Here is a 57370-nt window from a genome sequence, read left to right as displayed (position 1 = left end):
GACGCCTCAACTCAGCCCAAGGAGCCCTCGTGACCCGTCAAATCATCTTCACGACCAAAGCGGCCAAGCCACCGCCTGCGTACAGCCAAGCGGTCAAGGCCGCCGGCCTCGTGTTCGTCTCCGGCACGGCCCCCCTTGATCCGGCCACGGGCGCGATCAAGGGCAACACCATCCAAGAGCAGACCCGGCAGTGCCTGACCAACATCCAGGCGATTCTTGAGGAGGCAGGCAGCTCATTCGACAAGCTGGTCAGCGTTACCTTCGTGCTGGCGGACGAAGACGACTATGCCGGCATGAACGAAGAGTGGCTCAAGTGGTTCACTGCCCATCCACCCGCTCGCCAGGGCGCCAAGCTGCCCGTGCGCGTGCCCGGTCTGAAAATTTCCATCGCGGCCATCGCCGAGGCCTGAGCCAACGCTCTTTGCGTGGATTCAACGCCAGTCTGGCCGACAGCACCGCCGGATTCCGATATCAGAAGCACAGACAACTCACGCCTCAAGGCAGCCCGTCTCTGAGGTGTGCCGCTTGGTGGCTGACTGCGTGCGCCTGACATGAAGAATGATGCCGATGAACGACCTGTGCGAGGCCGACTCACCACCGTCCTGATAGCAGATGACCATGAGCTGGTGCGCGATGGCATCAAGATGCTTGTCGCCAGCATGTGGGGCGATGTGCGTTTCGTGGAGGCCGATGACGGTGCTTCGCTGCTGCGTGCCGCTGTCTTGCACCCAATCGTCCACCTGGCCTTTGTGGACCTGAACATGCCGGGCATGCGCGATGGGTTGCTGTTGGTCGAACTCGCACGCCGCCATCCGAACATTCCGCTTGTGGTCATCTCGGCGTTCACGTCACCCGACCTGGTGCGCCGGACCATGGAGGTTGCCGCGGTGCATGCCTTCGTTCCCAAGAGCGCCAGCGTCGATGGCCTGCGCATGGCGATCGATGCCGCCATGCAAGGCCGAAAGCTGGGGTTTTTGCAAGCCGACCGCGGCGCCCCGAATAACACCAGCCGTGGCCTCACGCCGCGACAGGAGCAAATACGCGGCCTGCTGCGCCAGGGCATGAGCAACAAGCTGATCGCCAGCACCTTGGGCATCAGCGAAGGCACGGTCAAGAACCACTTGAGCGAAATCTTCCGGACGCTGAACGCCACCAATCGCACGCAGGCGGCTCAAATCAACTTCGGGGTGGAGTGAGCACAAGCCAGATCCTTTGCTCACTTTGAAAGCGGCGGCGCAGAACGCCGCTGCTTCCTGGGGCTGCGGTGCTCGCGGGTTGTATGGCGTACTTGTGATGCGCTGTACTTCTCGCGGCACCGCCCCTTACCTAGCAAGAACCTGGCACGAACCCGGCACGAACGAAAGGCACATGAACATGCTCGACCCTGACGAATACCTGCACCTGGCCATCCACGCCAGCTCGGTGGGTAACCACCACGCTTGCATGACCTACCTGAAAGAGGTGCTGCAGCGTCAACCGGCCCATGCCAGTGCGCTATACCTGCTGGCTGCCCAGCACGCCGAGCTGGGGCTGATGGAGCGGGCCATCTCGGGCATGAAGGCCGCTTTGGCGATCACACCCGATCTGGAGATCGCTCGTTTTCAGCTGGGGCTGCTGCTGCTCGACCGAGACCGCGCGGGCGAGGCGAAACAGCAGCTCTCGGCACTCGATGCCAGTTTGAACCCGGCACTGAAAGCGTTCTCGCAAGCCTTGCTGGCCCTGGCCGACGCCGACCCCGCTGGCGCGCAAAAGAAGCTGGCGCTCGGCCTGGCCCTGCCCTCAAGCAACCCGGCCCTGTCGACCATGATGCAGCGCTTCTTCGAGCATCTGGCGAAGAAGAACGAGGCAGCGGTTGAGCCGCCGGCTTCTGCGCCCGAGGCCAACCCCCTGTTTCTGGGCGCCTACCGCCAGGCTTCTTCCTGAAGCCTGGGCAACAGGCGGCACGCTCACTGCATCGCCTTCCACGCCTTCAGCAGGTCGCGCAAGGCTTCGGGCTCATTCGTCGGAGCGGGTCGACCTGCCTGGTCCTTGTCGTTCGCGCCGTGGCATGAAGCGCACACACGCACCTCACCCGGCTGGAAGGTGACCCACACCCGCTCGCGCACGATGGGTGTGCCCGCGGCGTCGGTGGTTTGCCACGCGAGCGCTCGGCGCGCCGGAACGAACGCAGCGGTCGAGCCGTCTGCCCCGATCTTCACGCTGCCAGCGGGCCCACCTGGGTTGGCAGGGTTCTTGGCGATCGCCCCCGGGTCGTGCAGCACCTGAGGAATGTTGCGGCGCCCGCCAGGCCCGTTGCTATAGGCGCGAACCTGGTCGGACTGGAACAACTGCAAGTGCGAGATGTTGTAGAGCGGCCCGTGGCGGGTGGGCGACACGGTTTTCACACCGCCCGGCACTTGCAGGTTGAAGGGCTGCTGGATGTCGGCGTCGTCACGGCTGGTGACGTTGCGCGACACGATCAGCGCCAGGTTGTTCGTCGCGAGCCAGGTCTTGAAGGCATTGAGGTCGACCCCCTGCTGGGTGAACACCTGGGCCTCGGGCGCCTCAAGCGCAGGTGCCGGCTTGACCGGGCGCGGCCGGGCCACCACCTCCACGGCTTCCATCTCCCACAGCGGGCCGCTGAATGAGGGGTGGTCGTTGAAATTATCTGGGTTGAACCAGCTCACCGATTTCACGATGCCGGGGGTGAGCAGCGTGGCCAGTGCCCCGCCGTCGTACAAGCCGGTGCTGCTGTTCTTGTTCAAGAGCTTGAGCCGGAAGTCTTTCATCAGGGCCGGGTCCGCATCGCTGGCCGCGGTGTAAGTCGCGACCAAGGCACCCGTGGTCAAGGGCAAGGGGTTGCGAAAGCGCCCGCCCGGCGAGCCGCCACTGCCGTTGAGCCCGCCGACGGTCACATCGGTCACGACCATCTGGTCGCCATTGAGGCTGGGGGTGCCGGTGAGCTGCACGATCTGGTTGGTGGTCAGCGAGCCGAACTCACGCGCCATGATCGCCAGGTAGTTGCCCGAGTGGGCCGGGTCTTCACGCAGGTGGAACAAGCCGCCATCGGTGTTCACTTGCTTCTTGTTGGCATGCAGGCTGTCGTCGGTGAGGTCGTTGAGCGACGGGTCGTTCAGAAAGGTCTTCTGCTCGTAGCCGAAGTTGAGCTCGTGCCGCCCGACGTGGTTGAGCGTCTCTTCGCCCGTGCCGTCTTCGTTCATCTGCCAGGGGCTGAAGACGTTGAAGCGGTGGCCGTTGAGCGGGCCGTATGGTGTCTGCGTCACGATCAGCCGCGGTTCGGGGAACACCTCGGTGGCCACACCTGTGGACGCGGCGCCCGCGCTTTCGTCGGCGAAGTTGAAGGCGCCTTTGTCGCCAGAGTCGTTCTGCTGGTCGCGCTGCAGGTGGTCCCAGCGTATGAAGACTACGCGGCCGAAGCTGTCGATGCTGGGTGAGAACGCACCGCTGGGCGCGTGGTTCAAGATGTGCAGATCACCTGTGACAGGGTCTAGGCTCCAGATGCCGCTGACCACCAAGGTGCTCTCGTACTCGTCGAGGTTAGGGTACAGATGCGCGAGGCCGCTGCGCGGCCTGTCGGTCGTGAACAGGATGCGATCGTCACTGGCGTACAGAGGTGAGACATTGTTGTAGGTGGTGGGCTGGCGGGCGACCTTGGTGATCGTGACCGTCTGCCCGACGCCGAAGTTGCTCACCTCGTAGAGCTGCCAGAAGAACTTCTTCTGGGCCGTGGCTTCGGTGGGCGAGCCCACCACCATGCTGAACAAGGCCTTGGTGCCGCTCCAGTGGATGCTGGGCTCGCGCACGGCGATGGAGGTGTCTCCTTGCACACCGTTGACGCCAAAGCCGGCCTCTTTGGTGAGGTTGCGCATCGTGCCGTTGGGGTAGCGAATCATCAGGTCGCCACCGCGCGCGACCTGCCCGACACCCGTTCCCTGGTTGCCGAAGGTCGAAGCGCGCCCGCCGAAATCACCCAGGCTGGGCACCTGGGTCACGAACATGATCGGGTTGGCGATCGAGCCCGTGGGGGCGGGTGTCGGTGTCGGTGTCGGTGTCGGTGTCGGTGTCGGCGCAGGCGCAGGCGCGGGTGCGGGTGCGGGTGCGGGTGCGGGTGCGGGTGCGGGTGCGGGCGCAGGCGCAGGCGCAGGTGCGGGTGCGGGTGCGGGTGCAGGTGCAGGTGCAGGTGCAGGTGCAGGGCCGGGCGCGGGAGCCGACACCGGCCCCGACGACTGGGTACCTCCCGAGGACGCACCACCGCAGGCACTGAAAGCCAGCACGGTGACGCACAGGCCGGTCAAGCTCCATATTCTGGTCAGTTTCATCATCGATTCCCTCAGACGTGTTCGAGTGGTTCGGCCGGTTTGCAAATCGCATCGCGGGCCATCGGAAGATCGCTGCCACCTGCGCGAACGCGACACGGAATCACACACTGTTTCAGCTGCGTGCCAGCGGTTTCATTTGCACTGGCGACGATGCGTGCGCGGGCAAGACCTGCTCATGCGTGGGCTTCGTGACGCTGTTCACACGCGAGTGCAAAAACACCAGATTTCAAGCACCACCCCCGGAAGACGGGGGCCTGAGTTGTCGTCTTTCCGATGGGCTTACCGACTTTCCGAGGGACCACCGTCATTCAGGAAAGCCATGCACAGCGAAGCGATATCGTCAGCCGTCTCAGACACGGCACATCAGATCCCCTTGCGTTCCCGAGACGGGAACGAGACTCTTCCGCGCGGGCTGTCACGCACGCCAAACCTGGACTTCCTGCCCGCCGAAGAACGGCGCTTGCTCGGCCGCATCCAGAGCCTGACCAGTGTGTACATGCTCGACTTCATCGAGCAGTCGATCGACGCGAACCCACCCTCGCCCGAGCGCCTGCCCCCCGGGCACGAGTGGTGGCTTGCGCAGGGCGACCCAGACCCGGTGTTCGCGACGGACTTGCCCGAGGGCTACGAATTTGCACCGCGCCCTGGCATGCTTGCCGATGCGCTCTCGGCGGCGTCGAGGTGGGCCGTACTGGCATTCCAGCACCAGATCCAAAGCGCGGCACGCATGCACTGCGTGTCGTGCTGGGATCACGAAGACGAGCGCTCCCCGCACCAGGCCGCTCTGCTCCAGTCGCGCTGGGAAGCTGCCACCCGCTGCGCGGCCGAGAGCGGCCGGCTATGGCGGGCTGAAGGCGAGGGGCAGTGCGACAGCGAGCGCACGACCGGCGTGCAGGGTCTGGCCAAGCTGATGTCGGTCCTGAGCGTCGCCGTGAGCCAGCAGGCGGCCGCGGATACCTGCTACTTCCTGCGGATCTTCGGCCGCGTGCTCGACACCGACCAAACCCGGCGGCTTGCCAGTGCGCTGCACGCGGCCTACCGCTGGCAGTATGTGGAGGCCGGAATACAAGACCCGCACTTCAATCAGATGCTGCTTTCGATGACCACGAGCGAGCACAGGCGCAGCCTTCGATCGGCGTTCAGCCTATGACGCCCGCTGACGACGTCGCCATCAGCCTGCGCACCTCGTCAGTCGAAGGCGCCCGCTCGCCAACCGTGTCCAGCAACTCGATCAGGGCCTCTCGCCACGACGCCTGGGCTTCGGCGGGCTGACCGCGCGCGTGCTGCACGATGCCCTGCGCCACCAGCGCGCTGCCCAGCCATTCGCTGTGCGCAAAGCCGATCTTGGTATCGCGCGCCTGTCGCACCGCACGTTGCGCGTGCGACTGGGCCGCGTCAAGCTCGCCGAGCTGTTGCTCAGTGCGGGCCAGCAAGGTCAAGGCGCGGATGGCGATGCTGTTGCTGTCAGTGGCAGCGTCGAATACGGCCACGGACTGAATCAGGTCGGAGCGGGCCTGCATCAGCTCACCTCGTGCCAGGGAAAGCTGCGCCTGGGTCATCTCCAGCGTCCCCAGCATCGAATGGCCGGCCGGGAGTGAGGCCATCAGGTCAGCCCGCGCAGCCGACAGCAACGCGGAGCAGCGCGCGAGCTCATCCGCCGTGCACCATGCGTGCGCGCCCAGCAGCAGAATGCCCGGGGTCTCGGGCTTGCGCGCCAGGTCGGTTGCGCCGGGCGGCCGGTCCGGGGTCGAGGCGCGGGCGATGTCCAGGACTTGCTGTGACGCGTCGAGTGAGCCCAGCGGGCGGCCCGGCGCGTACAGCAGCACGCCTACGTTGCGGTACAGCGGCGGTGCGGCCTCGGCGAGCGCGCCAGGGTCGGCCGCCCGCGTTTCTTCACTCAGCCCCCGTGGCGACAAGCACTCGCTCAGCAACCGAGCATCGCTGCCCGCGTCAGGCTGCTGCCACGCGGCAGCACCGTGCGGGTGTGCGGACTCCATGGCAAATGATCCGTTGGTCACATGCAGATAGGCAATGAGGCATTCAATGCCGGCCTGCGTCGCATGATCGAGCCCGTCACGTGCATCGGCACGCGCCTGCAGCAGCAAGTGCTGAGCCTTCACGAAATAAGTGGCGCGTACGTACAGCGAAGCAATCTGGGTGCGCAGCACGGCCCGTTCTGCCGGGTGATGGGAGAACTTCTCTTCCAGGATGAGCTCGGCTCGGGCCAGCAGGTCGGCGGTCGTGAACGGATTCTTCGGAACCGTCTGCAGCAGGTAGGCGATGAACTCATTGTTTGACTTGGCGTAGGCCAATCGGCGCAGTACGCGGTCACGTTCGCTCTGGGCGCGCTGGGTCTCGCCTTCGGCTCGCCTGGCTTGCGTGATGGTGCCGGCAAGCCCGGCCGTCACAGCCGCCAGCACAAGCACGCCGGCGATCACCATGCTGCTGTGGCGGCGAACGAACTTGGAGCACCGGTAGGCCAGCGAATCTCGCCGGGCGCTGACCGGCTCATTCGCTGCGTAACGGCGCAGATCATCGGCCAGCGCCGCCACCGTTTGGTAGCGTTCCGTGGGCCGCTTGCGCAAGGTCATGCCGGTGATGTTTTCCAGGTCGCCCTGGAGCTGGCGGCGCAGCCGCGGCAAGGGGGTGCTGCGGTCGGCGGCGATCTGGGCTAGCGGCCCGGCAACGGGTGCGCGCCTGGGCCCTGCCAGTGCAGCGCCGAGTCGCATCGGGTCTGTTTCCAGCGTGGCCCGGATGATCTCGGCTGACGTGGCCGCGTCGGTGGTGGTGGGGTGCCGCCCCACCAGCAGCTGAAACAACAGAACCCCCAGTGCGTAGATGTCGGTTGCGGTGGTGATCACGCCACCTTGAAGCTGCTCGGGTGCTGCGTATTGCGGCGTGAGCACGCGTTGCCCATCGATGGTGATCGGCTCGGTGCCGACGCCCTCTTGCAGCAGCTTGGCGATGCCGAAGTCGAGCAGCTTCACGCGGCCATCCGGCGTGACGAGGATGTTGTTGGGCTTGATGTCGCGGTGGATCACGAGGTGGCTGTGCGCATGCGCCACCGCGGCCAGCACGCTGGCGAACAGCGCGAGCCGCTGCTCGACGTCGAGGCCTCGCTCATCGCAATGGTGATCGATGCGTGTTCCTTCGACCAGCTCCAGCACCAGATAGGGCTGGCCGTCGACCGTCACCCCGGCGTCGAGCAGTTGGGCGATGTGGGGATGGGAGAGCTGCGCGAGGATGGCGCCTTCGCGTTCGAACCGCTGCGAACCCGAGCGACCCACCAGCGAGAGGTGCAGCAGTTTGACTGCCACCCAGCCCTCGAACCGACCATCGGCGCGACGAGCGCGCCACACGCTTCCGGTAGCGCCTTCGCCCAGACACGATTCGACGACGTAGGCGCCGATCTGCTTGCCGGCGAGACTTGCCACCGGCTCGTCAGGCGGGTTCGCATTGACCGACATGAAATGCGAGGCCTCGGCGTAACTGGCGGCGTTCAACAGTGCCTTGATTTCGTCTGCAAGCAGCTCGTTTCTCGCGCAGAGTTGGCCCAACCTGCGGTGTCGATCGCGCAGGTTGAGATCAAGAAGCTCATCCAGCATGGGGCTGAGGAGTTTCCAGCGTGCGCGTTCTGGCATGGACATGTCATGGTTCCCGCCGCATGTGTTGCGGTTCTGAGGGAATCGAAATCGACCCACTGAGTCCGCCATCTGTCTGGACGCTGTGTGCTTAGGCGAGACTGCGAACGACCCACCTGGCTTCACTCGCCACCGCGTCGGAGCGCAGCAGCTACCAGATCCGCACCCGCGCCGCTGGCTCCAGATAGAGACGCTGGCCCGGTTTCACGTCGAACGCGTCGTACCACGCGTCGATGTTGCGGACGGTCCAGATGCGGTAGTTCTCCGGGGAGTGGTCGCGGGCGGCCTGCGCTTTCAGTGCGTCGTCACGGTACTTGACGCGCCAACTTCGTGCAAAGCCGATGAAGAACTGCCGGTCTTGCTGGCGCAGGTAATCCTTGTCGTTCGCCTTGCTGCCGAGTGTGCGGCGGTAGGCATCAAAGGCCGCCGCCAAGCCGCCGAGGTCGGCCAGGTTTTCTGTCAAGGCCAGCTTGCCGTCGACGGCCACGCCCGGAAACGGCAGGTAGCCGGAGAACTGGCGCACCAGCGCGTCGGTGGCTGCCTCATAGCGCGTCATGTCGTCGCGGGTCCACCAGCGACGCAGGCGGCCATCGGCTTCGTATTCGGCACCCAGCGTGTCGACCAAGTGGCTAACTTCGTGGCCGACGATCGCGCCGATCGCGCCGTAGTTCGCAGCATCCGAAGCCGACGGGTCGAACTTGGGCGACTGCAAGAGCGCGGCAGAGAAGTTGTACGCATTCCGGTGAAACGCGATCACGGCGCCGGGCCACTGCGGCGCAATCGACCACTCGGTCGCGTCCGCACTTTGCCCGAGCCGGGCGACGGCCAGGCGGTAATTGCGCTGCGCGATCCGCTGGAGATTGCCCACGGCATCGGCAGGGTCCACCGCAAGGTCCGAGAAGTCCTGCCATCGGTCGGGGTAGCCGATGCCGAAGTACACGTTTCTCAACTTGGCTAACGCCATCGTCCGGGCGGCCGGTGACATCCACGCCGCCACCTCGACGCGCTGGGTGAAGGCGGCCACCACATTGGCGACGATGACTTGCAGCCGGGCTTTGTTGGCCGGCGGGAAGTAGCGTTCGACGTACATCTTTCCGATCGCCTCGCTCAGAGCCGATTGCGTCGCCTCCAGCGCAAGCTGCGCACGCGCGCCGGGCTGCTCCGACCCTGCTGCGACGCCATGCAAGACCATGGCGTCGACGGACAGCGCGCGGGGCAGCACCTCGGCATAACGACCTATCACGCGAATGCGCAGATAGTCCTTCCACGCCTGCAAGGGCTGCGACGCCACCAATGCGGCCGCGCCCTTCAAGGCAGTCGGCTGCCAGGCCACGAAAGCTTGCTGCTTGGCCAAGCCGGCGGCGGCGAAGAATGCACTCCAATCCATGCCCGGCGCTTCGCGCGCGAAGTCAGCGCGCGTCCAGAGCGTGTCAGCGTTGTGCTCATTGCCCGACGCCTCGTCGGTGGCATGACTGCGCGCAATGGCGGTTTCCAGCGCCATCACGGCAGCGGCCCGGCTGGCCGTCCCCAATGATGCGCGGCCCCGGTCGGCGTCAAGCCGCACCAGCATGCGGTCGATCGCCGCCAGATACTGGGCTCGCAACGCCTGCATGGGCGGCTCGATGCCGAGGTAGCTCTCGCGGTCTGGCAGTCCCAAACCCCCTTGCAGCAAGTAGGCGACGTACTCCTTCTCGCCATGGTTGCCGGCCTGCACCGCCAGCCCCACGACGTGCGAGGAGTTGTAGACGCCCTGGTTCAGAGGGTCGACGTCGGCACGAAGCTCGCGGCCGAGCGAGCGCGTCAAGCCCGCCTTGTCGCGAATGCGATCGATCTGCCCCAGCAGAGGCTTCAGCGGCGCGAGGCCACTGGCCTCGATCGCAGCCTCATTCAGATACGCCGCGCGAAAGTCAGCCACCTTGCGCGCATCCGACCCAGCAGGCGCTGCGTTCGCGTCATCCAGCAGCTTGGCCACTTGAAGGCGTGTGTGTTCGGTGATCTGGTCACGGGCACCCCATCGCCCCTTGCCCGCGGGGATTTCGGTGGTCTTGAGCCAGCCGCCATTGGCGTAAACAAAAAAGTCATCGCCCGGTTGAGTGCTCGCGTCCACGGCCGCTTCGTCTGCCAATGCGGCTCGATCGTCACTGGCCTGCGCAGGCGACACGAACGCCACGGTCAAAAGGGCTGCGCATGCGAAACGCAGGCAACGGGCGGCGCGGAACATGAGCCTCTGGACATGGTCATGGCATTCGGCTGCTGGGGATAGCCCGCGAGACAGGCTGGCCTGCCCACGCGGTCTGGCGAGCTCTGTCACGCCGCGGCCGGCGACGCGGCAAAGGTCTGAGACAGGATCTTGCCGTTGCGGAACACGAAGGTGTCCGTCGCAAACGGGAACCACGGCTTCGACTCCCAGGCGATGAAGCCCACTTCACCGACGACGTCGAGGCGGTGCAACTTGAGGGCAGCGATGAACCCGCGTGAAGGCCCTTCGAGTATCGCGGTGAAGAACCCCCGGATTTCCGCGAGCCCGCGGAACGTGGCGTCATGCGTGATCAGGACCGACGCATCGGTGTAGTCCGTCATGACGGCATCGACGCCGACGCTGGCGTTTTGAAGATGGCTTTGCAGCAGAGCTTCGTTTTGGTTGGGCATGTGGGCCTCCAGTTGAGATTGAATGTATGCGGTGGTGCGAGCCGTATGGCCGCGCGCGGCGTCTGGCTACTTCTTGCTCGGGTCGTCGGCCGGATTGACGTAGGTCATCCCAAACGGCCCCTGACCATGAACCTGAACAACGGTGGGGCTCGTCGTCCAAGCAAAGTGGTTCATCTTGGGGGGAGCTTCGCCATAGCCCCCGGCGGTCAATTCCATTCCCTTTTTCTCGTCCAGCTTGTCGCCCATCCCCAAATGGAAGTGCCCAGAGATGACGGTGACGTTTTCCGACGCGGGGTGGTTGTGCGCGGGGATCTTGTACCCCGCCGGCATCTTCAAACGCAGCACGTAAGGGCCATCCTTGAACGGGTCTCCGGACAAGACGGCGACTTGCGCGCCCTTCGGAAACACCGGCGGTGCGGCGCCCCACTTCAGCTCGCTGCCATTCACTGGCGCTTTCATGTCTTCTGCCAGCGCCGCGCTCGCACTGAGGGCAAGGCTTGTTGCCAGCGCCAGCTGGCAACACGTCGACACCGCGAAACCGGAACGATGTGGCGTTGTCGCCAAGGCCAGTGCAGCCCTGATAGGGTTACCGAGGGTCATGGAATACTCTCCTGAAGATTGGAATGAATGAGAGGCGTCCGTTGATTAACGGGACGCATCGCCTGTCGATGACGATGGAGCGTATTGTGCGAATTCAGCTTGTAGGGCGCTGCACTTTGAGTCGCGCACGCTTGCTCGACCGTCCAGGAAAATGAAGCGATGAGCCAGGACACCCTCTCCGATGTGCTGCAGGCTGTCCGCCTGCGCGGCGCGGTGTTCTATTACGTGAGCTTTTGTGGCAAGTGGTCCGCCGGGGCGGTAGCCGCCGATGAGCTCGCTGCGTCGGTGATGCCGGGCGCCGATCACGTCATCGAGTACCACATGGTTGCCAAAGGCGAATGCTGGGCTGCCGTGGAAGGGCTCCCCCCGGTCTGGCTCTCGACAGGAGATGTCGTGATGTTGCCTCACGGAGACGCGCACGTGCTGTCGAACGCGCCTGAGCTTCACCCCAACCGGATGACGGCCGACTGGGTGCACGCGACCCGGCATCAGCCCAAGCCGATTCCGCTGTCCTACCACCACGGGGTCGAACAGCCGGGTGCCGCGATGCCGGTGGAAAGCGCCGAGGCGGTCCTCATGTGCGGCTTCATCGGCTGCGATCTGCGGCCCTTCAATCCATTGATCGCGTCATTGCCCCGGATATTGCACGTGCCGGCTGCCAAGACGGGCCGCTGGCTCGCGCACGTCATCGATCAGGCGGCTGCCGAGTCACGCGAGCCGCGTTCCGGCAGCAGCGCGATGCTTGCACGCCTGAGCGAAATGATCTTCGTCGACGCGGTTCGAAGCTACGTCGAATCCCTTCCGGACCCCGCCGGTGGCTGGCTGGGCGGGCTGCGTGATCGCTATGTCGGCAAGGCGCTGGCACTGCTGCACAACCAACCCGCTCAGGCTTGGACGATCGAAGAACTTGGCAAGCAGGTGGGGCTGTCACGCTCAGCACTGCATGAGCGTTTCGTGGCGCAGATCGGTCAGCGCCCTATGGAGTACCTGACCAACTGGCGCATGCAACTCGCTTCGAATCTTCTGCGCACCACAGGCGCAAACGTGGCATCTATCTCGGCCGATGTGGGCTACGACTCGGAAGGCGCCTTCGCACGCGCATTCAAGCGAGCAGTCGGCATGCCACCGGCAGCCTGGCGCCGCAGCGACAGTGCCGCGCGGGACGCGCAAACGTAGGCGACGGGCTGGCCCAGGGACCACGTCCCAGTGCGTTGCAGAAAAGTCAGGTCGCGCCACGATAACGCTGTGCCCGCAAGCAAACCAAGCCCGACCGATGACATCGCGGCCCAGGCGGATGCGCGCCACGTAGGCGCACACGGTGTCGTCCTTGACCACTCCGGCCCAGAAGCGCAGCGAGCGGTCATCGGCCGACAGGCGCAGCAGGTGGTCTTGTATCCGCGGCAGGTCGCTGGGCTGCGCCTGGCGAACCGTGAGTTGACTGGCGACGCCTGAGAGCAGTTCGGTGGCTTGGCAAGTCATGGCGGACATTCCTCGAACGGTCAGCGATGGCTGATCGGTGAAGGCATGTTCGCGGCGCCACCCTTGCCTGGCACACCGCCGTTCAATAGTGACCAGCGGCTGCGTCTGCTGCGCTTACGACGAGGTATTGGGTGGCTTGAGCCAGCCGAAGCTTGCGCGCCGGAGCCCGCGATGGGGCGCGGGTTTGCAGGCCCAGGCGGGAGAGGATCCACTCGCACACTGGTGCTGCCCGGACGGCGGTGACGATCTTGAACTCGCCGCCGCGTTGAGGGCATTGGTTAAGGCCGATCTCGAACGCAAGCTTGAGCCGCGGCGCACTCGCGAGACGCCCTGCAGCCGCCCTTCGCAAGCGCCGGCTTGTGGCCGCCCACTGCATGTCGTCACCGGCAGCTTCAGGGAAGTTCGCTTTCCGATGCAGTTGGTCAGCGGCCGGGGGAGCGGAATTGAACGTGTCGCACACGGGTCTTGACGCTTACCGGCCTCAGCAAGCCTAGCCTGCGCTGATGCACGCTGGTCGGTCATGCGCGCAGCCTGTGCAGCCAGCTCTGTTTCGTCTCCCAGGGGTCGGTCCCTCACACGCGTGGCGCCCACCCTGGTGGTAAGCAGGTGAAGGTCAGGGCCTGCCCTGCCGTGGTGGCCAAGGCGCGCAGCGCGCTGTCGGTGATGGGCCCACCGCCGTCGTCACGCAGGTAGCTGCCGTCGCTGCGCAGCACATAGGTGCTGGCGCGCCCGGCCACGACACCGCGCGCCACCAGGTCGCACTCCGTGCTTGCGCCGCCCAGCAGCTTGGACGGGAAGGGCGCTGTGGCGCGGGCACGCAGCAGGTCGATGCGCGGGCCCACCACGCTGGCGTTGGCGCTGTCCAGCGTGACCTGTTGCCCCACCACGGGCGCCAGGTCATTGTCAAACGCCAGCATGAAAGCCTCGACGTCACGCCGCTGGTTGTCGCCCCCGGCAAAGCCCACGCGCCCGGCCGAGGCGCTGTTGAAGACCCTGGCCTGGAAAAAGCGGAACAGCGTGTCCACACTGCCGTCGTTCGAAAAACCGAAGCCGCGGATCTGCGCGCCCTGGTGGGCGTTGTCGCCCGGGTTGTCGGAGCTGTTGTTGGCCAAGCCGAACATGCCCACGCGCTCATATAGATTGCGCAGCTGCGGAATCTTCATGGTCTGCGGCAAGGCTTCGAAGCTGTTCTGCCCGTCAGTGCCGAAGAAGCCATTGGCCGGCGCCAAGGTGTGGCAGCCCTCGCAAGTGAAGCCCTGGCCATTGACGGTCCGGCCATCTGAAAAGTGCCCCGCACCCACCGGCCGGCCAGCGGCGTCACAGATCGCGGCCTGGCCGCTGATGCTGTCCAGCCCATCGCAGCCCATGAAGAAGCTGCGGCCGCGGGTTTGGGCTGCTGTCAGGCTGTTGTCCAAGTTGCGGATGGGGTTGGGCGGCGGTGCGATGGCCAAAGCGAAGTTGGCGAAGGACTGCATGTCACTGGTCGGCAATTGGCTGGCGCGGCCAAGCAGGCCCTGGAACGCGACGATGAAGTTCTTGAACGACAGCTCTGAATCAAAGGGCGGTGCGGTGCGTGTGTCCGTGCCGAAGAAGCCGGCTACGCGGTCGCCGCGCCAGTGCATGGCGCCGTGGTTGGCCATGCCGCGCAGTGTCTGCGTGCCCATGGGGCCTTTCATCGGGTGCAGGCTTCTGACGTCACCGTTGCCGTTGATGTTGGTGCCCACGGCGCCGGCGCCGAGTTTGATGCTGATGGGGGTGTTGATGACTTGCCCGTCTGGATCGCCCAGGTCCCAGGCCAGGTGGTCCGTGTTGCCGAAGATGTGGCAGCTGCCACAACTGGCCTCACCGTTGGCAGAGGACAGGCTGGCGTCGTACAGCACACGCCGGCCGTCGGTGATGGAGGCGGGTTCGGGGTTCGCCAGCAGCAGGTGGTTGAGCTCACGCTTGCTGGCCAGGTCAACCATCGAGACCCCGCTGTCAAAGCGGGTGGCCACGTACAGCCGGCCACGCACCTCGTCCAGCACCACGCCCGATGGCCCACCACCGCTGACGCTGATGTGGCTGGCACTCACCATGGTCGGGTCGAAACTGTTGTCTTCGAGATCGGCCGTCGGGTACACGCCAACCTTTGCGGAACCAAACGCTGCCACGTACAAGGTGCTGCCATCGGCTGAGACCACCAGGTCCAGCGGTGTTGACAGGCTGTGTTGTTTGACGTCGGCCGGTGCCGGCAACACAGCGTAGGGAATGTGTTTGTTCAGGTGTCGAGGCGCAACGCTGGCACCTCTTATGACGCTGATGCGTGTCTCGGCCAAGTGGCCTTGCAAGGTGGTGCCGGCGAAGGTGCCGACACCTTCAAAACGAAGGTCGTTGCGGGCTTCAGTGTTGGACACGTAGACAGCGCCGTTCATCGGGTTGACAGCCATGTTGAACAACGTCGTGCCGACATTTTTAAAACTGGTGGTGCTGATCAGGCTGTCGGAGTCGATGGCGAAAACATCGTCGTCAGGCAGGCTGAAGCGCACCACGCCACTCCAGTCGCGGCCCCGGCTGTCGCGCCACTTGCCGTCGGCACTCGTCTTGACCACCAGGCCCACACGCGGCGCCGGGGCGCCTGCGGCGTTGGTGGCCGGGCCGCTGACCGAGCCCGGGATGGTGTTGCCCGACATGTTGCACGGCGTGTCGCTGTTGAAGCCGTCACAGGGCAGCAGCGACGACACCGTGGTGGTCTGGTTGCCGCTATGGTGCACGGCCGCATACACGGTCTTGCCGTCAGGCGTGGTGGCCAAAGCGCGGGGCGTGTCGCCCCGCAGGGTGACGATGGCCAACGGCCTTCCGCCGAGATTCGTGCCCAGTGATTCAGAGTTGAACACCCACACATCGGCACGGCCCACGCTGGCGCTGGTAAGTTGTGGGTCGCCTGCGCCGGGCACTCCGGCCAGCCCGGGGTCACTGCGCTGTTGGCCGCGGTGGGCCGTGGTGATGAAGGCACGTTGGCGGTTGGTGCCGGCAAACACGATGTCGCGCGGTTCGTCGCCAACCAGCAGCGTGCGCACCACACGCGGTGGCGAGGCGCTGACGTCCACGATGCTGACGCTGTCTGACACATGGTTCACCACCCACACCTCGCCCGCATTGCGCACAGCCACAGCCACCGGGTCCACACCCACCGGCACCGAGGCTTCCACCAGCATGACGCTACCGGTCACGTTGACGATGTCCAGCGTGCCCGCCGCGGTGTTAGCCACGAACAGACGGCTGCCGTCGGCCGACAGAGCCAAGGGCCGCACCGGGCCTGATTCGAAGGTGAAATTGCGTTGACCCTGCACCGGGGGTGCCACGGGCGGTACGGGCGCCGTGTTGCCCGCGCTGTTGCCACCACCACTGCCGCCGCAAGCGGCAATCACCGCAAACAACAGCAGCGCAACCGAAGCCGCTGCGCCCACCCTGAACTTGACCTGCATGATCACCTCCGCGCTCTATAGACCGTTGTCTTAGGCACGACCATACGACCCCGCTGCAACAGCAGTCGTTTCGGTTGGGCAAAGAAACGTAAATCGCGCAGCGCGGGCAGAGCGTGATGGAGCGGCGGCCCTCAAGCAGCCCGCGGATGAGCTGAAGACAGGTCGCAAGCCCGGTGCTGTTGGGAAAACCCCGCTCACGAAGGTCGCGTCGCTTGGTGCTCTCAAGGCCCGCATGCTGATCGGGCAGGCGCTGCTGTTCTCCGTGCGAACCTGCCTGGCCTGCGCTTCCGGGCGATTCGCTTTCCGGTGCAGTTGATCGAGGTTAGCGTTGCGGCAACTCGATCGTGCATCTGACGGTGGCGTCAAGATGCAGAAGAACTCGGAGATGACCGCAACGCTCGCTGCGCCGCGATACTGGATTTCATTGCGGTTTCGCTGAGCGACCTTGATTCAACCCAGGCCGACATGAATCAAAAAAGGCTCTCGCGCACGTAAACCACATCGCCCGGCCTGAGCACGTCGTACATCGCGGGTTGCAGTTCCTGGACCTTTCCGGCCGCGTCGCGCCGGTGCACGCGCACACCACGCTCCGTGCCACGCCGCGTCAGCCCGCCGCTGCTGGCCACGGCCTGCATCAGCGTCATATCGGCCATGAGCGGTATCGGGCCAGGGTGCTGAACTTCGCCGTAGACGTATACGTTGGGCAGGCGGTCGATATAGAGCGTGTCGCCGTTGCTCACGATTGGGTTCTCGCTTTGAGCACCGTTCGAGAAAATTGCCGTCATATCAACACGCCGACGAAACGGCTTGCCGTCGCGGGTGCCGCTCAGAGCGACGATTTCGCTGCCACCCTGGGCTACTCCACCGGCCAGCGCGAGCAGCTCGCTCAGCAGCATTCCGTTGACCTCGAGCGGATAACGGCCCGGCCTGTTGGCCATGCCCAACACCGACGCCTGGTTTCCGCGCACCTGCACCAGCAGCACACCGACCTGCGGCTGTTTGAGGAAGTTGCCGTTGCGCAGCCCGTCGGCGATCGCGGCCTCGACCTGAGCGATCGACATGCCGCCGACAGACACCTGCCCGAGCAGAGGGTAAGAGATCATGCCGCTCTCGGACACGCGCGAATCGAGCGAGAGATCAGGGCTTTGGTACACGGCGATGCGCAGCACATCGCCACCACCGACAACGTACTCGCTGCGCGTTTCAGCGGCTGCGAGCTCACCCGTCGCGGCGGGTGCTGCAAGGGTCGGCCGCATCGCGATCGCAGCACTGGCCACCGGCAATGCCCCCGCCACGGACCCAATGGTTGGGGTGGGTGCGACAGGTTCTGTTGCTGCGGTTTTCGTTGCCGCGGCGTCCGCTGCGGCCTCGGATCGTGCCTCAGCCTCAACTCGAGCTTGTGCGTCGGCTACTGCTACTGCATCGGCTTTTGCCTTCGCTTCAGCTCTCGCCACTGTCTCCGCGCTTGCTGCTGCGGCAGCTTTCGCTGTGTCAGCCCTCGCCACTGCTTCAGCCCTCGCTGCATCGGCTTTCGCTGCCGCCTCGGCTCTTGCCATCGCTTCAGCTTTTGCCGCTGCGTCAGCACTTGCTGCGGCATCGGCCCTTGCCGCAGCAGCTTTCGCCATGTCGGCTCTCGCTGCGGCATCGGCTTTCGCTGCGGCATCGGCTTTTGCCGCTGCTTCAGCCCTTGCCGTTGCTTCAGCCCTCGCCACTGTCTCGGCCCTTGCTGCTGCAGCAGCTTTCGCCATGTCGGCTCTCGCTGCGGCATCGGCTTTCGCCATTGCTTTAGCCCTTGCTGCTGCATCGGCCCTCGCTACGGCCGCTGCTTTCGCCGCTTCAGCTCTCGCCGCGCTGGCGACTCTTGCCGCTTCGGCCTTCGCTTCTGCGGCAGCATTTGCTCTCGCGACTCTCGTTGCTGCAGCGGCTTTTGCTGCGGCGGCTTTTTCCGCAGTGGCAGCCTTCCGAGCGGCAGCATTCTCTACAGCGGCGGCTTTTGCAGACTTAGCCTTCGTGCTCGCCGCCGGCGGGTTCGCCGAACCCGGCGTCGCTGCCGCGTTGGCCGCAGCGACGCCGGTAGCGTACGTGTTCAGCGGCACCGTACCTTGTCGCGGTGTGGACGAAGTGGGAGCTGGGTTCGTTGCACAGGCACTGAGCGCCAGCAACTGGACCAAACACAGCGCATGAAAGACATTGCGCATCAGGGGGTTCATGGCTGGCGATCAATTTGTTGAGTAGAGAGGCAGCGCGGAATTTGCATGTCAGCTGGCACGGCCAACCTCGCTCTATGCCTGACAAGCCGAGAACGATGTGAAGGTCAGATCCCATACTGCACTCAATGGTTCGGGTTTGCCAGGGCGCGGACGCACTTCGCTCACAACTCCTACAAGATGAATAGAGGCTCGCCGACACAGAGGGAACTTCGCCTAAATTGGGTTGTGCCTTCGCTTGAAGCGATTAGAAAGTGCTTTGAATACGATGCCGCCAAATCAATCCAAGGCCCAGCGCGTCGAGGGGAAGGCGCCGGCACGCCGGCATCGAGCGATTGGAGTGACGCCCGAGCCCTCGTCATCACCCGCGCTTTCCGAGCTACTGAATCAAGGTCATGCCTGCCGCTTTCGCGGCAGTGACATCAAAGGTCATCGTGTGGTCGCACCCTGCACTCGATGCCATGCGCTCGATTAAGCAGTCCGCGAAATCCGCAGTGCCCATACCAAACACCCTGAGTGCTCGCACCACCTGGTCGGCTTGGTCGACGACAAGTTGTTTTGCGCGCAACAGCGCGTCAAGCGCCTGAGTGAGTTGATCGCGCTTGAGGTCATAGCAAGATGACAACACCCAGACCAACTCGACCACGGACACCAGCGACACGAAACCCGGCTCAGATGCGGTCAGAGACTCGACGAGGCGCGTCGCCTTGGCCGACTGCTTAACGTCGTCTTGCATGATGTAGCGCACCAGCACGTTCGTATCAAGACCGATCATCGTGCGGATGCTCCGCGAGCCGCGATGGCCTGATTCATGGCCTCAATCGATACGACCTTTGACGCCTTACCGAACATACCTTTGAGCTCCTTCACGGAGCGATTTGCAGCAACAACCAGGAACTGGCCAGGCTCGACCTGAACAAATTCAACCCGATCACCTGCGTCTACCTGGAGCGCTTGGCGCACCTCTGCAGGGATCGTGATCTGGCCTTTGCTCGTGACGGTGGCGGTGGTCATGTCAATGCCCTCAATTCAATGAGCCTTACTTTAGCGTAAGGCGATTGGAATAACAAGGCGGCCTGGGCGTTTTCCGATGCGGTTGGCGAACGGCCTCTTTGCGGCATCTCGATCGCGCTTCTGACTGTTCGCGAACGACCCATAGCAGTACTCCAATCGGGCGATTTCCACGCCGCAAAGCAGTCATTCTCCAAACCTCGCGCCTCGCTGCTAACGCGGAATTCGCGTGACGGACGATCCACACCAGGCGAAGGATTGGTCAGCTATTCTTGCCGAATAGGGGGGCGGCGGAATGATCGATTTCTTCTCATGGGTAACGTCTGTGTTTGCCACGAGCGCGGTCGCGACGGGCGTGGTGATCTTTTTCGGAAGGACGTGGGTCCAGACACGTCTGCAAGAGGGGATCAAAGCAGAATATGCCGAACAACTCGAGACGCTACGTGCAGATCTCAAGCTCAAGGCGGATGAGCGCGTTGCGGAACTCCAATCGACTCTGGCGGTGGCCTCAACCGCCCGAACAGCCGCGTTCACGAACGTGTTCGATAGGCGGGTTTCAGCTATCGCCGCGATCCACTCGACACTGCTTGATTTGAACGGTCGGCTCACAGACTACATAGCCGGGTTCAACTCTGAAGAAAACTTGGACAAATGCCATAAAGACGTCCTCGACGCATTTGCTGCGTTCGAGCCTAAGTACCGAGAGAACTTGATCTTCTTGCCCGAAGGACTAGCGAGAGACCTGGCAAAGTTGAAGCAGGAGCATGTATCGATCACGAACGTGTTCCGATTCATGGTGCACAAGAAGGACAATCCCATGGCGGCGCAGCAGCATCTTCAACTACTCGAACGGCTGAATGAAGATGTGCCGAAGTCGATGGAGGCGCTTCAGGCGGCCATGAGAGCGATCTTGGACGGCGACAAAATCACAATCTCAAAGGTGACTGTGATGAACACCCCGAATTGATCTGAGCGGTGCGGCGATATCCAAAAGCCATAAATCGCGTTCGATGCTCGAGGCAGTCCACGGCGGCCTGGGGCAGGATACTTCGCAGCTCTGCTCACAGACCCACAGCCCCGCCACCCGTCACAATCGCAACATGCCAAACCTTTCAAGCGTCATCAAGAGTGAGATCACTCGTATCGCCCGCAAAGAACTTCGGGCTGAAGTAACCGCGCTTAAGAAGCCACTTGCTGCCGCACGTTCCGAGACCGCGTCCATGAAGCGGCGCATCGCCGATTTAGAGAAGAGCGTTCGCCTGCTGACCAAGGCCGGCTCGCGTTCGGCCAAACCGCCAATTGAGGCCGTTCCGCAATCTACCCTCAAGTTCAGCGCCAAGGCACTGGCAACGCAGCGGGAACGGTTGGGTCTCACTGCCAAGGATTGCGGCCTGCTAGTTGGCGCATCTCAGTTGTCGATCTACAAGTGGGAGGCCGGCAGGGCGAAACCACAGGAGAGGTACTTGCCTGCCATCGCGGCACTCAAGTCTCTTGGCAAACGCCAAGTAGCTGAATTACTCGACAAGCTGCGCGAGGGTCCCTGAGTAGCAGTCAGCATCGTGTGGGCGGTTGTTCAGCGGAATGACCGACACTAGATCACCTTCGCAACGATGCGTCCAAGATCTATCGGGTCGCCTTCCACGAGGGCCTTGGTCGCTGAAAGCGTTGCCAGGCCTAGCACCTCACGGATGTGCCTCAGGTCAAAGCCACGACGATGAAGGCGAACGCCGAACGTTCGCCGAGCTGCACTGGCACCCGCTGCCTCTATGCCAGCTTGCATGTGCAGAGTACGGATCGCTTGGGTGAGGCTCTCACATGACCTCGATGTGTTGCCCGCGGCGGTCTTTCTCGTCGTCAGGGTGAACGGTCGCCCTTGATTCGTCAGGAACACCGGCCCGAGTTGCGCCAGACCGCGCCATTGCGAGCGCCATGCGGTGACCCCGTGGCCGAGCCGCAGTCGTTCAACAAAATAGGCATCCAGTGCATCACGCAGCCGGGTGCTCGTCCAGTAGAGGGGACGTGATCGGCCATTGAATGAGATAGATGCTCTTACTCCGCTGACTGCCAGGTACTGGCCGCGTTCATCGACGACGTCCGCAACTTCGAGTTGCGCAAGCTCGGTCGCAGTGATGCCGGTTCCGTAGAGCATGCACAGAAGCGCAACGTCTCGAGCTGGTGTCTGGCCGGTGATTGCGGCCACCTTCATTGCGTGCTGCATCGCAGCGTGCTCAATCACAGGTGCCTTCGGCATGTCGTATCTCCGTTGAATCCGGCGATCCTACGAGAGCTATTCGCGAGAAGGACTCACAAACGCGGCGCTGAGGCGCTTCCACACTCGCCACCTCGGAAAGTTGGCCAAGTGCAGAACTTCGCCGAAGGCAAAGTGGGGTCAGGCGACTGTTTTCGACTCTATTGGTGTGCTTACGACTATTTATGTTCAGAACAAAACATCGGCGTCAACACACTCACTCCACCGTCACGCTCTTGGCCAAATTTCTAGGCTTGTCCACATCTGTCCCCCTCGCACACGCCGTGTGATACGCGAGCAGCTGCAGCGGGATCACATGCAGGATGGGTGACAGTGCACCGTAGTGCTCGGGCATGCGGATCACCTGCAAACCCTCGTCTGACACGATGTGCGAGTCGGCATCGGCAAACACGAACAGCTCGCCGCCGCGCGCACGCACTTCCTGCAGATTGCTCTTGAGCTTTTCGAGCAGCGCGTCATTCGGCGCCACGGTCACGACCGGCATCTCGGCCGTGACCAGCGCGAGCGGGCCATGCTTCAGCTCGCCGGCCGGGTAGGCCTCGGCGTGGATGTAGCTGATCTCTTTGAGCTTGAGCGCGCCTTCGCAAGCGATGGGGTAGTGCAGGCCGCGGCCGAGGAAGAGTGCGTTTTCTTTGCGCGCAAAAATCTCTGACCAGGCGATGACCTGCGGCTCCAGCGCCAGCACGGCTTGCACGGCCACGGGCAGGTGTCGCAAGGCCTTCAGGTGCGCGAGCTCTTGCGTTTCGGTGAGGTGGCCACGCACCTGGGCCAAAGCCAGGGTCAGCAGAAAGAGACCCACGAGCTGCGTGCTGAACGCCTTGGTTGAGGCCACACCAATCTCGACGCCGGCGCGGGTGATGTAGGCCAGCTCGCACTCACGCACCATGGCGCTGGTGGCCACGTTGCAGATGGTGAGGGTGTGCTTCATGCCCAGCCTGCGCGCGTGCTTCAAGGCGGCCAAGGTGTCGGCGGTCTCGCCGCTCTGCGTGATGGTGACCACCAGCGTGCGTGGGTTGGGCACGCTGTCGCGGTAGCGGTACTCGCTGGCGACCTCCACGCTGGTGGGAATCTTGGCGATGCTTTCCAGCCAGTTCTTGGCGACAGAGCCGCTGTAGTAGCTGGTGCCGCAGGCAAGAATAAGCACCTGGTCGATGTCTTTGAAGATGCGGTAAGCCCCGTCGCCAAACAGCTCAGGCGAAATGCTTTCGACGGCATCGAGCGTGTCGGCAATGGCGCGCGGCTGCTCGAAGATTTCTTTCTGCATGTAGTGGCGATAAGGGCCCAGCTCGGCCGCGCCGGTGTGCACGAGCACCGTGCGCACCTCGCGCTCCACCGGCTTGAAGCTTGCACCGCCATTGGCACGCGCGGTGACCCACACCTTGCCGAGCTGCAGGTCGACCACATCACCTTCTTCCAAATAGGCGATCTGGTCGGTAACACCCGCCAGCGCCATGGCGTCTGAGGCCAGAAAGTATTCGCCTTGCTGGTCTTGCGCGCCCACACCCAGCACCAGCGGCGAGCCCTCGCGTGCACCGATCACGCGGTGCGGCTCATCGCGGCAAAACACGGCGATGGCGTAGGCGCCGCGCAAGCGCAGCGTGGCTTGCTGCACGGCGGCGAGCAGGTCGCCTTCGTACAAGTGGTCGACCAGGTGGGCGATGACCTCGGTGTCGGTCTGGCTGTCAAACACGTAGCCGCGTGTCTTGAGCTCGTTGCGCAGCTCGTCGTGGTTTTCGATGATGCCGTTGTGCACCAGGGCCACGCGGCCCGTCGTGGCTGACTTGCCTTCAGGCCCCGCCGAGAAGTGGGGGTGCGCGTTGTGCACCGCCGGTGCGCCATGCGTGGCCCAGCGGGTGTGGGCGATGCCGGTGCCGCTGTGCACGCCTTCGGTTGCGACGTTGGCTTCGAGCTCGGCCACGCGGGCAGTGCTGCGGGCGCGGCGCAGCTCGCCGTCTTGGTGAACGGCCACGCCGCAAGAGTCATAGCCTCGGTACTCCAGGCGCTTCAGGCCCTCGATGAGGATGGGAACGATGTTGCGGGTGCTGACGGCGCCGACGATGCCACACATGAATAGATACCCCTGCTCTTCAAAAGATGGAGCATGGTAGGCAGCAGGCCATGACCGATGTTTGCAAATTGTCAATTCAAATGAAATACTTGGTCTTATCAACAAAAATGCGATTGAATATTTCATTCAATAAAGATAAATGGAGATAAAAAACGAATACCTCAACCTGGACGACACCGACTTGAGGGTGCTGGACCTGCTGCAGCGAGATGCCTCGCTCTCCAACCAAGACCTTGCCGCTGCGGCCCACACCTCGCCCGCCACCTGCTTGCGCCGGGTGAAGCGACTGGTGGAAGCCGGGGTCATCGAGCGCCGCGTCGCGATTCTTTCGGCCGAGCGTCTGGGGCCGGGCCTCACTGCGCTGGCCGAAGTCACGCTCGATCACCAGGGGGCTGAGCACCTGGCGGCGTTTGAGGCGCGCGCCGTGGCTGAGGCGGCGGTGCAGCAGTGCTACCGCGTCTCGCCGGGGCCCGACTTCATGCTGGTGCTGCAGGTGGCCGACATGGCGGCGTACCACGCGCTGGTGCAGCGCCTCTTCACCCAAGACGCCAATGTGCGCAACGTGAAGAGCTTTTTCAGCGTGCACCGCGCCAAGTTCGAGCCGTCGATCGCGCTGCCGCAGGCGGTGCCCCGCGGCCCCGTCTAACGCTTGAGGATCACCAAGCCCTTGAGGTACTCCCCCTCAGGGAAGGTCACCGTCATGGGGTGGTCGGGGGCAGCGCCGGTGCGCGCATAGAACACGCCGTCGACGTTTGCATCGAGCCCCGCCCCAGCCACGATCTTGTGGAAGAGGTCGGGGCTGATGCCACCCGAGCACGAGTAGGTGAAGAGCGCGCCGCCCGGCTCCAGCAGCATGAAGGCCAGGCGGTTGATGTCTTTGTAGGCACGGGCGGCGCGCTCGGCGTGCGCCACGGTGGGCGCGAACTTGGGTGGGTCGAGCACGATGGCGTCGAAGTGCTCGCCGCGCTGCAACGCATCGCGCAGGGTCTGGTTCACATCGGCGTCGAGCGTGGTGTGGCGTGACGCGTCGAAGCCGTTGAGCACCACGTGCGCACTGGCCCGTGCGAGCGCCGGGGCAGATGAGTCGACGCTGGTCACATGCCCTGCCCCGCCCGCGAGCGCGGCCACGCTGAAACCGCCGGTGTAGCTGTAGCAGTTGAGCACGCGCTGAAAGCCGAAGTGGCGCACGGTGTCGGCAAACAGCTTGCGGCTGTCGCGCTGGTCGAGATAGAAGCCGGTCTTGTGGCCCTCGGCCACGTCGAGCGTGAGCTGCCAGTCGTGCTCGCGGATGGTGATCTCGGTGGCACCCTCGCCATGCAGCCACCCTTTCACTTCCGGCAGGCCTTCGAGGCCACGCGTGCTGGCGTCGCTGCGCTCATACAGGCGCGTGAGGCCGGTGGCCTTGAGCAGCAGCTCGGCAAGGGTGGCTTTCCATCGCTCGGCGCCAGCGCTCAGAAACTGCGCGCTCAGTGTGTCGCCGTAGCGGTCGACGATCAGCCCGGGCAGTCCGTCGGCCTCGCCGTGAATGAGCCGCATGGCATCGCTGGCGATGGGCAGGCGTGCGCGTATGGCAAGGGCCTGCGCGATGCGGCGCTCGAAGAAGGCTGCGGCTATGCGCTCGGCCTCGTCAAAGCTCCAGGCACGCACGCGAATCTGCGACTGCGGGCTGTACGACGCCCAGGCCAGAAACTTGCCGTCCCGCGCCTGCACCCGCACGGTCTCGCCGGGGTCGGCCTTGCCAGATTGGATGCTGCTCTCGAAGACCCAGGGGTGGCGCTTCAGCAGCGAGCGCTCTTTGCCTTCTCGCAGGGTGATGATTTTCATGGGGCAAGTTTGATTTCGTGAAACTCAAACCGCTCAGCTTGAGCAACCGAAGGCGCGTGCGCATGTCGAGCGGGCCTTCGGTACCTCAGGTTGAGCGGGTGGTCGTGGTGGGTTGGCTAGCGCTTCTTTGCTCTCGGATGCGCGGCGTCGTACACCTTGGCCAAGTGTTGAAAGTCGAGCTTGGTGTAGACCTGCGTCGTGGTGATGTTGGCGTGGCCCAGCAGCTCTTGCACTGCACGCAAATCACCACTCGACTGCAGCAGGTGCGAGGCAAACGAATGCCGCAGCATGTGCGGGTGCACGTGCGTGGGCAGGCCCGCTTGCAGCGCACGCGCCTTCAAGCGCGAGCGCACCTGGCTTGCCGTGATGCGCGTGCCGCGCTGGCTGACGAAGAGCGCTGCTTCGCCAGCGGCCGCAAGCGTGGCGCGCTGGCTCAGCCATACGCGCAGGGCCGCCAAGGCCGGGCCGCCCACCGGCACGCTGCGCCGCTTGCCGCCCTTGCCCAGCACGTGGGCCGACGCGTCGGCTGCGTCTATCCAGCCGGCTGCCTGTGCGCCGGCCTGCACGTCCAGCCCCACCAGCTCACCCACCCGCAGGCCGCAGCCATACAGCAGCTCGACGACGCAGTGGTCACGCGCCACCAACGCGGGGTTGCCCGAGGTCTCGACCGGTTCAGACAACGCCACCGCCTGGTCGACCGACAAAGCCTTGGGCAGCGGCTTGGCGGCCTTGGGTGCGCGCACGCCTTCGGCCGGGTTCAGCGACACCAACCCTTCGCGCCCGCCCCAACGGAAAAAGCCGCGCCACGCCGACAGCACCAGCGCGATGCTGCGCGAGGCGAGGCCCTGTGCGTGAAGCTGGGCGGCCCAGCGGCGGATGTGGTGCACCTGCACCGCACGAAGGCCGATGCCGGCGTCAGCTGCGAGCTTTTGCAATCGGGCGAGCGATTCGCTGTACAGCATCAGCGTGCGAGCGGCCAGACGACGCTCGACTTGCAGGTGAACCAGGTGCTTTCGAATGTCGTCATCGACCACCATCACCGAGCCCGGCGCGGCTTCGACAGGCTCAGCCCGAACGGTGGTGCGGGGCCCGGCCACGATCGAGGCGGGTCAACGCACCGGCAACAGCCGCGCCAACCCGGCGCTGGCGATCTCGCCGATGCGCGAGAGAAACTCGGTGCCCATGTCGGCGCTGTAGCGCGTGGGGTCGGGCGAGGCCAGCACCAGCATGCCAAACGCTTCGGTCGACTCACCGCTGCGCAGCGGTATCAGCGCCATCGAGGCCACGAGCCGCGCGTCTTCCAGCCAAGCCACCGCTTCGAAGCCCGAGTTGACGCCGCAGTAAGGCGTGCTCAGGCTGGACGCAAAGCTGCGCGCGTCATCGCTCACGGCCTTGGCAAAGCCCAGCATGTGAAAAGCTTCAGCCGCACCCCAGATGCGTATGCCGGCTTGCGGGATGAGGAACTGGTGCTTCAGCTCGTTCACCAGCACCGAGGGCAGGTCGCCCGGGTTGGCGGTGAGCATGATGGCGCGCGTCCACTTGTGCAGCTTGTCGGCGATGGCCACGTTTTCTTGCCCGTGGCGAATCATCTCGACGATGCGCTGCTCCAGGCCTTTGTGCTTGTCGCGCAGCATTTCCATCTGCCGCTCTTGCAGCGACACCGCGCGCTGCCCGTGCGGGCTGGTGATCTGGATGGCAGCCAACAGCTCGGCATGCCGCTCGAAGAAGCCGGGCGTGTTGGCCAGGTAGTTGGCGATGTCTTGCTCGGTGACGCCTTGCGTGCCTTGGATGCTCATAGTTCTATTTCACCTTCGTAGACGGTTTCGGCGGGGCCGGTCATGAGCACGTGGCTGTCTCTTTCACCATCACCACCTTGCCACTCAATGCTGAGGCGACCGCCTCTTGCATCGACATCGACCTTGTTGTCGAGCAGGCCCAGGCGGATGCCCGCCACCACGGCGGCGCAGGCGCCGGTGCCACAGGCCAGTGTTTCGCCCGCGCCGCGCTCGTACACGCGCAGGCGGATGTGCGTGCGGCTCACGATCTGCATGAAGCCGGCGTTGACCTTGCGCGGGAAGTGCGGGTCGCTTTCGATCAGCGGGCCGTGCCGCTCGACCGGCGTGCGGTCCACGTCGGCCACCACCTGCACCGCGTGCGGGTTGCCCATAGAGAGCACGGCCACTTCGTTGACCACGCCGTCACCCACATCGAGCGGCCACAGCTGAAAATCACCCTGCTCGCGCGGCGTGGCACCCGCAGCGTCAAAGGGCACACGCGCGTGGTCGAAGATGGGGGCACCCATGTCGACCGTCACCCGGCCGTCGTCTTGCAGACGCAGCTCGAGCAGGGTGTTCAGGGTGTCGACGCGGAGCACGCGCTTGTCGGTGAGATTGCGGTCGCGCACGAAGCGCACGAAGCAGCGTGCGCCGTTGCCGCACTGCTCCACTTCGTCGCCGCTGCCGCCGTTGAAGATGCGGTAGCGAAAGTCAACACCAGCCGCGCGGCTCTTTTCAACCACCAGGATCTGATCGGCCCCCACGCCGAAGCGGCGGTCACCGAGCACGCGGTACTGCTCGGCGCTCAGCTCGAGCGGGGTCTGCGTGGCGTCGAGCACAACGAAGTCGTTGCCGGCGCCTTGCATCTTGGTGAACCGCAGTTTCATGCGGCGATTATCCCTCTCACCTGTTTTCATAGAGCGTGGCCTCGCCCGCAGGCCGGGTCTTGAAGCGCTTGTGCACCCACAGGTACTGCGCTGGGTTGCGGCGAATCTCATCTTCGATCCAGCGGTTCATGCGCGTGGTGTCGGCCACCGCATCGTCGGTCGGGAAGTCGGTGAGCGGCTCGCCGAATCGCACGCGGTAGCCCTGCCCGCCCGGCAGCATCTCGGCCACCACCGGCTGCACCACCATGTTGAGCGCGCGGGCCATGCGCGAAGGCGCGAGCAGCGTGGCGGCCGGCACACCGAAGAAGGGCACGAAGGCGGCGTCGCGCTCACCGAAATCCATGTCGGGCAGGTTGAAAAAAGCGTGGCCGCGGCGGATGGCGCGGATCAGCGGCAAGGCCTTGTCGCTGCGCGGGAAGATCTCGGCCTTCTCGCCGAAGCGCAGGCGACCCTTGCGAATGATGTCGTCCATCACCGGGTTGCTTTGCTGCTGGTACATGGAGCAGGCGTACTGGTCTTGGTACAGCAGCACGGCCACGCCGGCGACGTCGAGGCCCATGAAATGCGGCACCAGCCACATCACCGCGCGGTCGCTGCGCTCGGCCAGCTTCACGTCGCCTTCAACGTGGATCAGCTTCTTGAGACGTGCGGGTGATGCATACCAGAGCAGGCTGCGCTCCAGAAAGCTGCGGCCAAGCCACTGAAAATGCGCGCGCGCCAGGCGAGTGCGCTCAGCCTGCGGCCACTCGGGAAAGCACAGCGCGAGGTTGCGCAAGGCCACCTTGCGGCGTGACGCCGCCAGCGGGTACAGCAGCAGGCCGAGCGTGCGCCCCAAGGCTGCAAGCACGGGCAGCGGCAGCAAATGCAACAGCCACATCAGCGCGAGCAGCAAACGGGCACCCCAACTCGTGGCCACAACCATCACTCCTGTACGTCGGTGCTGCCGATGGCTTGTGGCCGCGGCGACTTGTAGCGGTGATAGCCCCAGAGGTATTGCTGAGGGCACTGCAGGATCAGGCGCTCCATGGCGTGGTTGATCCGGCGGGCCGATTCTGCCGCGTCGGGCGGCAACTCTTCGTTGAAAGGCAGAAAGCGTTGTACGTAGCCTGCACCGTGCGGCAGGCGCTCAGCCCAGGTGAGCAGCAGCTCGGCCCCTGTCTGCTGAACCAGCCGCGTGGCAAGCGTCATGGTGTAGGCCGGGCGGCCGAAGAATGGCGCCCATACGCCCATGCCTTCGGGCGGCACTTGGTCGGGCAGCAGCCCCACCATCTCGCCCTTGCGCAGGGCGCGGATCATCTGCCGCACCCCCGCGAGCGTGGCCGGCGCGGCCCGCAGCTGCGGGCGCTCGCGCGAGGTCTTGACCAACTCTCGCAGCCACGGCTTGCGCGCCGGCCGATAGAGCACGGTGATGGGTTTCACGTGGCCGAAGCGCTCGGCGATGGCTTGCGCTGCGACCTCGAAGCACCCCATGTGCGGCGTGAGCAGCAGCACACCTTTGCCGCGGGCCAGGGCCGCATCAAGCACAGCCTCACCCTCGAAGCGCATGAGCGGCAAGATGGGCCGGCTGGGCAAGCGCATCCACAGGAAAGGCAGCTCCATCACCATGCGCCCGGCCGAGGCTATGGCGGGCTTCCATTGCGCAGCAACCAGGCCGGCCTGGGCGGCGTTGGCCGCCATGCGCCGGCGGTAGGTGGGCGACAACACATAGCCCACCCATCCCAAGGCCGTGCCCAAGGCGTGCAACAGGCCAAGCGAAAGCCCCGCAAACCAATGGAATAGGGTCAACATGAGGTTCTTATAATGCCGCCATCGCCGAGTTATGAACTACTTGCGGGGCGATTCAAAAATTCTGCTAAAGCGTTCGCCGCTCGACCCTTTAGGCCGGCAACGCGCAACGTGCAACCTACTGGAGTTTAAGAGTGTCGAACGATTTCCTTTTCACATCCGAATCCGTCTCTGAAGGTCACCCCGACAAGGTGGCAGACCAAATCTCAGACGCCATCCTCGACGCGATCTTCAAGCAAGACCCGCGCTCCCGCGTGGCCGCCGAAACACTGACCAACACCGGCCTCGTGGTGCTGGCCGGTGAAATCACCACCAACGCGCACGTCGACTACATCCAGGTCGCGCGCGACACCATCAAGCGCATCGGCTACGACAACACCGAGTACGGCATCGACTACAAGGGCTGCGCGGTGATGGTCTGCTATGACAAGCAGAGCAACGACATCGCACAAGGTGTTGACCACGCGAGCGACGACCACCTCAACATCGGCGCTGGCGACCAAGGCCTGATGTTTGGCTACGCCTGCGACGAAACCCCCGAGCTGATGCCCGCGCCGATCTATTACGCACACCGCCTGGTCGAGCGCCAAGCCCAGTTGCGCAAAGACGGCCGCCTGCCCTTCCTGCGCCCAGATGCCAAGAGCCAGGTCACGATGCGCTATGTCGATGGCAAGCCGCACAGCATCGACACCGTGGTGCTCAGCACCCAGCACAGCCCGGATCAAAGCGAAACCGCGCACAAGATGAAGGCCTCGTTCGTTGAGGCCATCATCGAAGAACTGATCAAGCCGGTGTTGCCGAAAGAGTGGCTGAAGGAAACGCGATTCCTGATCAACCCGACCGGCCGCTTCGTCATCGGCGGCCCGCAAGGCGATTGCGGCCTGACCGGCCGCAAGATCATCGTCGACACCTACGGCGGCGCTTGCCCGCACGGCGGTGGCGCGTTCAGCGGCAAAGACCCGAGCAAGGTCGACCGCTCGGCCGCCTACGCTGCGCGCTACGTGGCCAAGAACATCGTGGCCGCCGGCATCGCCCGCCAGTGCCAGATCCAGGTGGCCTACGCCATCGGTGTGGCCAAGCCGATGAACGTGACGGTCTACACCGAAGGCACCGGCGTCATCTCCGACGACAAGATTGCCGCGCTGGTGAACGAGCACTTCGACCTGCGCCCCAAGGGCATCATCCAGATGCTCGACCTGCTGCGCCCGATCTATGAAAAGACGGCGGCTTATGGGCACTTCGGGCGGGAAGAGCCGGAGTTCACTTGGGAACGCACCGACAAGGCCCAAACGCTGCGTGCAGCGGCGGGGCTGCAGACCAGGTGATCGTGCAGCGAACTTTGGGCCCAGCGGGCCGAAGCCGCAAGGCTGCAATCCTCAAGGCTGCAGCTGGGCTGTAACGCTCTCGAGTCCAAAGAAAAAGGGGCGCTTTTGCAGCCCCTTTTTCGTTCCTGCCTCAGTTAGGCACCACGTACCCCAGCGCCCTTGCGTTCATGTCCACCGTGCTGCTGTAGTTGACCAGCAGCGGCTGGCGGTAGCCGCTGTAGGCGCGGCCCGCCGTCAGGGTGACCCGCACCACCGCCCGCGTCTCGCTGGGCGGGATGGTGTAGCGCACCAGCGGCATCTGGTCTTGCAGCGGCTGGCTCTTTTGCGCGCTGTCGTAGTCGGCGAGGTAGATCTCACCGCTGTCGGCATTGCCGACGCTGCTTTTGGCATTGCGCCAGAGCAGCAGCACGAAGTCGGTGTAGACCAGCGTCTGTTTGACCAGGTAGGCGCTGCTGATGGTGTCGACCGTGGCATCGGGGTGCACCACGTTGAGCAGGTAGTGGTGGGTGGCCGGCAGGCCGGGCATGGTGGCAAAGCCGGAGTGCACCTGCTGCATGCCCGGCACGCCAAGGTGGCCCACCGGCTGGGCCTGCGCCGCGAGGGCGGCGCAGCTCAGGGAGCAGGCGATGAAAAAGTGTGTGAGTTTCATGGTGTGTTTCCTGGTTGGCGCATGGTGGACATCACCCCCTCACTCCACCCACCACCACGACCGCGCCACGCCGGTGAAAGACCTGCCGGTTGGCGTTGGTGTTGCCGGCCACACCAGCGGCGCTGGAGACGAAGGCGACGAAGCGCCGCTCGCCATAACCCGCGACGAGTGCAAAAGCCGCACCCAGCATGGCAAGAGCCGCAGCGGCACGGCGCGGCGCAGACGAAGAAACAGATGAAGCGTGTTGATCGGTAGACATGGCATCTCCTCCAAGGTGATCTGAGTAAAGAACTCAGGCCTCACGCTATCGAGGAGGGCGTTATGGGCGCGTTATGGGGGGCGGACCCGCCGGCGACCGCCGCGGGCTCAGGCGTCGGGTGCCGGCAGCAGGGGCCGCTGCAACGAGGCCAGGGCCGGCGTGCGCTGCAGGTAGTTGTGACGCCAGCCGGCTGGCAAGGTGGAGGCTGCAGCCTGCATCCAGGCCGACGCCCGCAGTGCGATCACCGCGGCCAGCTCGGAGTGAGAGCCCGCGAGGGCCGCATACAGCTCGGCCGCCAGCGCGGGCAGGCGGTCGCGTCCGCTCAAACCTTCGTCAATGCGCTGCCAAGCGACCACCGCCTCGGCCGCCGCTTCGCGGTCGCGGCCGACCATCCGCAAGGCGGCCACCCGCTGCACCTGCAGCGACAGCCACAAGCCGTGCGCGCCAAACTCACGCGCTGTCGCCAGGCTCACACCCAACAACGGCAAGACCGCCGCCGGGTCACAGCCACGGCGTGCCAGGCACAGCGCCTCTACACGCAACGGAAAATCGTTGATGCCGCTCACCTGCTCCAGCACGGCGACCATGTCGGTGGCCTCACCCACTGCAAGCAGGGCCGCTTCGACCATCGAGCGCTCGGTGGCCAGCAGCTTGGGGTCGTCTTGCAGCACCCGCAAAGCCTTGACGGCAAGGTCGCGCCGCCCCAACTCGTACACGAACACCGCCCGGCGCACGAGCGGGAACACGATGTCACGCAGCAGGCCTTGCTCGCCCAGTTGCACCACGCGCTCATACAGCGCCAACGTCTCGCCCAGCCGGCCGGCCGCGGCCAGTGCGCTGGCCTGCAGATCCACCTGCGTGAGCTCGGCTCTGGCGGGCAAGTGGAGCCCTTCAGCCCAGCTGGCCGCGGCCGCAATCCAGCGCTTCACCTGGGCCGGAGCGCCTTGCTCCAGGGCATTTTTTGCCAGCGACCGCGTGAGGTCCGTGCAATGGCGCGCGCTGTTGTTTTGTTCGGCCTCGGCCAGCGCTTCCAAAAACTGCGCATTGCTCTCTTCGTAGCGACCCGACACCGCCAGGAACACACCGAGCGCGTGTTGCATCTTGAGTTCGGTTTCGTGCAGAGCCAGGACCCGGCGTTGCGGCTCGATCGGCGCCAGCAGCGCCAGCCCCAGCTCGGTCGCGCGCAGAGCATCGGCCACCTCGCGGCGCAGCCAGTGCATCACCGCCTGGCCCCAGTACAACTCGGCCTCGATTTCGGGCAAGCCAGCCCGCCTCGCCTGCGGCAAGGCCCGCACCGACACAGCCCAGGCTTCGTCGTGAAGGCGGCTCTCCACCAGCAGCAGTTGTTGCAGCACCGCCAGCATGGCGTGCTCGCCATCACCTTCGGCCAGAGCCAGCAGCTCATCGCTTACCACCTGCAAGCGCGCGTCGAGCGCCACTTCCGACCACACATTGGCGGTAGAGAAAAAGGCGGCGAAGGCCTCGCGGTGGTGGCCCGCATCGCGCAGGATGACCCCGGCCTGGTGGTGCAACTCGCCCGCTTCGTTCAAGCGCCAGCCCGCGCGTGCCTTGAGCGCAGCCTCGGTGAGGTGCGACACCGCACGCAGCGGCTGCCCGGCCGCCAGCCAGTGGTTGGCGATGCGGGCGGGCTCGCCCTGCACCTGCGCCAGCCAGGCCGCCACCTCGCCGTGCAGCGACTGGGCAATCGCATTCGGCACCGAGGCCAGCGTGGCCTCGGCGATCAGGTCGTGCGCAAAACGCGCGCCGCTGTGCTTACCTGCACGCAGCACCTGCGCGTCTTCCAGCTCGCCCCAGGCATCGGCCAGGTCGAGCGGGCGCAAGCCCAGCACCTGCGCGATCAGCGCGGCCGTGGCATCCTGCCCCGCCACCGCTGCGCAGCGCGCCACCCGCAGGGCCAAGGTCGACAAACGTTGCAGCCGCTGCTGAATCAACCGGGCGACATTGGGCGCGCTCGGCCAGGCAGGGCTTTGCGGCACGCCGTCGGCTCGCACCAGCGCGCGGCCGGTGGGGGCCGCCATCAGCGCGGCCTTGAGCGTCTCCAGCAGGTACAGCGGGTTGCCACCCGTGCGCTGCTGCAGCGACTCGGCCTGGGCCGCGCCGCCAATGCCGTCGATCTCAAGCGACAACAGAAGCTCGGCCACCTCCCCGGCGCCCAAGGCTTGCAGCGCCAGGCTGCTCACCTGCGCCGAACGCTCCAGCCCCCCGACCAATGCATGCGCCGCCGGGCCCAGCTCGTGCGGCCGCATCGCCAGCACCCAGCTGCAGGTGCTGGCAGCGATCAGGGCGCGCAGCAGCTCCACGCTGGCGGCGTCGGCAAACTGCAGGTCGTCGACCAGCATGGTGTGCAGGCCGTGGGCCTGCGCTTCGTTCAAGACCGTGGACAGTGCGTGCGTGAGCCGGGCGAGGTCGTCTTCATGCACCATCGGCTGGGCATGGCCCAGCTCAGGCAAGAGCCGCGCGAGCAAGCCCCGCTGGGCGGCGGCGGGCGCCAGGCCAAAGTCTTTCATCAAGGCGCGCACGCAGCGCGACAGCAGCGCATACGGCGCAGCGGCGTCGCCGGGGCGGGCCGTCACCAGCAGGGCGGTGGTGGGCGCTGATTGCGCAAGGTCAGCCAACAGCCGCGACTTGCCCATGCCGGCTTCGCCCGCCAGCAGCACCGTGTGCTGCGAATCGCGGGCGAGGCACAAGGCCTGCCACACCTGCTCATGACCCACACGCCGCGGCGGGCGCAGCACCGCCGCCGGCACCACTGGCCGCTGGCCCGCGCTGCCCACGTCGCCCGCGCGCTGGATCGTCTGCAGCAAGGCCAGCGTGTCGGGCGATGGCGCCACACCCACCTCGTGTTTGAGCACCTGCTCGCAGCGGTCAAACGCCAGCAGCGCGCCGGGCCTGTCGCCGCCCAGGTAATGCAGCCGCACGACGCGGCGGTGCGCCTCTTCCGACACCGGCTGAAGTTTTAGCAGTTCGGTGGCATGCGAAAGCGCGTCCTGGAAGTCACGCGCGGATTCGGCCAGATCGGCCAGCTCGGTGAGCGATTGGCACAGCCGGTGTTGCCGTCGCTCGCGCTGCTGCGCCAGCCAGTCGCGCAGCTCGGCGCCGAACTCGTGCGGAGTTTCGCCAAGCACGCCGTCCGCGTCGAGCAGGTCATGCGCAATGCCCTCGGCCAGCGCCAAGGTGTGGGTGCCAGCGACGAGATCGATGCCTGCCGTGCGGCGCAGTTGAAACAAGCGCTGGCGCAGCGCGTTGCGCGCGGATTCAGGCTCGCTCTCGGGCCACAGCAGCTGGGCCAGGCGTGCCCGCGGCGTGGGCCCTTCGAGCGCCAGCCAGGCCAGCAGCGCACCATCACGCGGGCCCAGCAGCACCGGCGCCGCACCGTCGCGCAACAGCGCAGGCGCCTGGGCAAGGGTCAGCTGCGGGGAGCACGGTTCTGGGGTCATAGGCAACTGCGCACGCCGGGTCGGCCCTGCATGATGGCAGGTAGGTGGGATCAGGGCAGCGTCAAGGCCGCGGAATGACGAACACCTGGTTCTCGCCCAGGCTGCCCGGCGCCACCATGACCGACATGTCGGCCACGCAGGCCAGCACCACCCCATCACCCGACAGCGCAAAGCCGAAGTCGCTCACCCACGAAGCGCTGCCATCAGCGCGGCGCGAGGCGAGCGTGGTGGTCAACAGCTGGCGGTCGCGCACCATCAGGTAGGGCCGCAATGAGGCCGCCGAGTCACCCGACAGGTTGGGCGCGTGGGTGATGTAGAGCACATAGCGGCCATCGCGCGAGATCTGCGGCGCACCGCTGCGGCCGTCACCCACCGCCCCGGCCGGGGTCAGGCTCTGGATCGACAACGCGAGCGACGGGTCGGCCTGGTTGCGGTCGAGCACCACGATCTGCGGCTGGGCCGAGGCACTGCCGCCCAGCAGGGTCGTCGAGCGCAGCCCAAAACTGACGTAACGACCGTTGTCGCTGATGCTGGGTGTGCCGTAGATGCCGTCTCCGAACGCCGCGCTGCTCATGCTGAAAGCGGTACTGATGCGGTCGGCCTCAATGTCATACACGATCAGGTGGTTCATCCCCGTGTCGCCACTGCCGCTGCCGATGGTGAGCGCGATGTAGTCGCCGCTGGCCGACATTGACGACGCGCCGTACCCGGCAAAGCCGTCGAGCGTGCGCGTGCTACCGGTGGCGACGTCGCGCAAAAAGAGCCCATACCCGTTCGGCAGCGGCTCACCGTCGCCAACCAGGTTGATGCCCGAACTCAGCAGCACCCACCGGCCATCGGCCGAGATGTCCAGTTGCCCGCCGATCGCGTTGCCCGAGTTCACATCTTGGCTGCCGTTGGGCAACACATTGAGGCGCGTGGTGGTGCCGGTCTGCAAGTCGCGCAGGAAAACATCTTCCGCCACGTTGGTGTCGCCTGCCACCAGCTCGTTGGCGAGCGAGGTGAACACCGCGTAGCGCCCGCCGGCGGCGAGCTTGAGCCGGCCCACGCCGCGCGACGACTCGGCGCCGTCAGGCCGCGCATTGATCAGCGTGGTGGTATTGGTGGCGAGGTCGCGCACATAGGCGTGGCCAAACTGCGTGGTGCCGGCGACCAGGTCGGTGCCGTTGGAGATGAAGGCGACGCGGCGCCCGTCGGAAGAGATCGACGGGTATTGGCTGAGGTTGTCGGGTGCCACCGTCTGGCCCAGTCGCACGCTGGCGAGCGTGGTCGTGGTGATGAGCGGTGCCGCCGTCACGGTGAGCACCGCGCTTTGGCTGAACACCACACCGGCGCCGTTGTAGACCAGCACGCCGTAGAGCGCGCCGCTGTCGGCGTTTGTCAGCACCGGCGTGGTGTAGCTCGCCGCGGTGGCGCCGGCAATCGCCACGCCGTTGCGCAACCACTGGTAGCGCAGGCCCGAGCCACCGGCCGCAACGCTGAAACTCGCCGTGGCGCCCGCCGGGCCCGAGGCCGCGGCAGGTTGCACCGTGATCACCGGAACGCCGAGCACGGTCAACATGACGGACTCGCTCGTCAAGCGGCCCAGCGGGTTGCTCACCTCCACGCTGTAACTGGCGGCGTCTACGGCCACAAGGTTCTCAAACCTCAGCACCGCAGCGGTGGCGCCGGTCAGCGGCTCACCGTTTCTCAGCCACTGGTACAAGAGCGGCCCGCTGCCGCTGGCGGCCACCGCGAGCGTGGCGCTGCCCCCCGGCGCTTGCACCTGCGGCGAAGGTTGGGTGGTGATGGTCACCGGGGCGGCCTGTCCGCTTGCGCCCACCGTGAGGGTGACACTCGCACTGGTCACGCTGCCCGCGCTGTTGCTTACCCGCACCGCATAGCTGCCGGCGTCGGCCCCGCTGGCTTGCGCCAGGCTGAGAAAGGCCGCTGTGGCGCCGCCGATCGATTGCCCATCGCGCAGCCATTGGTAGGCCATCGGCCCACTGCCGCTCACGCCGACCGCAAAGGTGGCGGTGTTGCCCGCGCCCACCGACACCGACACCGGCTGCGTGACGATGCTAGGCGCCACCGCTAGGGCCGTGCCGGCGCTCACGCTCAGCACGGCCGCGTCGCTGGTGACGGAGCCCGCTGCATTGCTCACCACCACGCGGTAGTTGCCCGCGCTGCTGGTGTTGACAGCCGCCAGGCGCAGCACCGGGCTGTTGGCGCCGGTGATCGGCGCCCCGTTGAGCTGCCACTGGTAGCTCAAGGCCTCGGTGCCGCGGGCGGCGATGGCGAAGGCGGCATCGTTGCCCACCGTCACGTTGAGGGCGGCCGGCTGGGTGGTGATGGCGGGCGCGACGTCAAGGTCGCTCACCGACACCGTGACCGGTGCGCTATCGGCGCTGCCGAGCGCGTTGCGGGCGACCACGCGGTATTGCGTGCCGTTGTCGGCCGTGCTCAGCACCGTCGTCGTGTAGTTGCCGGTGGACGCCCCGGTGCCCCCGCTCACGTTGACCCACGCACCCGTGGCGTTGGCGGCACGTGTTTGCCATTGCAGTGCCGGTGCAGGCGCGCCGCCGGCCGTGGCGGAAAGGCTCGCCGTCTGGCCAGTGCGCACCAGCACCGAGCGCGGCGCATCGACGATCGCCGGCAAGGCGCTCTGCTGCAACACATTCAGCCGCGTCGCAGGCCCCGCCACACAGGCGGGCGCCGCCACGTCCGGCGGCGTGTAGCAAGCGTTGACGCGCAGCAACGCACCCTGGTCTGCGCTTGCGGCGATGAAGCCGTGGCGCACGCTCCAGTACTTCCAGGCCAAGCCTTCGCCCACCGGGTTGGGGTTGGCTTCGTCTTGGTAAGAGCGAGCGACCGCGCGCCAGGAGCCACCGTTGTCGTCACTGCGCTGCCAGTCGATCACGGCGCGGTTGGCGGCCGTGGGTGCCGGGTGAGTTGCACCAAAGTCTTGGCTGCCCGAGGCGCCGCCCGCCAGAATCACGTCGAGGCTGGCGGCCAGGCCGGGCACCACGTCGAGTTGGGCGGGCGCTCTCATCACCGCAAGCCCTGGGTAGTAAGGCTCACGCTGCCAAAGCACTCGGCGCGCCGCCTCCATGCCGTAGTTCAAGGTCATGGCGGTGCCAGCGCAGCGCGCTCCCACGGTGAAGTAGTACGGGCTCCTCGGCGTGAGGGTGCGTGTCACCGAGCCACCGCCCAGCGGCACGTTGGTATTGGCTGTCGCCCCTGAGCTGAAGTTGGGGCTGTTGCCGCCGGTCTGGATGATCAACTGAGTGGTGGTGCAGCCGGCCGGTATCTGGCCCCCGTTGGTCGTGACAACGTAGGTGGCCGTGAGGTTGCCAAGCGCGGGCTCGCACACCCGGTCCCCACAATCGAGGCTGCTGGTCACGCGCAGCGGTTCCAGCTGGGCAATCGGCAACAGGTAGGTCACCCGCACCGGCACGAAGTACGAAAAGCCGCTCACCCGGGCGCTCAACACGCCGTCGGCCAGCACGCTGTCGGTCAGCAGCTCCCACTCGCCGCCCGGTTGCGCCTTGGCCAGCTTGAGTTCTTCGTTCGGCAACAACCCGGCGTTGCTGGCCGGGATGCGCACCTCCACCGGCTCGGCAAATTCGCCACCGTGCGGCGTGATGACGTAGGTGTTGCCCGAAGCGACGAGGCCCTGCGGCAAGGCCGGGGCGCCGGTCGAGTCCATCGCCACGCGGATGGTCGTGTCAGCGACCAGCGCCCCGGCCGGCACGATCACACTCGCCCCGCTGGCCTCGCTCACCGTGCCGCCGCTGCTGCCAACGACGGGTGCTTGTGGCGGTGCCCCCGTGGTTTCGTCGCCACCTCCACAGGCCACCAACGCGGCGGCCACACAGGCCAGCCCAACGCAGCGCACCACTCGCCTCACCCCTTGCCCGCACCTTGCTGTGTTCATCGTCACCCTCGCTCACGGCCACAGTGGCCGCAGGTTTGGGTTTTATCCAGGTGGGCGTTATGACGGCGTTATGGCGCTACCGAATCGGGTGGCCGAGGCCTCCAGCGGCAAACGCAAGGCGTTGGTCAGGTAGCTCACCGTGCGGTAAAAGCCGGCCAGCATCAGCAGCTCAAGCACCGCTTCATCACTGAAGCGTTCATGCAATGCGGTCCACGTTGTGTCGTCGAGCGTGCACGCTCGGTGCAGGGCATCGCACATGCGCAGCAGCACGCGGTCCTCGTCGCTCCAACAGGCGTCGTCAGGGCCGCCAGCGACGGTGGACGCGAGCTGGTGGGCGGTCAGCGGGGCCCGCTCCGCAAAGATCGCCGCATGCACACCCCACTCGTACTCCGAGCCGCACAGCGCCGTGGTGCGGTGGATCACGATCTCGCGTTGACGCAGCGTGAGCTGGCCGCGGTCGAGCAGGCTGCCGGCGAAGAACTTGCCAAACAGCCTTGGGTCGCGCGCAAGCGTGGTGAACAGCACCAGGGGCGGCATGCCGGGCGGCATGATCTTGTCGAGTGCCGCCTGGATCTCGGCCGGAAATGGCGCGGTAGCGGGTGCGATACGGGGGGTCATGAAGGTCCTTTGCTAGGGTTTTCATAGCAAAGCCCAGCATAAATGTGGCGCTATTAAAAGTAAAGCAATCGCCACGAAACCATCGACCTTCTGGTTTCCGAGGGGCTGTTGAACCGCCAGGGCTTAGGTACGGTGGCCTGCGCATGTTTGCGCAGCCACCTGGAAGGCATCCCCCATGAAGACATCCCGCTTCATCACCCGCTGGGCTTTCACCGGCGCCATGGCCCTGTCGTTCAACGCGCTCGCCGCCGACACCCTCAAGATCGGCTTCATCGATGTGCTGTCAGGGCCCTTCGCGGCGACGGGCACGGGCTCGTTGCAGCAACTGCGTGAGGTCGTGCTGCTGGTCAATGCCAAGAGCGGCCCCAACGACCCGAAGTTCGAGGTCGTGCCCTTCGACAACAAAGGCTCGCCGCAGGAGAGCGCGACGGTGCTGAAAGCCGCCTCCGATCAGGGCATACGCTACATCACGCAAGGCGGTGGCTCCGGCGTGGCATTTGTGCTGGTGGATGCCATCAACAAGATGGCCGAGCGCGACCCCAAGCTCGCCACGGTCTACCTCAACTACAGCGCCATGGACCCGGGGCTCACCAACGACCGTTGCAGCTTCTGGCACTTCCGCTTCTACCCTTCGAGTGAGATGCAGATGGAAGGGCTCACGAGCTACCTGAAAGACAAGCCCGCCATCCACAAAGTCTTTTTGTTCAACCAGAACTACACCCACGGCCAGCAGGTGTCGCGCGCAGCCAAGGAGTACCTGGCCCGCAAGCGGCCCGACATCCAGATCGTCGGTGACGACTTCGTACCCATCGCGCAGGTGAAAGACTTCTCGCCCTACATCGCCAAGATCAAGGCCTCGGGCGCCGACACGGTGATCACCTCAAACTGGGGCAGCGACCTAGGCCTGATGCTCAAAGCGGCACGCGACTCCGCGCTCGACACCAACATCTATACGCTGAACGCCAACAACCCGGGCATACCGTCCCAACTTGGCGCATATGGCACCGGCAAGGTGGCGGTGATCTGGAACTGGGGCAGCAACGTCCCCTCGCCCGAGCTGGAAAAGCTCGCGCTCGCGTACCGGAAAAAGCACAACGAAGACTTCATCTTTGCAGCGCACTGGAACAGCATGCACATGCTGCTGGAGGCCATGCGCCGGGCCAAATCGACCGACCCGAAGGCGGTGGCGTTTGCACTGGAAGGCGCCTCGTTCAAGAGCCCGCTGGGCGAGATCGAGATGCGCAAGACCGATCACCAGCTTCAGTCACCCATCTTCCTCGGCGTGTGGGCCAAGCAAGACGGCAAGCGGGTGAAGTACGAGTCCGAAGGCACCGGCTACGGCTTCAAGTCCGAAGCGACGTGGGACTCGTACATCAGCTCGCAGCCGACCTCCTGCCAGATGAAGCGACCCGCGAGCTGAATCGCTCAACAAACCAGGGCTCAGGTTCGGTTGATCGACACCCCGCCATCGGCCAGCAGCGCCGTGCCGGTGACGAAAGACGATGCGTCTGACGCGAGAAAGAGCGCCGCCTTCGCGATCTCATCCGGCGAGGCGATGCGCTTCAGCGCAAACAGGCTTTCGAGGAAGCTGCGCGACTCGGGCGTGGCAATCAAGCCGGCAGCCATCGGGGTGTCGGTGCCACCGGGCAGCAGCGCATTGGCGCGTATGCCCTTGGCGCCGAACTCGGCCGCCAGCACCTGTGCCAGGCCCACCAGCCCGGCCTTGGCCGCCGCATACGCCGCCATGCCAGGGAAGCCCACGGTGTGGCCCACGAAGCTTGAGGTGAAGATCACCGAGCCACCGCCGCGCGCCACCATCGCCGGCACCTGGTACTTGGCGCCGAGAAAGGCCGAGGTGAGGTTGGTCTCGATGGTGTGCGTGAAGGCTGCGCGCGACAGCTCGGGCAGCGGCGCCGAGTCGCCCAGCGTGCCGGCGTTGTTGAATGCGATGTCGAGCCCACCGAACTCGCGCGTGGCCAGCTCGACCAGTGCTTGCGCAAAACCTTCATCGGTCACGTCGCCGGCCAGCGCCACGGCCTGGCCATCAGCGGCCACGATGCTGCGCACCAAGGCGTCCAACTCCGTTTGCCGGCGTGCTGCCACCACCACCCGCGCACCCTCGCGCGCAAACAGGCGCGCCGCCGCGTGGCCAATGCCCGAGCTCGCGCCGGTGATGAGAGCGACCTTGCCGTTCAGTGTGTTGTTCATGTTCTGTCCTTGAGTGAATGGCTGGCCAGTCTCTGACCACAGCGCTCAGGCGTCTCGCCGTTTCCGGACCCGTACATCCATGTGCAAACAGCCCGCGCCCGCAGCAGAATCGGCGCATGCCCAAGATCAGCCTCGACCACCTGCGCCGCTATGCGGTGGCGCGCACGCTCTTCACGCCGACCACGCTGGCGCGTGCCATCCAGAAGCTCGGCTTCGTGCAGGCCGACCCCATCCGTGCGCCAGCACGCGCGCAAGACCTCACGCTGCGCCACCGCGTGAAGGGCTATGTGGCCGGCGACCTGGAGCGCCGCTACCCGCGATTGCCCATCGAAGAAGACTGCCTCGTCAACTACGGCTTCCTGCCGCGCGAGCACCTGGCACTCATGCACCCGCGCGTGGCTCAGCACAAGTGGAAGCCCACGGTGAAGCGTCAGGCCGACGAAGTGCTGGCCTTCATCCGCGATCGTGGCCGCGTGCACCCGCGCGAAGTCGACGAGCACTTTGCGCACGGCAGGCGCACCAATGCCTGGGGCGGCTCTTCGAACGCGAGCACGCACCTGCTCGACGGCATGCACTACCGCGGCCTGCTGCGCGTGGCGCGGCGCGAGGGCGGCACGCGCATCTACGAGATCGCCACTCACCCACAAGGTGACGACAGCCCGGCAGGCCGCACGCAGCGTGCTGCCGCGCTGATCGAGCTGATCGTGCGCAAGTACGCGCCGCTGCCGGCCAAGAGCCTCACCTACCTCACGCGCCTGCTCGGCTACGGCGCGCCGCACCTGCAGGAGCAAACGCGCATGGCCATGAAGCTCGCACGCGAGCACCTGGCCAGCGTGCAGCTCGACGGCATCACCTGGTACTGGCCTGCCGACGAGAACCCCGCCTCACGCCGCCACGCGCCCGACGATGCGGTGCGCCTGCTCGCGCCCTTCGACCCGGTGGTGTGGGACCGCACGCGCTTCGAGCTGCTGTGGGGCTGGGTCTACAAGTTCGAGGCCTACACGCCTGCGGCGCAACGCAAGCTGGGCTACTACGCGTTGCCCTTGTTGCATGGCGACCAAGTCATAGGCTGGGGCAACCTGTCGCTCGCCGATGGCCGCTTGAAACACCAGCTGGGCTATGCGGGCAAGGCGCCGCGCGATGCCGGTTTTCTCGCGGCGCTGCAAGCAGAGCTGACGAACATGCGCGCCTTCCTCGGCCTGAGCTGAGCTGCCTTAGCCGCGCACCAGAACTTGCAGCGCGACGCGCAGCGCCGTTTCGTAAACCACATCAGGCCCCACCGCCACAGGGCTGCTCGCAGGCGCGGGCACAGCAGCGGGCTGCGATGCGCCCCACAGCCCCATCTCCTTGATGCCGATGAGTCGATCGCGCCCGTCGGCTCCCGGGCAGGCCACGCCGGCCAGCCGACCGTGGGCATCGAACACCGGGCCCCCACGCGGGCCAGTGGGCGCCTCGATGCCCAGCAGCCGATCCCCGGGGGCCAACAGCACGCGCCCGAAAAAGCCCTGCCGCAGCACGGGCCACGCCGGTTGCGGCAGCGGGTTGCCCGCATATTCGACCAGCGAGGCGGGGCTTCCGGCAAAAGGCTCGCGCAAGCTCATCTGCCCTTGCACCGGCAGCGCGGCGGCCAGTGACAGCATGGCGAGCGGCGAGGGCTCGGCGCTGGCCTCGACCCGCGCCATCACCGTCTGCCCGAGGCCATTGCGCAGCCACACCTGGCGTGCGCCGGCCAGCGTGGCGCTCGGTGCCCATGCATGCTGCCCGTCGGCCGCCAGCACCGCGGTGCCCGCCACGCGCGAAGCCGCGGGTGCGCGACCCTCGGGTGTGGCCGACGTGGCGTAAGGCGCCATGCGCTGCGGCGGTGCCAGCAGCACGCCCTGCGCCCGCGGCCAAGCCTGTGCCAGCGCGTCGCGCACGGCCAGCAAAGAGGCGTCTTGCGCATCGAGCGCCAGCGCCTCGGCCAGCACGCGTGTCGCCACCCCGCCTTGGCCGCCGATGTGCAGCAGCCAGACGTAGAGCGCGGTGCCTGCCGGCGCGTCGCGGTGGGCGCCCGCCGCATGCGCACAGAAGGCGAGTGCGCGGCGGTAGTCGCCGGCCTGCATGTGGCTGCGCACCATGCCCATTTCGACCTCGGGCTCGTGCACCATCGCCGCCGCTTGCTCGAAGGCGGCGAGCGCCGCCGCGCCGTCGCCCGCTGCCAGCAGGGCCTCAGCCTCTTCCATCAAACGCAGGTGCGGTGGTGGCCCGGCCCTGGCGGACGCTACCACCAGGCCAGCCAGCGCAGCGGCCAGCAGCTCGCGCCGGGTGCTCAAGCGGCCGGGCCTGTCACGGCCTGGTCATGCGCGGCTTGCCGAGCACCGGGTTGGTTGGGTCGTAGGCCGCGTTCGGCGACTTGAAGCTCACGAGGTAGGCCACCAGGGCGTCGATGTCTTGCGCGCCACCCAGCAGGTTCTGGCCTCCGAGCAGGGTGGCGTAGCCGTCGCCCCCGGTGGCCATGAAGTTGTTCACCGTCACGCGGTAGGTACGGCTGGGGTTTTGCACCACGCCACCGATCACCAGGTTGTCGATCGGGCCTATGGCGGTCGGCACGGCCGGGTTGCTCACCAGGTCGGTCGGGGTGAAGGAGACCGCAGTGATGCGTGTGCCGCAGGTGCCGGCGGGGTTCGCCTCGTACCTGAAGCCATTGCTGATCTGCATGATGCGGGTGGTGGTCTGCCCGAGGCAGCCGGAGAACTGCTGCTCAAGCACATCTTTGATCTGCTGCGCGGTGAGCGTCATGGTCACCAGGCTGTTGCCGAAGGGCTGCACGGTGAAAGCGTCGCCATAGGTCAGGTCGTAGGGGAAGCTTGCAGCCGCGGGCTTCACAAAGCCGGGGTTGCGCACGCCGCCGCCATTCATAAAGGCGATCTGCGCCCCGCCCAGGCTGGTCGGCTGCGTGGCCAACAGCTGCGCGTCGGCGATCAGGTCACCGGCTTCCATTTCGCCGGCAGCATTGGCCGCGTTCGTCATGTTGGCGGTGATGGTGGCCACGACCGAGCCGGCCAGCGGCGCAACCGCCGCGCGGTACTGGTCCACCAGGTTCTTCACCTCGGGGTTGGCGTCGATGGCCGCCAGGATGCTGGCGTTGGTGCGATCCACCACCACGTTGTGCGGGTTGACCGAAGTGACATCGCGGCTGACCGTGTCGACCGTGAGGTCGACCTCGGTCAAGACGCGGCCGAAGGCGCTGGCACTCGTCACCGGGATCAGGCGGCCCACCCGATTCGGGATGCCGGCCGGGCGCGGCGTGGTGACCGCATTGGCCAGCGTGGTGCCGCGCACATCGATCGTGTTGGCCGAGCAGTTGTAGGCCGCGTGCGTGTGGCCGCTGATGACCAGGTCGACCGCGTTGTCGAGCTGCTTGACGATGGCGCGGATGTCGGAGTCGGTGCCGTCGGCATTGCGCAAATCGCCTGTGCAGCCGTTGACGTCGCTGGTGATTGGCTGGCCAGACACACCTGCTTGCTGATTCTGGAAGCCGCCCTGGTGCACCAGCACAACGATGGCTTCAACGCCCAGGCCCCGCAGCTTGGGCACGAGTGCGTTGACGGTCGCGGCCTCATCGGCAAAGCTCAGGCCCGCCACGCCCGTGGGGGTGACGATGCCGGGCGTGCCTTTGAGCGTCATGCCGATGAAGGCCACGCGCACACCACCAAACGTCTTCAAACCGAAAGGCGGGAGCAAGGTGCGGCCGGTGGCGGTCTCGACCACGTTGGCCGACAGCCACTTGAACTTGGCACCGTCGAAAGTACCCGGCGCGCTCGAACCAAAGCCTTTGCAGCTGTTGGGATCGGGCGCTCCGTTGGTGAGCTTGCAGCCACCGTTTTGCAGGCGGCGCAGCTCGTCCTTGCCCTTGTCGAACTCGTGGTTGCCTACCGACGAAAACTCGACCCCGATCTTGTTCAGCGTCTCGACCGCTGGCTCGTCGAAAAACAGCGCCGAGATCAGCGGCGATGCGCCGATGAAATCGCCCGCACCCACAACGACCGTGTTGGGGTTGCTCGCCTTCATGGCCGCGACATAGGCGGCCATGTACTCGGCGCCGCCGACCGCAGGCCGGTTGGCGCTGGGCACCAGGGTGTTCACGCCGAAGGTGCCCGGCGACTCCAGGTTGCCGTGGTAGTCGTTGAAGCCAATGATCTTGATGTTGACCGTGGCTGCCTGGGCTGCCACGGCGCTGGCGAAGACCGCCGTGGCCACCAGGGCCATGCGGGCATAACGGTGAAATGGGGTGCTGTGCATGTGAACCTCGATGTGTCGGTGACTCAGGCCACGCGGCGGCGTATGCCACCGAGCCCGAACAAGCCCAGGCCGGACAAAAGCAGCGGCAGCGCGGCCGGGAGCGGCACGGCTGACACGTCGACCTTCAAGCCGCCCACTGTCGAGTTCAAGGGGTTGCCAAAATCGTCGAGCGCACTGAGCGACAGCGCGCCGCTGACCGTGTAAGTGCCGGCGCCCAGCGAGAAGATCGCGTGGCTGTAGTTCGAGCTGGCGAGTGCGGCGTCGAAGTCCAGGCCCAGGCTGCTCGGGTAGTTGTTGACCGCAGCCGAACTCGTGCCGAGCAGGTTGCCGTTGGCGCTGACGCTGAAGCGGTCGCCCGCGAAGCCGCCGTCGACCACGGTCAAGCGGGCCAGGAAGCCGGTAGGCACCGAGAAGGTGAAGCTCAGGCTGCTGCCGTCGGCGATGTCCGTCCACCCCAGGCCGCCGTCCGAGGCCAAGAGGTCAGACACGTCGAAGGTCTGCCAGACGCCAAAATCGGCGCCCGCAATGCTGACCTGGCTGGCGTGGGCGGCCGTGATGCCGGCACATGCCAGCACGGCAAACGCCGCAATTCGGTTGAGCTTCATTCGGGTGTCCTCGGGTGGGCGGGTACAAGGCGCGGCACCGGGCCGCACTCGCCGACTGTGAGACATGCACTTGACACTGCAGTGACCGCGATCGACCACCGCATGCTCCGAACGGGCCGCCCCCATGCCGGCCACCTATTTCTTGACCGGCGACGCACGTCAGCCTTCGCGCCAGTGAAGACCGCACGATGCTCGCCATTTCAAGGGGATCGTCTGTGACGATCGCAGCCCAGCGTGACATGCACCCTTCTCTTCACGCCCCCGTCGCCCCTAAAGTGGCGATCAAGCCACGACAAAGGGTTGTGGCCAGGGTGCTGCACTCGGCATGCCCCAGGAGCGCATCATGAGCATCAACTTCATCCTCTGGGGTGCAACCCTCGCCTCCTGGGCCGCCTTGGCCGTGCAGTGGTTCGTGCTGCGGTCCAGATACCTCAAAGGTCTGGGCGAGCAGCGCGCCCGGCACCAGCATCAGCAGCACACCACCCAACAGCAGCTTGAGCAAGCCAAACAGCAGATCGGCCGGCTGCAACGCGACCTGAACACCACCCGACTGCAGACCCAGCCACAGCTTGCGCGCGAGCGGGCAAAGGCGTTGCAACGCACACGCGCCGAAGAAGCCTCTACACGCCAGGCGCTGCCGAAAAATGGTTTCGCCGACACCTTGCCGACGCCGCAGTTTCCCCACGACGCCAGCTTGTTGAAGCACTGACCGCAGGCGACCCGAGGGTCTGAGACCCGCGAACGCTCAAGCCGCAGAGATGTGCTTGCCTACCTGCTGGGCGGCACCGTTTTTTATGAGCTCCACAGCCAGCAAGCGCGCCCAGGCCTCGGGCGCGGCGGCTTCGGCTTGCCCCACCTGCTGCCACACGGTGGTGAACAAGCGGGTGCGATGGGCCGCCCAATGGCACAGCGCCTCCAACGGCTCGCCGCCCGCCTCCATCAGGTGGTAGCTCAACAGCACCTTGGCGGCGTAGCGCGCATGGCGCGCGGGGTTGCTGACGAAGGCGGCCAGACGCGAGCGCGCGCGCGCCAGCGCGGCAGGCACGTCAACGAACGGCTGGCCATGGCCCGGCACCACCAGTGCCACCGGCAGGCGCTCGATCATGCTGAGCACTGCGGCCACGTCGTCGAAGGCCTGCTCGCCTTCGAGCTCGGGGAAGACCACGCCGAAGCCGTTTTCCCACAGCGCATCGGCCGAGATCAGCAAGCCATGCTGCGCATCGAACAACACCACCGACTCGGGGTCGTGGCCAGGCGCGGCCAGCACCTCGAAGCGGCGGCCGCCGGCGTGCAGGGCCTCGCCCGGCGACAGCGTGCCGGCGATGCTGAAACGCTCGCAACGCTGGCCAGTGGGGGCGTAGCTCAGCGCTTCTTCGTCCCAGCGCCGCACGGCATCGGCCTGGCCAGGCGGAATAAACACCGGCGCACCAAAGGCACGCTGCAAGGCCGCGTTGCCACCGCAGTGGTCGGAGTGCAGGTGCGTGTTGACGATGCGCGCAAGAGGCTGGCCCTGCAATGCGTGCTGCACCAGGGCCACCGTCTGCTCGGCGTGTGTCACGTGCCCGCTGTCGATCAGCACCGCACCGGCCTCGCTGCCTTGCGGGTGGATGAGCACGTTGTTGGACGAGAGCCAGCCGCGCTCCAGCACCGTGATGCCGTGCAAGGCCGCGTGCTTCACGCGGTCACCGCCTCGTGCTCGGGCAAGGCTTTCTGCCGCCAGGCCAGCACCGCGCCCACCGCCATCACGGCGGCCGACACCGCCAGCCCCTTGCGCAAGCCCCCGGCGCCATCGGCCAGCCACCCGACCAGGCTGGGCCCCACGATCTGCCCGGCGGCAAACACAGTGGTGAAAGCTGCAATGCCGCTGGGCCAGGCCGACGCGGGCAGGTTGTGCCGCACCAGCGCGGTGGTGGAGGCCACGACCGAGAGAAACACACCCCCAAACAATGCACCCGAGGCAAACACCGCCAGCGGATGCGCGCTCAACACCGGCAACAGCGTGGCGATGGCGAGCAAGCCATTGAGCAAGGCCATGGGCTGGCCACCGCGATGGCGCTGCAGCAGACCTGCCCACAGCCACGACGACGCCACCACGCCCAAGCCGAGCAAGCCATAAAACGCCGTGATGAGCGCGCTGCTCAGCTGCTGCTCGCGCAACAGCGTGACCACGAAAGTCATGTAGCCGATGTAGCCCAGGCCGAAAAGGAAGTAAGACGCCAACCCCGCCGCAAAGCGTGGCCAACCGAAAGGCGCACGCGCACCGGCGGCACCCGCCACAGTACCCAGCCCGCGCGTGGCCCGCGCCGTGATGCCGGTGGCCAGCAAGGCTGCCCCACCGAGCGCCAGCCATGCCCACTGCCATGCATGGGCAACGTGCAGCGACACGAGCGGCGGCACCAACACCGCCGAGGCGATGATGCCCACGCCTGTGCCGCCGTAGTAGATGCCGAGCAACAGGCCCGCAGGCGCGCCCACCAGTCGCGCGGCCAGCAGCCCGCCCGAGACAAAGGTTGCAGCGCTGGCCACGCCCGTCAGCAGGCGCAGTGCATAGAGCAGCTCGTTGGTGAGCACCAGGCCGTGCGCCGCCAGCAGAACGCCTGATGCCGCGCTGCCGCCCAGCAGCAGCCGGCGCGCACCGTAGCGCAACAGCGCGCGCGGCATCAGCAAGGCCCCGATCAGGTAACCCGCTGCATTCACGGTGTTCATCGTGCCCGAGGTGAGGTAGCTCCAGCCGAGGTCGCTGCGCATGGACGGCAGCAGCAAAGCATATGAAAAGCGCGCCAGGCCCAGCGACACCGCGGCCGCCAGGGCCAGGGCCGCGGCAATGGTCAGGGTCTGTGTTTTCTGCACGGCTTCGGGCATGTGAGGCCAATTGTGCACAGACAGGGTGCGCACGTTTGCCCTTGTCCGTTTGTCCTACTCATTTGTCAGCTACAGGCCGATGGGTGGTGCGGCCGCAAACAGGTGGAATAGCGGCCATGAACGCAGAAGCCTCCCGGGTGTTTGAGATCGACTGCGAGCTCCACTACGAGCTCAGCGGGCCGTCCGACTTCCTATTTCAGATTCACGCCTTGCGCGACATGGGGCAGCGGGTGCTCAGCGAATCGCTGATCGTCACGCCTTCCCAGCCCGTGCATGTGTATGAAGACCCCACCGTGCACCACCGCTTCACGCGCCTGCAGGCCACGAGCGGGCCGTTGACCTTGCGCTACAGCGCCCGGGTGCAGCTGCCGGTGCGCATGGTCGACCGCGACGCGCCCGAATTGCCCATCGCCGAGCTGCCCGATGTGGTGATGCACAACCTCATGCCCACCCGCTACTGTGAGTCTGACTTGCTGTCGCACGCCGCACAGAAGATGTTCGGCGCCTTGCCACCCGGCTACGCACGCGTGCAGGCTATCGCCGACTGGATCCACGACAACATTGATTACCAGATCGGCTCCAGCATCGGTACCACCACCGCGGCCGATGTGTTCAGGCAGCGCGCCGGCGTGTGCCGCGATTTCGCCCACCTCGGCGTCACGTTTTGCAGGGCGCTCAACATTCCCGCGCGTTTGGTGGTGGGCTATGCGTCGTTCGACACGCCGCCACCCGACTTCCATGCAGTGTTCGAGGCCTGGCTGGGCAACCAGTGGGTGATGTTTGATGCCACGCGCATGTCACCGCTCGATGAGCTGGTGCGCATTGCCGTGGGCCGCGACGCAAAAGACGTGGCCTTCGCCACCATCTTCGGGCCGGCCGTGATGACCCGCATGGCCCCGCTCATCCGACTCGCGCCTTGAGCAGGCTGCGCGCCACTTCGGCAAAGCCCTCGCCGCGCTCGCCCCCCGTGAGGTAGGCCGGCCAGGTGTGCAGCTGCTCGGCAAAGCGCATCAGGTTGGCCACGCCCACGCTGAGCGGGAAGTGGCCGAACATCTGCTGGTCGTTGGTGGAGTCGCCCACGTAGACCCAGCGCGCGGTCTCGTGGTCTAGCGTGCGCCCGAGCAAGCGCTGCACGATCCAACGCGCGCCGCTGAGCTTGGTGTGCTCGCCGAACCAGCCGTTGATGTGGATAGAGCTCACCGTCGCGCTCATGCCTTCGGCGCGCATCACCTGCACGACGTGCTCGATCTGCGCTTCACCCAGATGGGCAAACTCGCTGTGGTCAAACGCAATGTCGGTCACACGGCCGGCGCTGTCTTGTGCCAGCGTGGCGGCGGGCACTTCATCAAGCACGCGCTGCGCCACTTCTTTCAAACGCTTTGCGTTGTGCTGACGGGTGGGCTCGTCTTGCGCGTATTCGACGCGCAGCGAGCCGCCTTCGCGGAACAAGGCCACTGCGCCGTTCTCGGCCACGATGGCGTCAAGCGGCCAGTCGCGCGCGAAGGGCTCGCTCCAGCCCATGGGGCGGCCGGTGATGGCGATGACCGGGAGGCCGGCGTCGCGCAGCGCCGTGAGGGCGGCCAGTGCCTCGGGTGTGATGGCGCCTTCGGTGGTGAGGGTGTCGTCGATGTCGGTCAGCACGCCGGCGACGGTGCGCGCCTGCTCAGGCGGTAGCTGGCCCCAGGGTCGCGCGCCCTGGCTCAAGCACCGGCCTCTGAAAACGACAGCTCCACGCCGTTTCCCGCGGGGTCGCTGAAGAAGATCTGCACCACGCCGCTGTGCGGTACCTGGACGGTCTCGTACTTCACGCCGTGGCCTTGCAGGCGGCGCTCGGTCTCGGCGCGCTCGGTGCACCGGAAGGCCGCGTGGTCGAAGGTGTTGACTGCATCGATGGCGCGCACTTCGCCAGGCGAGCACTCGGAAAGATGCAGCACGTCGACGCCGCCCGCACACAGCCAATAGCCAAAGCTGCGCCGCGGCGTCGGGCGCTCACCCACCTGCAGGCCGACCACCTCGCAGTAGAACTCGCGCAGTGTCTCGAGCAGCGGGCGCGGCGCGCGCAGGTTGTAGTGAGCCAAGCCTTGAATCATGCTGGCATTGTGCGCGAGGCATCTGCCTTCATACCCGCTGCGGCCCGCTGCGGCCCGCAGCACCCAGGCCGAGGGCGACGCGGGCGGCATAGCCCTCGAAGGTTTGCGGAAAACGACCTGGATCTGGGCGAAGGGCTGAACTACAATTCGCCCCTCTTTCCGAGGAGCGTTGCAAGGCACCCCAGTCTCTGTTCTCAGAGACAGCGTGGTGCCCCAGGCTCGGAAATTTATTTGCAACCGCGCTCACCCGCACGATCAGTCTTCGTGGGTGAGTTGACATGACTTCCCTCTGTTGCGCTGCGTGCGGGTTCCTCTATCGACTGGAGCCTGACATGAACGCCGTTCTCAAACCCACCAACGACCACGCTGTGCGTGACCTTTCCCTTGCCGCCTGGGGCCGCAAGGAAATCAAGATTGCCGAAACCGAGATGCCTGGCCTGATGGCCATTCGTGAAGAGTTCACCAAGAGCCAGCCGCTCAAAGGTGCACGCATCACCGGCAGCATCCACATGACCATTCAAACGGCCGTGCTGGTTGAAACGCTACAAGCCCTGGGTGCCAGCGTGCGCTGGGCCTCGTGCAACATCTTCTCCACGCAAGACCACGCCGCTGCTGCGCTGGCCGCAAATGGAGTGAATGGCGGGGGCACGCCGGTGTTTGCACACAAGGGTGAGACGCTCACCGAATACTGGGACTTCACCCACCGCATCTTCGAATTCGGCGCCAAGGGCACTGAAGGCGAAGGCCCCAACATGATCTTGGACGACGGTGGCGATGCCACGCTGTTGATGATCCTGGGCCAGCGCGCCGAGAAAGACGCCTCTGTCATCAGCAAGCCCACCAGCGAAGAAGAGACCTGCCTGTACGCCGCCATCAAGGCCAAGCTCGCGGTCGACCCCACCTGGTACACCCGCAAGGCCGCGCAAATCATCGGCGTGACCGAAGAGACCACCACCGGCGTGCACCGCCTGAAAGAGATGAGCGCCAAGGGCACGCTGCCCTTCCGCGCCATCAACGTGAACGACTCGGTCACCAAGAGCAAGTTCGACAACCTGTACGGTTGCCGCGAGAGCCTGGTCGACGGCATCAAGCGTGCGACCGACGTGATGATCGCGGGCAAGGTGGCCGTGGTCGCGGGCTACGGTGACGTGGGCAAGGGCTCGGCCCAAGCGCTGCGTGCCCTGAGCGCACAGGTATGGGTGACCGAGATCGACCCCATCAACGCGCTGCAAGCGGCGATGGAAGGCTACAAGGTTGTGACCATGGAGTACGCGGCTGACAAGGCCGACATCTTCGTCACCACCACCGGCAACAAGTCGATCATCACGCACGACCACATGGTGGCAATGAAAGACCAGGCCATCGTCTGCAACATCGGCCACTTCGACAACGAGATCGACATCGCCTCGATCGAGAAGTACACCTGGGACGAGATCAAGCCGCAGGTCGACCACATCACCTTCCCCGACGGCAAGAAGATCATCATGCTGGCCAAGGGCCGCCTGGTGAACCTGGGCTGCGGCACGGGCCACCCGAGCTTCGTGATGTCGTCGAGCTTCGCCAACCAGACGATTGCGCAGATCGAGCTGTACACCAAGTCGGCCAACTACCAGGTCGGCCAGGTCTACGTGCTGCCCAAGCACCTGGACGAAAAGGTGGCACGACTGCACCTGAAGAAGGTGGGCGCCATGCTGACCGAGCTGACCGACGAGCAAGCCGCCTACATCGGCGTCTCGAAAGCCGGCCCGTACAAGCCTGACACCTACAGGTATTGAGCCCCCAGTCGCTGGCGCTCCTGCCCCCAAGGGGCGCCTCTCCTGCGGCCGGGAAACCCGTTTCGCGGCGAGTTGCTTGATGTCGGGGCCTGTCGCTCTGCGACTTGCCCCGATTCGTAAACCGAGAGCTTAGATGCGCGCTGACCAACTCATTCTTCAACGGGGCCTCGTGCCCACCCGGTCGGCCGCGCAGCGGTTGATCGAGCGCAACGCCTTGCGCTGGCTCAGCCCCAAGGGCTGGGTTGTCGTCAACAAGGCGGGGCTAGACGTGCCTGAAGACTGCGAGATGGAGATCACCGACGACGCCGAGCTGCGCTTCGTGTCGCGTGGTGGGCTGAAACTCGAAGGCGCGCTGAAAGCCTGTGGCATCGACGTGACCGGGCTTGATTGCCTGGACCTCGGCCAGAGCACCGGGGGCTTCACCGACGCGCTGCTGCAGGCCGGCGCCAAGCGCGTGGTCGGCATCGACGTCGGCCATGGCCAGCTGCACCCCAAGCTGCAGGCCGATGAGCGCGTGGTGTGCTTCGAGGGCGTGAACGGGCGCGACGTGAAGGGCTCGGCTTTTGAAGCTGCCAACACGCCGCACAGCTTCGGCTTCGTCACCGCCGACCTGTCGTTCATCACCTCTACGCACGTGCTGCCCACGATGGTGGAGTACCTCGCACCCGGCGGCCACTTGCTGGTGCTGATCAAGCCGCAGTTCGAGCTGCAGCCGGCGCAAATCGGCAAGGGCGGCATCGTCAAAGACAAGGTGCATTTCATCGAGGTCGAAAACCGCCTCTGGCAAGCCAGCAAGGCGCTGGGCCTGAAGGTGCAGAAGTATTTCGAGAGCCCGATCAAGGGCGGCAACGGCAACACCGAATTCTTCGTGTGGGCCAAGCAGCCCGCGTAGTTCAAGGCACGTGACTCAACGCAAGCCACCAACCGCTCAGGCTGAGGTGGACTGAACACAGTTCAAGAAAAGGTTCGACATGAGCACGACGCGACTCCCGCTGAGCCTGGAGTTCTTCCCTCCCAAAACCCCCGAAGGCGTGGCCAAGCTTGCGGCCGTGCGCCAGCAGCTCTACGCGCTGAAGCCGCAGTTCTGCTCGGTCACCTACGGCGCGGGTGGCTCCACGCAAGACGGCACCTACGCGGCCGTGCAGGCCATCCTCGCCGAAGGCGTGGACGCGGCCTCGCACTTCACCTGCATCGGTGCCGACCGCGCGTCGGTGCTGGCCAAGATCGAGCAGTTCAAAAAGGCCGGCATACGCCGCCTGGTGGCGCTGCGCGGCGACCTGCCCAGCGGCTACGGGGGCTTCGGAGAGTTCCGCTATGCATCGGACCTGATCGCCTTCATACGTGAAGCGACCGGCGACCACTTCCACATCGAGGTGGCGGCCTACCCCGAGATGCACCCGCAGGCGCGCTCGCCCGAGGCCGACATGCAGGCTTACCTGGCGAAAGTGCAGGCCGGTGCCAACTCGGCCATCACGCAGTTCTTCTTCAACGCCGATGCGTACTTCCGCTTCGTCGACGAATCACGCAAGCTGGGCGCCAGCATCCCGGTGGTGCCCGGCATCATGCCCATCATCAACTCGGCCGGCATCATTCGCTTCGCCGACAGCTCGGGGGCCGAGATCCCGCGTTGGGTCAGGCTGCGGCTGCAGGCGTATGGCGAAGACACCGCGTCGATAAAGGCCTTCGGCCTGGATGTAGTGACCACCCTGTGCGAGCGGCTGATCGCCGGCGGCGCACCCGCGTTGCATCTCTACACAATGAACCAGGCGACGGCGTCGCTCGATATCTGCAAGCGGCTCGGCTTGCACGGCTAACTTGCGCGCTCGCACATGAAGATCGTTGCGTATCCGAAATAGGCCTGTCAGCAACGCGACTCGGCCGAGACGCTGCTCAAGAGGCGCGATCTCGCCCGCGAGGAATCCGCATCGATGACGAGGCAGCGCGTCTGCCTTTCTTCGAGCGGTGCGAGCCATGGGAGCGCCAAATGCCGCAGGTGTTCATCAACGACCAACGGGTCGGCGGCGTTGCGGGCCTGCACGCGGCGCTGGTTCTGATGGTTCGTTAGCTGCACCCGGAGCCTTGTCGGCTGAACGTCGTCACAATGGCGCCCACCAAATCAAATCAGGGAGGGCGCCGGTGAAATCTTCTGTGATCCTGGCTGCGTGCGCGTTCGTCGCCGTGCTGTGCGGTTGTGCTCGAATCGAAGAGGCCGTTAGGCCGGTCCCTGCCAAGGTGAATGCGGCACATCCGCCGCCACCCGATGTGCAGGCTGCGCGCGATCGTCTGATCGGCCTCCTGGCCGACGACAAAAAACAGGCCGAAGCGGTGCGCGATCAGTTGGAATCGCGCATGACGTTGCGCGCGCTCTCCTGCTCGCAGCAGGTGTCGATCGGCCGACTCTCGTCGGTGGCCTCAGTCAAGGCGTTAGGACTGGATCAGACTTGCTTTCAGGCTCAGGATCAGACCTTGCAAGCATTCCTGGGCGTCAGAACCGTTGGGGTGCTGATGGCGCAGGCGCCTCTGCGTCCGCTCAAGCCTGCCGGTGCCGGTTCAAAGCTTCCCAAGGGGCCGCTAGGGTCGATCTACTACGGCACCTTCGCGAGCGATGCCGGTGTGGCGGTGCTACGCGACAACATCGGCGACGCCACCGTCGTCGAGCTGCCCGGTGGGGCAGTCATCGCCAAGTTGCCTCGCATGATGACGAGCGCCTGGGCCAGCAGCCTCTCGCCGAACGGACGTGTCCTGGTGCTCCAGCAGCCCATGGGCCAGGGCATCACTTTCTACGACACCGCCAACGGGCACCGAATCTGGGACGCTCCCGGCGGCCAGAGCCTGCTCGCATGGTTGCCCGACGTCACCGGTTTTGTCCTCGCCGAACGCAGCGGTGTGACCACGCTGGCTGATGGCCTCACGGGCACGCTGGTGCCGCACCCGCTCGCCCCACGCAACGCCTCGTTTGCGGCCCACCGGCCCGGCTCACCAGCCCGAACGCTGCTTGGCGACTCACGAGAGCTCATTCTTATGGAACACCAGCGTACGCCTGCCGGCCTGCGGGCCACCGAACTGCGAAAGTTGCGCATCACCTCGGGCTCGGGCATCACCTCAGGACAACCGATCCCGATGCAACAAGGCAAGCTCGTGGTCTTCACCTCCCACCCTCACATTGGCTGGCTGAACCTCGAGAGCGGCGAGAGCGGCGTCTGGAGAACCTCCCCTACCTTCGGTTCCACCTTCGCCAAACTCGATGAGAACCGCTTGCTGGTCGACTCACTCGATCTTACGAATCGCATGCGCTTGAACCCGTGGGTGTTCGACATCAGCGCTCAGACGGTGACGCCGGTCGAAC

At 65.6% G+C, this 57370-nt stretch carries 48 protein-coding genes and 1 riboswitch (2 of these 49 running past the window's edge); of the genes, 18 read left to right on the top strand and 30 right to left on the bottom strand.

Annotated elements, in window-relative coordinates; all coding sequences use genetic code 11:
* The 4 genes from AC30QB_RS17425 to AC30QB_RS17410 form a co-directional block, all read left to right on the top strand.
* Positions 1–2 carry a 2-nt sliver of a hypothetical protein gene (locus AC30QB_RS17425; RefSeq protein ID WP_489547517.1) on the top strand. 181 nt of this gene lie to the left of the window's left edge, so a 2-nt sliver of its 183-nt coding sequence is all that appears in the window; its start codon lies beyond the left edge, outside the window; the stop codon is cut by the window's left edge — 2 of its three bases fall inside, at positions 1–2.
* Positions 3–29: 27 nt separating this feature from the next.
* Positions 30–410, top strand: a complete 381-nt coding sequence (locus AC30QB_RS17420) for a RidA family protein (RefSeq protein WP_489547516.1) — start codon at positions 30–32, stop codon at positions 408–410.
* Positions 411–551: 141 nt separating this feature from the next.
* Positions 552–1196: a response regulator transcription factor gene (locus AC30QB_RS17415; protein ID WP_489547515.1), complete on the top strand. Its 645-nt coding sequence runs from the start codon at positions 552–554 to the stop codon at positions 1194–1196.
* Positions 1197–1368: 172 nt separating this feature from the next.
* Positions 1369–1923: a hypothetical protein gene (locus tag AC30QB_RS17410; RefSeq protein ID WP_489547514.1), complete on the top strand. Its 555-nt coding sequence runs from the start codon at positions 1369–1371 to the stop codon at positions 1921–1923.
* Between the two features lie 23 nt (positions 1924–1946).
* Here AC30QB_RS17410 and AC30QB_RS17405 read toward each other — a convergent pair whose 3' ends face one another.
* Positions 1947–4319: an HzsA-related protein gene (locus AC30QB_RS17405; protein ID WP_489547513.1), complete on the bottom strand. Its 2373-nt coding sequence runs from the start codon at positions 4317–4319 to the stop codon at positions 1947–1949.
* Positions 4320–4692: 373 nt separating this feature from the next.
* Here AC30QB_RS17405 and AC30QB_RS17400 point away from each other — a divergent pair, with 373 nt between their 5' ends.
* Positions 4693–5469 (top strand): hypothetical protein, encoded by a 777-nt coding sequence (locus tag AC30QB_RS17400; protein WP_489547512.1) that lies wholly within the window; start codon positions 4693–4695, stop codon positions 5467–5469.
* Here AC30QB_RS17400 and AC30QB_RS17395 read toward each other — a convergent pair.
* From AC30QB_RS17395 to AC30QB_RS17380, 4 genes are all read right to left on the bottom strand, one after another.
* Positions 5459–7960, bottom strand: coding sequence for a protein kinase domain-containing protein (locus AC30QB_RS17395; protein ID WP_489547511.1), 2502 nt, complete (start codon positions 7958–7960; stop codon positions 5459–5461). The two genes, AC30QB_RS17400 and AC30QB_RS17395, sit on opposite strands and share 11 nt — an antisense overlap.
* A 151-nt stretch (positions 7961–8111) precedes the next feature.
* Positions 8112–10181, bottom strand: a complete 2070-nt coding sequence (locus tag AC30QB_RS17390; RefSeq protein WP_489547510.1) for a M13 family metallopeptidase — start codon at positions 10179–10181, stop codon at positions 8112–8114.
* Between the two features lie 86 nt (positions 10182–10267).
* A complete protein-coding gene (locus AC30QB_RS17385) occupies positions 10268–10609 on the bottom strand; it encodes a nuclear transport factor 2 family protein (RefSeq protein WP_489547509.1) in 342 nt (113 codons plus the stop codon).
* A 66-nt stretch (positions 10610–10675) separates the two neighbouring features.
* The gene (locus tag AC30QB_RS17380) at positions 10676–11209 is read right to left on the bottom strand and encodes a cupin domain-containing protein (RefSeq protein ID WP_489547508.1); all 534 of its coding nucleotides are present in this window, start codon (positions 11207–11209) and stop codon (positions 10676–10678) included.
* 159 nt (positions 11210–11368) lie between these two features.
* On the opposite strand from AC30QB_RS17380, the gene AC30QB_RS17375 reads away from it, so the two are divergent.
* The gene (locus AC30QB_RS17375) at positions 11369–12385 is read left to right on the top strand and encodes an AraC family transcriptional regulator (RefSeq protein WP_489547507.1); all 1017 of its coding nucleotides are present in this window, start codon (positions 11369–11371) and stop codon (positions 12383–12385) included.
* Positions 12386–13260: 875 nt separating this feature from the next.
* Here AC30QB_RS17375 and AC30QB_RS17370 read toward each other — a convergent pair.
* From AC30QB_RS17370 to AC30QB_RS17355, 4 genes are all read right to left on the bottom strand, one after another.
* Positions 13261–16152: a hypothetical protein gene (locus tag AC30QB_RS17370; RefSeq protein ID WP_489547506.1), complete on the bottom strand. Its 2892-nt coding sequence runs from the start codon at positions 16150–16152 to the stop codon at positions 13261–13263.
* 470 nt (positions 16153–16622) lie between these two features.
* Complete coding sequence (gene epsE / locus AC30QB_RS17365) at positions 16623–18362, bottom strand: polysaccharide export protein EpsE (RefSeq protein WP_489547505.1); 1740 nt, start codon at positions 18360–18362, stop codon at positions 16623–16625.
* Positions 18363–18738: 376 nt separating this feature from the next.
* Positions 18739–19134 carry a type II toxin-antitoxin system VapC family toxin gene (locus AC30QB_RS17360; protein WP_489547504.1) on the bottom strand — a complete coding sequence of 132 codons (396 nt, stop codon included), beginning with the start codon at positions 19132–19134 and terminating at the stop codon, positions 18739–18741.
* Positions 19131–19373 (bottom strand): AbrB/MazE/SpoVT family DNA-binding domain-containing protein, encoded by a 243-nt coding sequence (locus AC30QB_RS17355; protein ID WP_489547503.1) that lies wholly within the window; start codon positions 19371–19373, stop codon positions 19131–19133. Before AC30QB_RS17355 ends, AC30QB_RS17360 begins: the two co-directional genes overlap by 4 nt.
* Positions 19374–19665: 292 nt before the next feature.
* Here AC30QB_RS17355 and AC30QB_RS17350 point away from each other — a divergent pair, with 292 nt between their 5' ends.
* Both AC30QB_RS17350 and AC30QB_RS17345 read left to right on the top strand, forming a co-directional pair.
* Entirely contained in the window at positions 19666–20337 is a 672-nt protein-coding gene (locus AC30QB_RS17350) for a hypothetical protein (protein WP_489547502.1), read from the top strand.
* Positions 20338–20470: 133 nt separating this feature from the next.
* On the top strand, positions 20471–20914 hold the full coding sequence (locus tag AC30QB_RS17345; protein WP_489547501.1) for a helix-turn-helix domain-containing protein: 444 nt from the start codon (positions 20471–20473) through the stop codon (positions 20912–20914).
* A gap of 47 nt (positions 20915–20961) precedes the next feature.
* On the opposite strand, the gene AC30QB_RS17340 is transcribed toward AC30QB_RS17345, so the two are convergent.
* Positions 20962–21621, bottom strand: a complete 660-nt coding sequence (locus tag AC30QB_RS17340) for a site-specific integrase (protein ID WP_489547500.1) — start codon at positions 21619–21621, stop codon at positions 20962–20964.
* Between the two features lie 214 nt (positions 21622–21835).
* Positions 21836–23707, bottom strand: a complete 1872-nt coding sequence (gene glmS / locus AC30QB_RS17335; RefSeq protein WP_489547499.1) for a glutamine--fructose-6-phosphate transaminase (isomerizing) — start codon at positions 23705–23707, stop codon at positions 21836–21838.
* Positions 23708–23846: 139 nt separating this feature from the next.
* Between glmS and AC30QB_RS17330 the strand changes: the two genes are divergently transcribed.
* Positions 23847–24353, top strand: a complete 507-nt coding sequence (locus tag AC30QB_RS17330; protein ID WP_489547498.1) for an Lrp/AsnC family transcriptional regulator — start codon at positions 23847–23849, stop codon at positions 24351–24353.
* Here the strand turns inward: AC30QB_RS17330 and AC30QB_RS17325 are convergent.
* The 6 genes from AC30QB_RS17325 to AC30QB_RS17300 all read right to left on the bottom strand — a co-directional run bounded on the left by AC30QB_RS17325 (position 24350) and on the right by AC30QB_RS17300 (position 29981).
* Entirely contained in the window at positions 24350–25531 is a 1182-nt protein-coding gene (locus AC30QB_RS17325) for a class I SAM-dependent rRNA methyltransferase (RefSeq protein WP_489547497.1), read from the bottom strand. The two genes, AC30QB_RS17330 and AC30QB_RS17325, sit on opposite strands and share 4 nt — an antisense overlap.
* A 116-nt stretch (positions 25532–25647) precedes the next feature.
* Positions 25648–26568: a tyrosine recombinase XerC gene (locus tag AC30QB_RS17320; protein ID WP_489547566.1), complete on the bottom strand. Its 921-nt coding sequence runs from the start codon at positions 26566–26568 to the stop codon at positions 25648–25650.
* A gap of 72 nt (positions 26569–26640) precedes the next feature.
* Positions 26641–27327, bottom strand: coding sequence for a DUF484 family protein (locus AC30QB_RS17315; protein ID WP_489547496.1), 687 nt, complete (start codon positions 27325–27327; stop codon positions 26641–26643).
* Positions 27324–28193: a diaminopimelate epimerase gene (gene dapF, locus AC30QB_RS17310; protein WP_489547495.1), complete on the bottom strand. Its 870-nt coding sequence runs from the start codon at positions 28191–28193 to the stop codon at positions 27324–27326. The genes AC30QB_RS17315 and dapF overlap by 4 nt, the downstream gene beginning before the upstream one ends.
* 16 nt (positions 28194–28209) lie before the next feature.
* Positions 28210–29070, bottom strand: coding sequence for a lysophospholipid acyltransferase family protein (locus AC30QB_RS17305; RefSeq protein ID WP_489547565.1), 861 nt, complete (start codon positions 29068–29070; stop codon positions 28210–28212).
* Between the two features lie 44 nt (positions 29071–29114).
* Complete coding sequence (locus tag AC30QB_RS17300; protein WP_489547494.1) at positions 29115–29981, bottom strand: lysophospholipid acyltransferase family protein; 867 nt, start codon at positions 29979–29981, stop codon at positions 29115–29117.
* Positions 29982–30112: 131 nt separating this feature from the next.
* Here AC30QB_RS17300 and metK point away from each other — a divergent pair, with 131 nt between their 5' ends.
* Complete coding sequence (gene metK, locus AC30QB_RS17295) at positions 30113–31303, top strand: methionine adenosyltransferase (RefSeq protein WP_489547493.1); 1191 nt, start codon at positions 30113–30115, stop codon at positions 31301–31303.
* Positions 31304–31433: 130 nt separating this feature from the next.
* On the opposite strand, the gene AC30QB_RS17290 is transcribed toward metK, so the two are convergent.
* The 5 genes from AC30QB_RS17290 to AC30QB_RS17270 form a co-directional block, all read right to left on the bottom strand.
* Positions 31434–31952: a hypothetical protein gene (locus AC30QB_RS17290; RefSeq protein ID WP_489547492.1), complete on the bottom strand. Its 519-nt coding sequence runs from the start codon at positions 31950–31952 to the stop codon at positions 31434–31436.
* Between the two features lie 31 nt (positions 31953–31983).
* Complete coding sequence (locus AC30QB_RS17285; protein WP_489547491.1) at positions 31984–32211, bottom strand: hypothetical protein; 228 nt, start codon at positions 32209–32211, stop codon at positions 31984–31986.
* Positions 32212–32318: 107 nt separating this feature from the next.
* Entirely contained in the window at positions 32319–35669 is a 3351-nt protein-coding gene (locus AC30QB_RS17280; RefSeq protein ID WP_489547490.1) for an ATP-binding protein, read from the bottom strand.
* Between the two features lie 61 nt (positions 35670–35730).
* Positions 35731–39585 (bottom strand): hypothetical protein, encoded by a 3855-nt coding sequence (locus AC30QB_RS17275; protein WP_489547489.1) that lies wholly within the window; start codon positions 39583–39585, stop codon positions 35731–35733.
* Positions 39586–39642: 57 nt separating this feature from the next.
* Entirely contained in the window at positions 39643–40203 is a 561-nt protein-coding gene (locus tag AC30QB_RS17270) for a carboxymuconolactone decarboxylase family protein (RefSeq protein ID WP_489547488.1), read from the bottom strand.
* Positions 40204–40378: 175 nt separating this feature from the next.
* On the opposite strand from AC30QB_RS17270, the gene AC30QB_RS17265 reads away from it, so the two are divergent.
* Positions 40379–41623, top strand: coding sequence for a branched-chain amino acid ABC transporter substrate-binding protein (locus tag AC30QB_RS17265; protein ID WP_489547487.1), 1245 nt, complete (start codon positions 40379–40381; stop codon positions 41621–41623).
* Positions 41624–41643: 20 nt separating this feature from the next.
* On the opposite strand, the gene AC30QB_RS17260 is transcribed toward AC30QB_RS17265, so the two are convergent.
* The gene (locus tag AC30QB_RS17260) at positions 41644–42411 is read right to left on the bottom strand and encodes an SDR family oxidoreductase (protein WP_489547486.1); all 768 of its coding nucleotides are present in this window, start codon (positions 42409–42411) and stop codon (positions 41644–41646) included.
* Between the two features lie 116 nt (positions 42412–42527).
* Between AC30QB_RS17260 and AC30QB_RS17255 the strand changes: the two genes are divergently transcribed.
* On the top strand, positions 42528–43619 hold the full coding sequence (locus tag AC30QB_RS17255; protein ID WP_489547485.1) for a DNA glycosylase AlkZ-like family protein: 1092 nt from the start codon (positions 42528–42530) through the stop codon (positions 43617–43619).
* Between the two features lie 6 nt (positions 43620–43625).
* Here AC30QB_RS17255 and AC30QB_RS17250 read toward each other — a convergent pair whose 3' ends face one another.
* Genes AC30QB_RS17250 through AC30QB_RS17240 form a run of 3 tightly spaced genes read right to left on the bottom strand, consistent with a single transcriptional unit; the run spans position 43626 to position 47297 of the window.
* Entirely contained in the window at positions 43626–44723 is a 1098-nt protein-coding gene (locus AC30QB_RS17250) for a tetratricopeptide repeat protein (RefSeq protein WP_489547484.1), read from the bottom strand.
* A 13-nt stretch (positions 44724–44736) separates the two neighbouring features.
* Positions 44737–46692, bottom strand: coding sequence for a bifunctional metallophosphatase/5'-nucleotidase (locus tag AC30QB_RS17245; RefSeq protein WP_489547483.1), 1956 nt, complete (start codon positions 46690–46692; stop codon positions 44737–44739).
* A gap of 23 nt (positions 46693–46715) precedes the next feature.
* Positions 46716–47297, bottom strand: a complete 582-nt coding sequence (locus AC30QB_RS17240) for a hypothetical protein (protein WP_489547482.1) — start codon at positions 47295–47297, stop codon at positions 46716–46718.
* Between the two features lie 343 nt (positions 47298–47640).
* Here AC30QB_RS17240 and AC30QB_RS17235 point away from each other — a divergent pair, with 343 nt between their 5' ends.
* Positions 47641–48006, top strand: a complete 366-nt coding sequence (locus tag AC30QB_RS17235; RefSeq protein ID WP_489547481.1) for a hypothetical protein — start codon at positions 47641–47643, stop codon at positions 48004–48006.
* 36 nt (positions 48007–48042) lie between these two features.
* Here the strand turns inward: AC30QB_RS17235 and AC30QB_RS17230 are convergent, their stop codons facing one another.
* Both AC30QB_RS17230 and AC30QB_RS17225 read right to left on the bottom strand, forming a co-directional pair.
* Positions 48043–48975 (bottom strand): MBL fold metallo-hydrolase, encoded by a 933-nt coding sequence (locus tag AC30QB_RS17230; RefSeq protein WP_489547480.1) that lies wholly within the window; start codon positions 48973–48975, stop codon positions 48043–48045.
* Positions 48972–50159, bottom strand: coding sequence for a YbfB/YjiJ family MFS transporter (locus AC30QB_RS17225; protein ID WP_489547479.1), 1188 nt, complete (start codon positions 50157–50159; stop codon positions 48972–48974). The genes AC30QB_RS17230 and AC30QB_RS17225 overlap by 4 nt, the downstream gene beginning before the upstream one ends.
* A 116-nt stretch (positions 50160–50275) precedes the next feature.
* Here AC30QB_RS17225 and AC30QB_RS17220 point away from each other — a divergent pair, with 116 nt between their 5' ends.
* Positions 50276–51079: a transglutaminase-like domain-containing protein gene (locus tag AC30QB_RS17220; RefSeq protein ID WP_489547478.1), complete on the top strand. Its 804-nt coding sequence runs from the start codon at positions 50276–50278 to the stop codon at positions 51077–51079.
* Here the strand turns inward: AC30QB_RS17220 and AC30QB_RS17215 are convergent.
* A complete protein-coding gene (locus AC30QB_RS17215) occupies positions 51060–51863 on the bottom strand; it encodes an HAD-IIB family hydrolase (protein WP_489547477.1) in 804 nt (267 codons plus the stop codon). The genes AC30QB_RS17220 and AC30QB_RS17215 overlap by 20 nt on opposite strands.
* Positions 51860–52249 (bottom strand): VOC family protein, encoded by a 390-nt coding sequence (locus tag AC30QB_RS17210; RefSeq protein ID WP_489547476.1) that lies wholly within the window; start codon positions 52247–52249, stop codon positions 51860–51862. The genes AC30QB_RS17215 and AC30QB_RS17210 overlap by 4 nt, the downstream gene beginning before the upstream one ends.
* A 155-nt stretch (positions 52250–52404) precedes the next feature.
* A riboswitch (S-adenosyl-L-homocysteine riboswitch) is annotated at positions 52405–52501 on the top strand.
* A gap of 80 nt (positions 52502–52581) precedes the next feature.
* Here AC30QB_RS17210 and ahcY point away from each other — a divergent pair.
* The 4 genes from ahcY to AC30QB_RS17190 form a co-directional block, all read left to right on the top strand.
* On the top strand, positions 52582–54024 hold the full coding sequence (gene ahcY / locus AC30QB_RS17205; protein ID WP_489547475.1) for an adenosylhomocysteinase: 1443 nt from the start codon (positions 52582–52584) through the stop codon (positions 54022–54024).
* Positions 54025–54157: 133 nt separating this feature from the next.
* Positions 54158–54916 carry a TlyA family RNA methyltransferase gene (locus tag AC30QB_RS17200; RefSeq protein WP_489547474.1) on the top strand — a complete coding sequence of 253 codons (759 nt, stop codon included), beginning with the start codon at positions 54158–54160 and terminating at the stop codon, positions 54914–54916.
* A gap of 79 nt (positions 54917–54995) precedes the next feature.
* On the top strand, positions 54996–55838 hold the full coding sequence (metF, locus tag AC30QB_RS17195; RefSeq protein WP_489547473.1) for a methylenetetrahydrofolate reductase [NAD(P)H]: 843 nt from the start codon (positions 54996–54998) through the stop codon (positions 55836–55838).
* A gap of 322 nt (positions 55839–56160) precedes the next feature.
* A protein-coding gene (locus tag AC30QB_RS17190; RefSeq protein WP_489547472.1) for a hypothetical protein crosses the window boundary here: on the top strand, positions 56161–57370 show its 5' portion. Its footprint extends 647 nt past the window's final position; the window shows 1210 of its 1857 coding nt (coding positions 1–1210); it begins with the start codon at positions 56161–56163; its stop codon lies off the right edge, out of view.

It is taken from the genome of Rhizobacter sp. (assembly GCF_046595475.1).
Lineage (GTDB): Bacteria > Pseudomonadota > Gammaproteobacteria > Burkholderiales > Burkholderiaceae_C > Rhizobacter.
The sequence above is the reverse complement of the archived record's forward strand: the minus strand, read 5'-3'. Positions and strand labels throughout refer to the sequence as shown.

Bases quoted from the DNA above. Each gene is read 5' to 3' on its own strand.
- AC30QB_RS17415 (WP_489547515.1), top strand. From the start codon at position 552: ATGAAGAATGATGCCGATGAACGACCTGTGCGAGGCCGACTCACCACC.
- AC30QB_RS17410 (WP_489547514.1), top strand. From the start codon at position 1,369: ATGAACATGCTCGACCCTGACGAATACCTGCACCTGGCCATCCACGCC.
- AC30QB_RS17405 (WP_489547513.1), bottom strand. From the start codon at position 4,319: ATGAAACTGACCAGAATATGGAGCTTGACCGGCCTGTGCGTCACCGTG.
- AC30QB_RS17395 (WP_489547511.1), bottom strand. From the start codon at position 7,960: ATGCCAGAACGCGCACGCTGGAAACTCCTCAGCCCCATGCTGGATGAG.
- AC30QB_RS17390 (WP_489547510.1), bottom strand. From the start codon at position 10,181: ATGTTCCGCGCCGCCCGTTGCCTGCGTTTCGCATGCGCAGCCCTTTTG.
- AC30QB_RS17385 (WP_489547509.1), bottom strand. From the start codon at position 10,609: ATGCCCAACCAAAACGAAGCTCTGCTGCAAAGCCATCTTCAAAACGCC.
- AC30QB_RS17380 (WP_489547508.1), bottom strand. From the start codon at position 11,209: ATGACCCTCGGTAACCCTATCAGGGCTGCACTGGCCTTGGCGACAACG.
- AC30QB_RS17375 (WP_489547507.1), top strand. From the start codon at position 11,369: ATGAGCCAGGACACCCTCTCCGATGTGCTGCAGGCTGTCCGCCTGCGC.
- AC30QB_RS17370 (WP_489547506.1), bottom strand. From the start codon at position 16,152: ATGCAGGTCAAGTTCAGGGTGGGCGCAGCGGCTTCGGTTGCGCTGCTG.
- epsE (WP_489547505.1), bottom strand. From the start codon at position 18,362: ATGAACCCCCTGATGCGCAATGTCTTTCATGCGCTGTGTTTGGTCCAG.
- AC30QB_RS17360 (WP_489547504.1), bottom strand. From the start codon at position 19,134: ATGATCGGTCTTGATACGAACGTGCTGGTGCGCTACATCATGCAAGAC.
- AC30QB_RS17355 (WP_489547503.1), bottom strand. From the start codon at position 19,373: ATGACCACCGCCACCGTCACGAGCAAAGGCCAGATCACGATCCCTGCA.
- AC30QB_RS17350 (WP_489547502.1), top strand. From the start codon at position 19,666: ATGATCGATTTCTTCTCATGGGTAACGTCTGTGTTTGCCACGAGCGCG.
- AC30QB_RS17345 (WP_489547501.1), top strand. From the start codon at position 20,471: ATGCCAAACCTTTCAAGCGTCATCAAGAGTGAGATCACTCGTATCGCC.
- AC30QB_RS17340 (WP_489547500.1), bottom strand. From the start codon at position 21,621: ATGCCGAAGGCACCTGTGATTGAGCACGCTGCGATGCAGCACGCAATG.
- glmS (WP_489547499.1), bottom strand. From the start codon at position 23,707: ATGTGTGGCATCGTCGGCGCCGTCAGCACCCGCAACATCGTTCCCATC.
- AC30QB_RS17330 (WP_489547498.1), top strand. From the start codon at position 23,847: ATGGAGATAAAAAACGAATACCTCAACCTGGACGACACCGACTTGAGG.
- AC30QB_RS17325 (WP_489547497.1), bottom strand. From the start codon at position 25,531: ATGAAAATCATCACCCTGCGAGAAGGCAAAGAGCGCTCGCTGCTGAAG.
- AC30QB_RS17320 (WP_489547566.1), bottom strand. From the start codon at position 26,568: ATGGTGGTCGATGACGACATTCGAAAGCACCTGGTTCACCTGCAAGTC.
- AC30QB_RS17315 (WP_489547496.1), bottom strand. From the start codon at position 27,327: ATGAGCATCCAAGGCACGCAAGGCGTCACCGAGCAAGACATCGCCAAC.
- dapF (WP_489547495.1), bottom strand. From the start codon at position 28,193: ATGAAACTGCGGTTCACCAAGATGCAAGGCGCCGGCAACGACTTCGTT.
- AC30QB_RS17305 (WP_489547565.1), bottom strand. From the start codon at position 29,070: ATGTGGCTGTTGCATTTGCTGCCGCTGCCCGTGCTTGCAGCCTTGGGG.
- AC30QB_RS17300 (WP_489547494.1), bottom strand. From the start codon at position 29,981: ATGTTGACCCTATTCCATTGGTTTGCGGGGCTTTCGCTTGGCCTGTTG.
- AC30QB_RS17290 (WP_489547492.1), bottom strand. From the start codon at position 31,952: ATGAAACTCACACACTTTTTCATCGCCTGCTCCCTGAGCTGCGCCGCC.
- AC30QB_RS17285 (WP_489547491.1), bottom strand. From the start codon at position 32,211: ATGTCTACCGATCAACACGCTTCATCTGTTTCTTCGTCTGCGCCGCGC.
- AC30QB_RS17280 (WP_489547490.1), bottom strand. From the start codon at position 35,669: ATGACCCCAGAACCGTGCTCCCCGCAGCTGACCCTTGCCCAGGCGCCT.
- AC30QB_RS17275 (WP_489547489.1), bottom strand. From the start codon at position 39,585: ATGAACACAGCAAGGTGCGGGCAAGGGGTGAGGCGAGTGGTGCGCTGC.
- AC30QB_RS17270 (WP_489547488.1), bottom strand. From the start codon at position 40,203: ATGACCCCCCGTATCGCACCCGCTACCGCGCCATTTCCGGCCGAGATC.
- AC30QB_RS17265 (WP_489547487.1), top strand. From the start codon at position 40,379: ATGAAGACATCCCGCTTCATCACCCGCTGGGCTTTCACCGGCGCCATG.
- AC30QB_RS17260 (WP_489547486.1), bottom strand. From the start codon at position 42,411: ATGAACAACACACTGAACGGCAAGGTCGCTCTCATCACCGGCGCGAGC.
- AC30QB_RS17255 (WP_489547485.1), top strand. From the start codon at position 42,528: ATGCCCAAGATCAGCCTCGACCACCTGCGCCGCTATGCGGTGGCGCGC.
- AC30QB_RS17245 (WP_489547483.1), bottom strand. From the start codon at position 46,692: ATGCACAGCACCCCATTTCACCGTTATGCCCGCATGGCCCTGGTGGCC.
- AC30QB_RS17240 (WP_489547482.1), bottom strand. From the start codon at position 47,297: ATGAAGCTCAACCGAATTGCGGCGTTTGCCGTGCTGGCATGTGCCGGC.
- AC30QB_RS17235 (WP_489547481.1), top strand. From the start codon at position 47,641: ATGAGCATCAACTTCATCCTCTGGGGTGCAACCCTCGCCTCCTGGGCC.
- AC30QB_RS17225 (WP_489547479.1), bottom strand. From the start codon at position 50,159: ATGCCCGAAGCCGTGCAGAAAACACAGACCCTGACCATTGCCGCGGCC.
- AC30QB_RS17220 (WP_489547478.1), top strand. From the start codon at position 50,276: ATGAACGCAGAAGCCTCCCGGGTGTTTGAGATCGACTGCGAGCTCCAC.
- AC30QB_RS17210 (WP_489547476.1), bottom strand. From the start codon at position 52,249: ATGATTCAAGGCTTGGCTCACTACAACCTGCGCGCGCCGCGCCCGCTG.
- ahcY (WP_489547475.1), top strand. From the start codon at position 52,582: ATGAACGCCGTTCTCAAACCCACCAACGACCACGCTGTGCGTGACCTT.
- AC30QB_RS17200 (WP_489547474.1), top strand. From the start codon at position 54,158: ATGCGCGCTGACCAACTCATTCTTCAACGGGGCCTCGTGCCCACCCGG.
- metF (WP_489547473.1), top strand. From the start codon at position 54,996: ATGAGCACGACGCGACTCCCGCTGAGCCTGGAGTTCTTCCCTCCCAAA.